General features: G+C 48.8%; 30 protein-coding genes and 3 pseudogenes. 8 read left to right on the forward strand and 25 right to left on the reverse strand.

Annotation, left to right across the window (positions count from 1 at the left end; all coding sequences use genetic code 11):
* Positions 1-312 precede the first annotated feature (312 nt).
* The 3 genes from NLX71_RS22110 to NLX71_RS22120 form a co-directional block, all read right to left on the reverse strand.
* Positions 313-543: a cold-shock protein gene (locus tag NLX71_RS22110; RefSeq protein WP_090670294.1), complete on the reverse strand. Its 231-nt coding sequence runs from the start codon at positions 541-543 to the stop codon at positions 313-315.
* A gap of 91 nt (positions 544-634) precedes the next feature.
* Entirely contained in the window at positions 635-835 is a 201-nt protein-coding gene (locus NLX71_RS22115; protein WP_254365921.1) for a cold-shock protein, read from the reverse strand.
* Between the two features lie 192 nt (positions 836-1,027).
* Complete coding sequence (locus NLX71_RS22120; RefSeq protein ID WP_254365922.1) at positions 1,028-1,456, reverse strand: NUDIX hydrolase; 429 nt, start codon at positions 1,454-1,456, stop codon at positions 1,028-1,030.
* Between the two features lie 135 nt (positions 1,457-1,591).
* Between NLX71_RS22120 and NLX71_RS22125 the strand changes: the two genes are divergently transcribed.
* From NLX71_RS22125 to NLX71_RS22135, 3 genes are all read left to right on the forward strand, one after another.
* Positions 1,592-2,449 carry an Rpn family recombination-promoting nuclease/putative transposase gene (locus NLX71_RS22125; protein WP_254365923.1) on the forward strand — a complete coding sequence of 286 codons (858 nt, stop codon included), beginning with the start codon at positions 1,592-1,594 and terminating at the stop codon, positions 2,447-2,449.
* Positions 2,450-2,682: 233 nt separating this feature from the next.
* Positions 2,683-5,271 carry a YhgE/Pip domain-containing protein gene (locus tag NLX71_RS22130; RefSeq protein ID WP_302058390.1) on the forward strand — a complete coding sequence of 863 codons (2,589 nt, stop codon included), beginning with the start codon at positions 2,683-2,685 and terminating at the stop codon, positions 5,269-5,271.
* 95 nt (positions 5,272-5,366) lie between these two features.
* Complete coding sequence (locus NLX71_RS22135; RefSeq protein ID WP_254365925.1) at positions 5,367-6,911, forward strand: hypothetical protein; 1,545 nt, start codon at positions 5,367-5,369, stop codon at positions 6,909-6,911.
* 79 nt (positions 6,912-6,990) lie between these two features.
* Here the strand turns inward: NLX71_RS22135 and NLX71_RS22140 are convergent, their stop codons facing one another.
* From NLX71_RS22140 to NLX71_RS22165, 6 genes are all read right to left on the reverse strand, one after another.
* The gene (locus NLX71_RS22140; RefSeq protein ID WP_254365926.1) at positions 6,991-8,901 is read right to left on the reverse strand and encodes a beta-N-acetylhexosaminidase; all 1,911 of its coding nucleotides are present in this window, start codon (positions 8,899-8,901) and stop codon (positions 6,991-6,993) included.
* A gap of 72 nt (positions 8,902-8,973) precedes the next feature.
* Positions 8,974-9,834 (reverse strand): 3-hydroxybutyryl-CoA dehydrogenase, encoded by an 861-nt coding sequence (locus NLX71_RS22145; RefSeq protein WP_254365927.1) that lies wholly within the window; start codon positions 9,832-9,834, stop codon positions 8,974-8,976.
* 63 nt (positions 9,835-9,897) lie between these two features.
* Positions 9,898-13,155 (reverse strand): fused isobutyryl-CoA mutase/GTPase IcmF, encoded by a 3,258-nt coding sequence (icmF, locus tag NLX71_RS22150; RefSeq protein WP_254365928.1) that lies wholly within the window; start codon positions 13,153-13,155, stop codon positions 9,898-9,900.
* 54 nt (positions 13,156-13,209) lie between these two features.
* On the reverse strand, positions 13,210-14,340 hold the full coding sequence (locus NLX71_RS22155) for an acyl-CoA dehydrogenase family protein (protein WP_254365929.1): 1,131 nt from the start codon (positions 14,338-14,340) through the stop codon (positions 13,210-13,212).
* Positions 14,341-14,357: 17 nt separating this feature from the next.
* Positions 14,358-15,536, reverse strand: coding sequence for an acetyl-CoA C-acetyltransferase (locus NLX71_RS22160; RefSeq protein WP_254365930.1), 1,179 nt, complete (start codon positions 15,534-15,536; stop codon positions 14,358-14,360).
* Between the two features lie 73 nt (positions 15,537-15,609).
* Positions 15,610-16,725, reverse strand: coding sequence for an acyl-CoA dehydrogenase family protein (locus NLX71_RS22165; RefSeq protein ID WP_254365931.1), 1,116 nt, complete (start codon positions 16,723-16,725; stop codon positions 15,610-15,612).
* A gap of 178 nt (positions 16,726-16,903) precedes the next feature.
* Here NLX71_RS22165 and NLX71_RS22170 point away from each other — a divergent pair, with 178 nt between their 5' ends.
* Entirely contained in the window at positions 16,904-17,071 is a 168-nt protein-coding gene (locus tag NLX71_RS22170; protein WP_254365932.1) for a hypothetical protein, read from the forward strand.
* 320 nt (positions 17,072-17,391) lie between these two features.
* Here NLX71_RS22170 and NLX71_RS22175 read toward each other — a convergent pair whose 3' ends face one another.
* Positions 17,392-18,285 carry an AraC family transcriptional regulator gene (locus NLX71_RS22175; RefSeq protein WP_254365933.1) on the reverse strand — a complete coding sequence of 298 codons (894 nt, stop codon included), beginning with the start codon at positions 18,283-18,285 and terminating at the stop codon, positions 17,392-17,394.
* Between the two features lie 133 nt (positions 18,286-18,418).
* Between NLX71_RS22175 and NLX71_RS22180 the strand changes: the two genes are divergently transcribed.
* Together NLX71_RS22180 and NLX71_RS22185 are read left to right on the forward strand one after the other, a co-directional pair.
* Positions 18,419-19,183, forward strand: coding sequence for a phytanoyl-CoA dioxygenase family protein (locus tag NLX71_RS22180; protein WP_254365934.1), 765 nt, complete (start codon positions 18,419-18,421; stop codon positions 19,181-19,183).
* A 406-nt stretch (positions 19,184-19,589) separates the two neighbouring features.
* Complete coding sequence (locus NLX71_RS22185) at positions 19,590-22,715, forward strand: hybrid sensor histidine kinase/response regulator (RefSeq protein ID WP_254365935.1); 3,126 nt, start codon at positions 19,590-19,592, stop codon at positions 22,713-22,715.
* 519 nt (positions 22,716-23,234) lie between these two features.
* Here NLX71_RS22185 and cysI read toward each other — a convergent pair.
* The gene (gene cysI, locus NLX71_RS22190) at positions 23,235-24,956 is read right to left on the reverse strand and encodes an assimilatory sulfite reductase (NADPH) hemoprotein subunit (protein ID WP_254365936.1); all 1,722 of its coding nucleotides are present in this window, start codon (positions 24,954-24,956) and stop codon (positions 23,235-23,237) included.
* Positions 24,957-24,992: 36 nt separating this feature from the next.
* Positions 24,993-26,798 (reverse strand): assimilatory sulfite reductase (NADPH) flavoprotein subunit, encoded by a 1,806-nt coding sequence (locus NLX71_RS22195; RefSeq protein WP_254365951.1) that lies wholly within the window; start codon positions 26,796-26,798, stop codon positions 24,993-24,995.
* 203 nt (positions 26,799-27,001) lie between these two features.
* Between NLX71_RS22195 and NLX71_RS22200 the strand changes: the two genes are divergently transcribed.
* Positions 27,002-27,667, forward strand: coding sequence for a GntR family transcriptional regulator (locus NLX71_RS22200; RefSeq protein ID WP_254365937.1), 666 nt, complete (start codon positions 27,002-27,004; stop codon positions 27,665-27,667).
* Between the two features lie 6 nt (positions 27,668-27,673).
* Positions 27,674-28,657 carry a DMT family transporter gene (locus NLX71_RS22205; RefSeq protein WP_254365938.1) on the forward strand — a complete coding sequence of 328 codons (984 nt, stop codon included), beginning with the start codon at positions 27,674-27,676 and terminating at the stop codon, positions 28,655-28,657.
* A 64-nt stretch (positions 28,658-28,721) separates the two neighbouring features.
* Here NLX71_RS22205 and NLX71_RS22210 read toward each other — a convergent pair whose 3' ends face one another.
* The 13 genes and pseudogenes from NLX71_RS22210 to NLX71_RS22270 form a co-directional block, all read right to left on the reverse strand.
* Positions 28,722-29,162 (reverse strand): SRPBCC family protein, encoded by a 441-nt coding sequence (locus NLX71_RS22210; protein ID WP_254365939.1) that lies wholly within the window; start codon positions 29,160-29,162, stop codon positions 28,722-28,724.
* Positions 29,149-29,607 carry an SRPBCC family protein gene (locus tag NLX71_RS22215; RefSeq protein ID WP_254365940.1) on the reverse strand — a complete coding sequence of 153 codons (459 nt, stop codon included), beginning with the start codon at positions 29,605-29,607 and terminating at the stop codon, positions 29,149-29,151. Before NLX71_RS22215 ends, NLX71_RS22210 begins: the two co-directional genes overlap by 14 nt.
* Positions 29,604-30,111 (reverse strand): annotated as a pseudogene (locus tag NLX71_RS22220) (MerR family transcriptional regulator). Before NLX71_RS22220 ends, NLX71_RS22215 begins: the two are co-directional and overlap by 4 nt.
* Before the next feature lie 903 nt (positions 30,112-31,014).
* Positions 31,015-31,614 (reverse strand): annotated as a pseudogene (locus NLX71_RS22225) (IS1634 family transposase); the annotation flags it as partial.
* A 60-nt stretch (positions 31,615-31,674) separates the two neighbouring features.
* On the reverse strand, positions 31,675-32,769 hold the full coding sequence (locus NLX71_RS22230) for a DegT/DnrJ/EryC1/StrS family aminotransferase (RefSeq protein WP_254365943.1): 1,095 nt from the start codon (positions 32,767-32,769) through the stop codon (positions 31,675-31,677).
* A 22-nt stretch (positions 32,770-32,791) separates the two neighbouring features.
* Entirely contained in the window at positions 32,792-33,538 is a 747-nt protein-coding gene (locus NLX71_RS22235) for a class I SAM-dependent methyltransferase (protein WP_254365944.1), read from the reverse strand.
* Entirely contained in the window at positions 33,535-34,473 is a 939-nt protein-coding gene (locus NLX71_RS22240) for a glycoside hydrolase family protein (protein ID WP_254365945.1), read from the reverse strand. The genes NLX71_RS22235 and NLX71_RS22240 overlap by 4 nt, the downstream gene beginning before the upstream one ends.
* A complete protein-coding gene (locus NLX71_RS22245; RefSeq protein ID WP_254365946.1) occupies positions 34,474-35,442 on the reverse strand; it encodes a glycoside hydrolase family protein in 969 nt (322 codons plus the stop codon). It abuts the gene before it with no gap.
* A 2-nt stretch (positions 35,443-35,444) separates the two neighbouring features.
* Positions 35,445-35,879 (reverse strand): GNAT family N-acetyltransferase, encoded by a 435-nt coding sequence (locus NLX71_RS22250; RefSeq protein ID WP_254365947.1) that lies wholly within the window; start codon positions 35,877-35,879, stop codon positions 35,445-35,447.
* A 12-nt stretch (positions 35,880-35,891) separates the two neighbouring features.
* Positions 35,892-36,587 carry a WbqC family protein gene (locus NLX71_RS22255; protein ID WP_254365948.1) on the reverse strand — a complete coding sequence of 232 codons (696 nt, stop codon included), beginning with the start codon at positions 36,585-36,587 and terminating at the stop codon, positions 35,892-35,894.
* Positions 36,584-38,722: a glycosyltransferase gene (locus NLX71_RS22260; protein WP_254365949.1), complete on the reverse strand. Its 2,139-nt coding sequence runs from the start codon at positions 38,720-38,722 to the stop codon at positions 36,584-36,586. The genes NLX71_RS22255 and NLX71_RS22260 overlap by 4 nt, the downstream gene beginning before the upstream one ends.
* A 614-nt stretch (positions 38,723-39,336) precedes the next feature.
* On the reverse strand, positions 39,337-40,815 hold the full coding sequence (locus tag NLX71_RS22265; RefSeq protein ID WP_254365950.1) for a protein arginine N-methyltransferase: 1,479 nt from the start codon (positions 40,813-40,815) through the stop codon (positions 39,337-39,339).
* A gap of 231 nt (positions 40,816-41,046) precedes the next feature.
* A pseudogene (locus tag NLX71_RS22270) lies at positions 41,047-41,304 on the reverse strand (hypothetical protein); the annotation flags it as partial.

Here is a 41,304-nt window from a genome sequence, read left to right on the forward strand (position 1 = left end):
GGCTTCGCCTACCGAAATTCATCTCCCACTTTCATCAAGCTTCGCAAGATTTAGAAGTGGGAGACTTCTTTCGGAGGAAAGTTAAAGGGCGGTGAGTACCGCTGCTGACAGCCATTGTCAGCAGCTTTTTTGCATGCTGTCAACTTTCGGTTATACCGCTGTTCGTCCTTCCCAAAACAACCGCTAAAAGATGAGTGCAAAAGAAACAAGGACCACCTAAAAAAGGTCGTCCTTGCTCTTAAAACAATGGGAAAGGGAACCGTGACCGTTCAGATCTTGAGGAACGCTTGTACATGGATATGCGGGCACGGGCTACGAGATTTGTATGCCTTTCTTGAGCGACTTCAGGTCGCCATTCGGATTGACCAGCAAGGGGAGCATCTTCACACTACGAACCATTGGGGAATGGCACTGCCGGCATACCGGCACATCCTCGAACGCAAAGTTGTCCCGCATCCACCCCTTACATCCTTCCTTGCTACAAGACCAGATCGTCGTGTTTTCCTCAGGGATATCCTCTAACGATTTCTTTTGAAAATTCACAGTTAACCCCCCCTTGATTTAAAAAAACCTTGATCCTAAAAAAACTGCCCTCAACACAAGTTAAGGGCAGTTTGCTTGGACTTACATTACATTACAGCTTTACAACATTTTCGGCTTGCGCTCCGCGGTTGCCTTGTACCACATTGAATTGGACACGCTGGCCTTCATCCAACGATTTGAAGCCGTCACCTGTGATCGCGCTGAAATGCACGAATACGTCGCCGCCGCCTTCCATTTCGATAAAGCCAAAACCCTTGTCAGCATTAAACCATTTTACTGTACCTGTTTGCATCGTATTACCTCCAAAATTTGATTTAACATGTTTTTTTTACCCATTAAAGAAATAAAAAATTCACATATTGAAAAAGGTTCCATCACACAAATGATAACCCTTTACAATATGTGAATTAACAGGTCAAATTTATGATTAACTTTAGCTTACCATAATTAGATCCAAAAGACAAGTTTTTTACCGGAAATAAGGTTAGGATTTGACGCAATATTTTCGTAAGATCACGTTCCCTTGATTCCGAGCGGCATCTTTTATCCTCAGCAAGGTAAATTTGGATAAGGGCGAAGGGAGCTGATCTAATGAAAAAAATCCGACTTCATCGATTTCTTTCCCATCCGGTACGGGCGTCCCCTCCCATTCCGTTACTTTAAAGTTAAAAACATAGGCATTCCGCCCGGATAAATAATAGATGCTCGACAGCGTAAAATCGGCAGGATGCATCGCCACCTGGATTTCTTCCTGGCATTCGCGGATGGCGGTTTCCCATGCCGCCTCTCCTTCCCTTTGCCGGCCTCCCGGCAGCCCCCATTTCCTTTTCCCGTCCGCATGACGCACCAGAAGAACCCTACACTCATCATCGAAAATGACAAGGCCTGCCCGAATGATCGATTTTGACGGCATACCCGCTCCACCTCCCATGGGAGTAGTGTATGCTGCCAAGGTCCAAAAAGAGCGAGGCCGACTTTTCCATCCTTCTAAATCCTGTGTCTAACGAATCGCAGCGTGGTATAATGTTAGTGATTGGAGATGATCCGAATGACGGAACTGCTGGACCCGCGGAACGACTTTGTTTTCAAACGAATTTTCGGCACCGAAGAGAATAAAGATGTACTGCTGGCCTTTCTGAATCATACGTTCATGGAGGCGGGCGAGCCGCCGCTGACCGAGATCGTGCTGCTCAATCCTTATACCGAGAAAGACGCTCCATACGACAAGCAATCCATCTTTGACATTTGGGCCAAAACTGCCGAGGGCAAGCTGATTAATGTCGAAATGCAGCTGTTCAACAAATATGACAATGAAAAGCGCACCTTGTACTATTGGGGGAAACGTTACTCCAATCAGCTTCAAGAGGGGCAGACCTACAAAGCCTTGAAGAAGTGCGTCACAATCAATGTTTTAAATTTTTCATTCCTGCCCAACGACCGTTATCACAGCGTCTTTCACCTGCGGGAAGATCATACGCTCATTCCCCTGATCGACGACATCGAGGTGCATTTTATCGAGCTGCCGAAGCTTGACGATCACGCTGTTCCGATGGAAGGCGGCCTGGTCAACTGGCTGTTGTTCCTGAAAGGCGCAAACAAATCCAACTGGGAGGTGCTGGCCATGAACGAACCGACATTGAAGAAGGCGATGACGACACTCGAATTCCTGAGTCAGGACGCCGAGGCCCGCAGACTGTACGAAGCGAGGCAAAAATATTTGCACGACGAAGCTTCGATGATTGAAGGAGCGAAGACGGAGGGAAAAGCCAAAGGAATATTAGAAGGAAAAACGCAAGCAAAAAGTGAAGTCGCCAAAAACATGCTGTCGATGGGCCTCGATATTCAATTGATTGTTAAAGCGACCGGATTAACGGAAGAAGAGATTCACGCCTTGAAACCGATGTAACCCATCTTCGGATACGAACGCCAGCCTTTCGAGGTTGTCGTTTTTTTGCTTGAAGGACATAATGAACTGCTTTTACCCGCACTCTTCACAGCAAAAAAATCGAACAAATTAATGGCGGCGCGGTGATTTTCCCTAAATTATATCGCTTCAAATGCGCCTGGAATATTGTATAATACTATACGTAAAATCTAAAGAGCCTTGTTCTCCCAACACAGTGAAAGGTACGGAACGCGATGCGAAAAGTTTCTCTACGAACAGTTTTGCGCATATATACTCACGATATCCGGCGTATTGTTACGAATTGGGTCACCCTGACGGTGGTCTGCGGGCTCATTATGCTGCCATCGCTTTACGCTTGGATTAACATTTATGCATCCTGGGACCCCTACGCCAATACGAAGGGCATCAAGGTCGGGGTCGTCAATAACGATACCGGCGGCACGCTCAAAGGGCTCACCTTTAACATCGGGGACGAAATCGTTCACTCGCTGAAGCAGAACGAGAAGCTCGGCTGGACCTTCTACAATACGAAAGACGAGGGCATAGCCAAGGCGAAAAATGGCGAGGTGTATGCCACCATTGTGATTCCCGACGATTTTTCGCTGAAAATGAGCACGATGCTTAGCGACCAGCCGGTCAAGCCCGATCTGGAATATTATGTGAATGAAAAAGAGAATGCCATCGCCTCGAAAATGACGGATGCTGGCGCCTCGACGATCCAGCGGGAGATCAGCACCACCTTTGTCAAGACGGTGACGGAGAAAGTGTTCGCAACACTGAATCAAGCTGGCGCCGAGCTGGATCAGCGGTACCCGCAAATCGAAAAATACAAAAATTTGCTCTACGTCCTGAATGAAAATATGCCGAAGCTGAATCAAAATCTGGATGAGATGCTGAACCGGGCAGAGAACGGGTTTACTAAACTGAATAAGACGGCAGATCATGTGCCTGCGGTTCAGGATACCCTCGGCAAACTCATGGAGCTGAACGACGGACTAAGCAAGGATATGTACACAGCCAGCGGCAACATTAAAGAAATCGCGCCGGATGTAAAAGAGAACCTGTATCTGCTCCAGACGATTTTCAACAAGTTAGCCGAGACGACCGAGGACGTGAACGAACAGCTGACGCTGTACAAACCGGAGGTGCTCACTCAGCTTGATAATGCCGTCACAGATCTCGATCAGCTGCAGCAGCGGGTGAAGGATTCTTCGGAACAGCTGGAAAAAGCGGGCGTAACCTTACCCAAAGAAACCCTCGAATTAGCATCCGATATCGCAATGGAGCTGAACTTGTTCCGGGGGCTGCTGACGGATTTAAAAGCGAATATCAAGGATGTTGGCGCGGCTGAGAAGATTTTAAATAAGCTGCAGCCGATCAATGACCGGATTTTGGGTAAAATCACCAAATTTCAGACCGCCATCAATGAGCTGCTTGCCCCGATCGATGAAGCCTTGAACATCCGGACGTTTGCCCGGCTCCGCGACAATCTGGAAAACATACGGCAGCTGTCTTCCGGGATCAGCTCGTTTACCAGAAACTTAAGTACGACGCTGGCCTATAAAAAGGCCAATGTGGACGGCAAGCTGTCCAAAAGCATCGACTCGATTAGCAACATGATAAACCGACTTCTGAAAAATGCAAATTCGTTGGCTCAATCCTCCGCGAAAGGCTCGTTTCAGCTTAGCAAGGACTTGAAAAGCCTGGCTCAAAGGCTGGAGGAGTGGAAGGGCAAGACAGCCGATCTTCGTAAAAATATCGAACAGAACCAAAACCTGGAGAAGTTACTGCCGGATCTGGCCCGGATGAACTTTGCGATTGCGGGAAGTATCGGCAAACTGTCACTTGAGCTCGACCAAACCCTGTTTCCGAAAACGGAATCCTATTTGCAAAAAGGCTCGAACCTTTTCGCCGATGTGAACGTGATACTTGGCAACACGCAGGAGGATTTGGCCGCGGCGAAGGACTTGATGGCAGGCATGGCATCCGGGGGCAAAATAGCGGTGGACGATATCCGAAATTTCAAAGAGCGCGTGCCGGACCTTCAGCAGCGCCTGAGTGACCTAACGGCGGTCTTCCAAAAAATCGACAGCACGGTTGATGTCAAGGACATGATCAAGCTGCTGAAAAACCGGGGCATTGCAGACAACAACTTCCTTGCTCTTCCAGTGACGATGAGCACGCACCCGTTATTCCCGATCTCGAACTATGGAGCAGGTATGACCCCTTTCTATACGACGCTGAGCTTGTGGGTCGGTTGTCTGCTGCTGATGTCTCTGCTCACCGTCAAGTTCCAACCGGCGGATTTCAGCTTTACCTCGCATGAAGAGTACCTGGGCAAATATCTTTTGTTTGCTACCTTGTCCGTGCTGCAAGGGCTTATCGTAGCGCTTGGAGATATCTTTTTGCTGAAAATCGGCATTCAAGAGGCCGGATTGTTCATCGGGCTCACGGTGCTTTACTGTGTTGTATTTTCCATGATCATATACACGCTGGTCTCGCTCTTTAACAATATCGGCAAATCGATCGGCGTTGTTCTGCTGGTGCTCCAACTCGCCGGCTCGGGGGGCACGTTCCCGATTCAGGTGACACCGGCTTTCTTTCAAACGATTCATTCGATGCTGCCGTTTACCTATGCGATCAGCGGGCTGCGCGAAGCGCTCGCCGGGGTAAGCTACCCGACGCTGATGAGGGACGTCTGGACGTTGGTCGGATTTTTCGTCTCTTTTTTGGTCATAGGTTATATGTTCAAACCAGCACTCACATCGTTTCTGAGCAAGTACTCCAAGCAGTTGCATCATTCAGGAGTAATAGGGCACTGAGGGAAATCGCCAGCCTCCAAAGGTTGGCGATTTTTTCTTGCGCGCCGGAATGGCCCTAGGTATACTATCCTTAAATAGGGCAGAGGAACCCACAAATGGAAAGGATGATCGGATTGAAGCCGAATATCGGGGATATATATTGCGTATACGTCGAGCAGTTGCAGCGCTATGCCGCGTGTCAGGTCACCAGAATCAAGGAAAAGTGGGGTAAGCCGCTGGCCGCCGTGCTGGAGCTTGACTGGACCGGGGACAAGCTGCCTACGGAAGAAGAGCTCGATAAGATGAAACCGCTGTACTGCGACCACTTTTCGAACGACCAGCTTGAACATTGGTATGTCAACCCGCAGGTCCCCAAACATTACATTTTGGCGGGAAACCGGCCTCCGCTCGTCACCGAAGATACAAGCAGATACAGCGGTTGGCATACAGGCAGCAGTATGGTCTACCAATTGAAGTGGCGGGGCATTCCCGAAGACCGACGCCGTTCGTTCAAGGAAGCGGAAAGGGACAATACGCCGGTTGTCGTGGGTGGCGTGCAGATGGCCCGCTCGACCAGCGAAATCCGTGACGCCACGCTCCAGCAGCTCTCCGACTTGTCCGAACTGAAACAGCTGCCCTGCCTGACGCGCATCGCCGCCGACCGTCCCTATGAGTCACTGCTGTCGTATGTTAACGACAATCCGTTTATATACGAGCTTCGGTTGGAGAACCACGGCTATACGTCGATCGACCTCCGAAGCAGCAGCTTGGCGCGCCTGATCCTTCAGGCGGATGGATTGGAAGAGCTGTTTTTAAATAAAGGGTTAACCTTTCTATCGTTAACGGGTACCCCCTCGCCCAAGCTGAAAATCCATGCCGAAGACGGCGGTCAATGTCTGACGGCCGCCTTTACCAATAACGTACCGCCGGTATGCGGTCTCGAACGTTTGTCGGGGCTGCACGTGAAACAGGTGAAAGACCTGGATCTTGGGCCGCTCGTCCGAAGCTACCCTCAGTTGAAGGAGCTGCTCCTGGAGGGCAAACCCGGCAACATCGTTAATCTTCAACAACTCGAACAATTAACGAACCTTAGATTATTCAGCACCTACGATATGTTCGGCTTCTCCGGCGAAGCATTTCCCGGCCCGGAACGGCTGCCCAACCTTACTTGGCTGTGGATGGAAAGCCTGCCCGCCGACGCCGCCAAAGCAATTAAGGACAAGTACAAGAAAGAAGCTCCCAAAGGTCTGGACCTGTCGATCACCAAGCCGCGCAAGCCCGAATGGCTGGCCGAAAATTTCAATAATCCTTTCCGCGACTGGGACGGACGGGACAACATCACGGAGGCTCGGGCCAAGAAAGCAATGAATCTGTACAAAAAGACACTTGCGGCCATAACGGCATTAGCGGAACAAATTCGGGGCGGCGGCATGACGGCAGCCGAGGCGGAGTCTGCGCTGGACACATTAGTGTCCGCCTACACCGAAACGTTCAATAAAATGGACCGCAGAAGCGGCTTTATCGAAACGGTGGAGCGCGAGGAAATATATATGGTGCTGAAGGATCTGCTCAGCGGGGCACAGGAGCAGTTGTCTGCCGCAGGCGTCGAAGTGGACGTGGATAAGCTGTTCGACACGTTCAATGAGCTACGCGATTTTTAACGCCGGTAACCTTTAACGCAATAAGTAAAAAAAGGGAAGCCCCGCTGTAGCAGCGAGCGCTTCCCTTGCTTCGTTTCGTTTAAAAAGGATTCATTACATGAAAAAAGACATTGGGCGACGCCATCCGGTAATAGTAGCTGCACCAACCGACGCCGCGGTTGTTGAACCGGTTGGACGAGCTGTACACGAGCCGCTCCTGCTCCAGCTCTTCGATCTGCCCAATTCGGCCCTCCACATAATCGAGCAGCCTTAACGAAGCCGTATCCAGCCGGTTGACGACTCCGCCGTAGCGGATATCGATGACCTCCCAGCCGAACGGCTTGAACATCCGCAGCCACTGGGCGCGATGGGCGGCCCGCAGCTCCCGGACCGCTTCCGCAATCTCCGGCAGCACTTCCGTCGCGATGCGCCGCAGCGTCCCCGTATCCTTATCGTCGTACGCCCGCTTGAGCTCGATGCCGATCTCGCTCTTCCGCTTCAGCACGCCGCACAGCCTCTCCGGTACCTCGAACAAGTAATCCAGCTCGGCCTCCTTGACGCGCCGGCTGCGGATATCCTGCTCCACCTTCGTATAATGCGCGGACAAGTCCAGTCCTTCGATCTGCTTGTCGAACAGCCCGAGCAGCACGTCCTGGTACAGTAAAAACTTGGAAGGATTGCTCTGCGCCTGGTTGTTCGGCTCGGAGCCGGGCACCTCGTCCAAATCCTTGAACGTCAGGAAGGCGTCGGCCTCGATGCCGGTGCAGAACTTGACTCGCTCCGCCAGCTTCGCTTCATCCGGCTTCGCTTCCGAATACGCGTGCTCCGCATAGAGCTGCAAGCCGAGCAACGCCGCAAAAGGATTGCTCTCCATGCCGTCGTCGCCCCACATCGTCGCATAGACCTCGCGGATGCCTTCTCTTTTGCACACCTGCAGAGCGGCATCGGAGGCATTCAACGACAAGCCGTAATTGACCCCGAACGTGTTAAACACCCAGACGGCGCCGGCAAACACCAAATTGCAGCCGAGCGGACGGTGCTTGGCAATGAGGTTCTCGTAGTCCTCCTGCTCCATGTGGTTATAATCCCAGTACACCATGTCCACATCTTTCGGAATGCGGCGCGCCATCTCCTCCGGAATCTGCGTTTTCATGTCATAATAATCGCTGCCGTTCTGCGAAGCGAGCTTCAGGAACATATCGCTCCACATCATCGCTTTCAAACCGCGGCGGCGCGTCATGTCCAGCACTTTGTCCAGATGTCCAATCATAATCTCGAATCGGTTCGTGTAGCCGTTGTGGTCCAAATATTTGCCGCGGCCGACCTCTTCCGCCTCGTCCATACCGATATGGATTTTACGGCTGCGGAACGGAGCGCTGACGGACTCGATCATCTGTTCGACCAGCCGGTCCGTCCGCTCGTCCCCGACTAAAAGCGCGCCTTTCGTATCCTTGTAATGCTTCACCGGCTCCCACTTCAAGAACTCTTCCAGATGCGCCAGGGCCTGGATGCTTGGGAACGCCTCGATGCCGAATTGGTCAGCGTAATCGTCAATCTCTTTCAGCTCCGCTTGCGTGTACCGGCCGCGCATATAGCCGAAATAAGGTTCCTCGCTAATTTCGTACGTATCTTCCAAATACAGCATGACGCTGTTTAATCCCATTAAAGCCATCTTGCGAAGCATAAATTTGAAGCTGTCGAGCGTCAACACCGCATTGCGGGACAAATCGAACATCGGTCCGATCGTATCGAACTGCTGCTTCTCCCGAAGGTGAAACGGCTCCCCATGAAGGCCGTGCTGAACAAGAAGCCCAAGCCCGCGATAGAACTGATGCTTTTGACCGTAGCGAATGTAAGCCTTCCCCTGCTCCATGCCGACTTCCAGCTCGCCGGACGACGGCTCGACCCGGACGACGATGCCGTCTTCCGCCTCAACAATCTGAAGTTCCTGTGATAATGCGCGAATTCCCGGCAATAAAACGTTTAAATTTCCTTCAAACCGCAGCTTCATCTCTGTTCCTCTCCTTAGTTAAGTATCCTATCTGCTTCTATTATAAGAGAAAGCTGCGGTTTAGGGAATGCGTTACAAGGATGAATCGTAGGTATAAAATCCTTTGCCCGTTTTGCGGCCGAGTCGGCCGGCTTTGACGTATTTGCGCAGCAAGGGGCAGGGACGGTATTTGCTGTCTCCGAAGCCGTGGTGAAGGATCTCCATAATGGACAGGCACGTGTCCAGCCCGATGAAATCGGCCAGCTCCAACGGCCCCATCGGATGGTTCATTCCCAGCTTCATCACCTTGTCCACCGCATCCGGAGCCGCAACGCCTTCGTAGACGGTATAAATCGCCTCGTTGATCATCGGCATCAGGACGCGATTCGATACGAAGCCGGGAAAATCGTTCACCTCAACGGGCGTCTTCCCCATGCGCTCCGCCAAATCGCGGATTTGCCCGAATACCTCGTCGGAGGTTTCCAAGCCGCGGATAATTTCAACCAGCGGCATCACCGGAACCGGATTCATGAAATGCATGCCAATTACCTGCGAAGGCCGCCCGGTCACGGCGGCGATCTCCGTAATCGGGAGCGAGGACGTATTCGTAGCAAGGATCGTATGCGGCGGGCAATGGTCGTCCAATCGCTTGAACAGCGTCGTTTTATGCTCCATGCTTTCAATAATCGCTTCAATGACCAGGTCGGCCTGCGCCGCTTGATCCAACTGGGCACAAGGGACAATCCGCGCCAGAATGCTTGTTTTCTCTTCCTCGGCAAGCTTTCCTTTCTCCACGCTCCGGGCAAGACTTTTCGTCAGCCTGTTGATGCCCTGATGAAGGGACGCTTCGGCAATATCGTGCAGCAGGACGTTCAATCCTGCCGCTGCGGCGACCTGGGCAATGCCGCTGCCCATTTGCCCTGCGCCAATCACCATAACCGTCTGTATCGTCATGCTCCACGCCTCCCATTCTTCCATTTTTGTGTAATGCAATAAATCGGGCTGGCCGAACGTCGATCACATATTTCGACGGTACTGCCCGCCCACTTGATAAAGCGCATGCGTAATTTGCCCCAAGCTAGCGGCTTTGACGGTTTCCATCAGCTCGGCAAACATGTTGCCCCCGTCCAAAGCGGTCTGCTGGAGCCTCGCCAAAGCGGCCGGAGCCTCGTCTTGATGCTTCGCTTGAAACGCGCGCAGATTGGCGATCTGCTGCTCCTTCTCCCCGGTGGTGGCGCGGGCCATCGGAATCGGCAGATCGTCTACCGGCGGGTTCGGATTCTGGAAGGTATTCACGCCGATGATCGGGAGCTCGCCGTTGTGCTTTTTCGTTTCGTACAGCAGCGATTCATCCTGGATTTTCCCGCGCTGGTACTGCGATTCCATCGCCCCGAGCACGCCGCCCCGGTCGCTGATTCGCTCCAGCTCAAGCAAGACGGCTTCCTCCACCAGATCCGTCAGCTCTTCGATCACGAAGGAGCCTTGGAGCATGTTCTCGCTTTTGGCGAGCCCGAGTTCTTTCGTGATGATCAGTTGAATCGCCATCGCCCGGCGCACCGATTCCTCCGTCGGCGTCGTAATCGCCTCGTCGTAGGAGTTCGTATGCAGCGAATTGCAGTTGTCTATGATCGCAAGCAGCGCTTGCAGGGTCGTGCGGATATCGTTAAAATCGATTTCCTGCGCATGCAGCGACCGGCCCGAGGTTTGGATGTGATACTTCAGCTTCTGGCTGCGCTCGTTCGCCTTGTATTTCTCACGCATCACCGTGGCCCAGATCCGTCGCGCCACCCGGCCGATCACGGTGTATTCGGGATCGAGCCCGTTGCTGAAAAAGAACGACAGGTTCGGCGCAAAATCGTCGATGTGCATGCCCCGGGACAAGTAGTATTCGACATAGGTGAGGCCGTTCGCCAAGGTGAAGGCGAGCTGCGAGATCGGATTCGCCCCGGCCTCCGCAATATGGTAGCCGGAGATCGACACGGAGTAGTAGTTCCGCACCTCGTGATCGATAAAATATTGCTGGATATCGCCCATCATCCGCAGCGCGAATTCCGTGGAAAAAATGCACGTATTCTGCCCCTGGTCCTCCTTCAAAATATCCGCCTGCACGGTTCCGCGAACCTGCTTCAGCGCTTCCTTGGCGAGCTGCCGCCTTTCCTCGTCGGACGGCTCCCTCCCCTGCTCCTGACGGAATTGGTCCGCCCGGCCGTCGATCGCCGTATTCATGAACATCGCCAGAATGATGGCCGCCGGGCCGTTGATCGTCATCGAGACCGAGGTCAGCGGATGACACAAATCGAACCCGGCGTACAGCTTCTTCATATCGTCCAAGGTGCAGATGCTGACGCCGCTCTCCCCAACCTTGCCGTAGATGTCCGGGCGGTAGTCGGGGTCCTCGCCGTACAGCGTCACCGAATCGAACGCGGTGCTGAGACGCTTGGCCGGGTCGTTCTTCGACAGGAAATGAAACCGGAGGTTCGTCCGCTCCGGGGTTCCCTCGCCCGCGAATTGACGCTTCGGGTCCTCCTCCGTCCGTTTAAAAGGAAACACCCCGGCCGTGTAAGGAAACGTTCCCGGGACATTTTCACGGTACAGCCAGTTCACCAGATCGCCCCAATCGTGAAAGCCGGGCAGGGATACCTTGGGAATCTTGAGCCCGGACAAGCTGGTGGTCGCAAGCTCGGTGACGATCTCTTTGTCCCGAACCTTGGTGACCAGTTGCGCGCCCGCATAGCGGCTGCGCAGCTCCGGCCAGCGGGCCAAGAGAGTCCGGGTCCCCGGGTGCAGGCGCTGCTCGTACTTTTCTTTCAGCTCCTGCAGCATGGTGATGCTGTCCTCCGTCGCGTGCTCCCGCTTCAGCGCCTGCATCGTTCCTTCGATTTGGTAGCAGGCGCGCGCAAATTCCGCTTCCTTGTCGACGAAAGCTTTGTAGCTGCGAACGGTCTGCACGATCTCTCCCAAGTACCGAATCCGTTCGCCGGGAATGATGACCTGCCTCTTGAAGCTTTTCTCCGTTGAGAAATCCGGAACCGGCCAGTTGCCGCCGCATTTGCGGCTCATCTCGGAGATGAGCGCGGTAAACAGCCTGTTGACTCCGGCGTCGTTAAACTGGCTCGCAATCGTCCCGTACACCGGCATCGCTTCGTAGGGCTGCTCGAACCATCCGCGGCTTCGCTGTACCTGCTTTTTCACCTCGCGCAGCGCGTCCTCCGAGCCTCTTCGTTCAAACTTGTTGATCGCGATCAGATCGGCGTAATCGAGCATCTCGATTTTTTCCAGCTGCGAAGGCGCGCCGAATTCGCTGGTCATGACATACAGCGTCAGATCGGAAATTTCCGTAATCTGGTGATCTCCCTGCCCGATTCCGCTCGTTTCCACCAAAATCCAATCGAAGCCCGCCGCCTTGACCACCGCCAACGCTTCGCGAATCGCCTGCGACAGCTCCTTGCCCGAATTGCGCGTCGCCAGACTTCGCATATAGACGCGATCCGAATGCACCGCATTCATGCGGATACGGTCTCCCAGCAAAGCGCCGCCCGTCCGCTGCTTGGTCGGATCGATGGACAGGATGGCGACGCTCTTGTCGGGATAATGCCGCAGGAACCGGCGGACCAGTTCGTCCGTGAGCGAGCTTTTTCCCGCGCCGCCCGTACCGGTGATCCCGACAACCGGGGCGTCGGACGGCCAGCCCTTCATCTGCTCGAACACGGCATGCAGCTCGGGGCTGGAGGAAACAGACGCGCCGCTCAGGCTCTCGGCGGCCGTGATGCTTTGCGCGATGGCGCGGTGATTCCCCTGCTTCAGTTCCTCCAGATCGGGCACGTAGCCCGCAACCGTTGAAAAATCGCATTCCTCCAGCATGACATCGATCATGCCTTGCAGTCCCAGCTTTCTTCCGTCCTCCGGCGAAAAAATACGGGCAACGCCATAGTCGTGCAGCCGCTTCATTTCCGAAGGAATGATGACGCCGCCCCCGCCTCCGTATACGCGGATATGGCTTGCGCCCCTCTCCTTCAATAGATCGATTACGTATTGGAAATATTCAACATGCCCGCCTTGGTAGCTGGAAATGGCGATGCCCTGCACGTCCTCCTGGATCGCCGCTTGCACCACCTCGTCCACGGACCGGTTGTGCCCCAGATGAATGACCTCCGCGCCGCTAGCCTGCAATATTCGACGCATCACGTTAATCGAGACGTCGTGACCGTCAAACAAAGCGGAAGCGGTAACAAATCTGGCCTTGTACTTTGTTCGATACACTCGCGCAGTTTCCAAACCAATCTCTCCTCATAGCGAAAAATCCAAATACTGTCGCAGGACTTCCGCCGCTTACGACTTCAACAGTTCGTTAGAAATGACGATCCGGTGAATCTGGTTGGTCCCCTCGTAAATTTGCGTCACTTTCGCATCGCGGAACAATCGCTCCAACGGATGCTCGTTCGTCCATCCGCTGCCGCCGAGCAGCTGCAGCACTTCCGTCGTGACCGCCATAGCGGTATCGCTGGCGAACATTTTGGCCATGGAAGCTTCCTTCGTACAAGGCTTGCCGTTCTGCCGCAGCCAGGCAGCCCGGTACACAAGCAGACTTGCGGCTTCGACCCGGGCGCCCAGTTCCGTCAGAACGGGCTCCACCGCACGCTGCCGCTCTGTCGGATACCGCGCCTTCACGAAGCGCTCGGTATGCTCCAAGGCGGCTCTGGCAATGCCGAGCGCCTGTGCGCCGATGCCGATCCTCCCCCCGTCCAGAATCGACTTGGCCATGAGGAATCCATGTCCTTCCTGCCCCAGCCGCTGTGCGGCAGGAAGACGTACCTGGTCAAAGGTCAGCTCGCACGTATTGGAGCCGCGCAGCCCCATCTTCTTTTCCTTCTTCTCCACCCGGAAGCCGGGCGCAGCTTTCTCGACCATAAAGGCGCTGACTCCGGAAGACCCTTGTCCCGGATGAGTCGCGGCAAAAACGATATACACGTCCGCTTCGCCCGCGTTCGTAATGAACACTTTCGATCCGTTCAGGATGTAGTCTTCGCCGTCCCGAAGGGCGGACGTCCTGATCTTGGCCGCATCGGAGCCGGCATGGGACTCCGTCAGGGCAAACGCCCCAAGCCATTCTCCCGAGGCCAATTTGGGAAGGTATTTCTTTTTTTGCTCCTCTGTCCCGTAATACAGAATAGGCAAGGTCGCTACCGAGGTGTGGACGGACAAAATAACGCCAACCGCGGCGCTTGCTTTGGATATTTCCTCGATGGCGATCATATACGAAATCATATCCGCGCCGCTTCCGCCCCATTCCCGGGGAACGGGCAGCCCCAGAAGGCCGCAACCGCCCATTTCGTTAACGAGCGCGCGCGGAAAAGCATCGGACTCCTCTATGGCAGGGACGGACGGAGCGATCCGGCTAATGGCGTATTCGCGCACTTTGCTCCGGAAGCGCTCCTGTTCGTCCGTGAGGCACAGCTCCATCAGGCGTCAACTCCCCCTTATTCATCCACCCGAAGCAAAATCGCATCCCCTTGTCCGCCCCCGCTGCAAATGGCCGCAATTCCAAGCCCGCCTCCGCGACGTCTCAGCGCATGAATCAAGGTCAGAACAATCCTGGCCCCGCTGGCCCCGATCGGATGCCCGAGCGCGATCGCGCCGCCGTTGACGTTGACCTTATCCTCGGCCCAGCCGACGAGACTGCCGCTGGCAAGCATGACTGCAGCGAACGCTTCGTTGACTTCGAACAAGTCAATCTCCTGCAAGGACTTGCCAGTTTGTTGCAGCAGCTTCTGAATGGCGAGTCCGGGCGTTATCGTATAATATGGCGCTTCGACAGCAACGGTCGTATGCCCGATAATCGAGGCAAGCGGCGAGTGGCGTTCGCGGACCGCTTTTTCCTCGGACATGACGACCAGCGCGGCCGCCCCGTCACTAATGGCTGAAGCATTGCCTGCGGTCACGGTGCCTCCCTGCACAAAAGCGGACGGCAGCTTGGCGAGCTTCTCCGCATTCGTATCGGCGCGGGGGATTTCATCCGTATCGACATCCGCGTAAGAGCCTGCCCCGCAAGCGACGGGCACGATCTCGTCCTTGAACAGCCCTTGCCGTATCGCCTCCACGGCTCGCCTATGGCTCCGCAGCGCCCATTCGTCCTGAAGCTGGCGGCTGATGCCTTTCTCGGCGCCGATTCTTTCGGCGTACTCTCCCATGTGGACATGCTGAAATGCACAGTGCAGCCCGTCTCGTATCATCAGGTCCGTCACCTTCTTGTCCCCGAGGCGGTAGCCCCAGCGCGCATCGGCCGTCACGTACGGCGCGTTGCTCATGCTTTCCATCCCGCCGGCTACGATCGTCTCCGCATCGCCGGCCCGAATGATTTGATCGGCCAGCGTAATGCTGCGCATGCCGGAGGCGCATACCTTGTTGATCGTCTCCGTCTGCACGCCCCAGTCCAATCCGGCCAGCCGCGCCGCCTGACGCGACGGAATTTGTCCCGCCCCGCCCTGCAGCACCATGCCCATAATGACCTCATCGACTTCGGAGGGAGCCACCTTTGCTTTGTCCAAAGCTCCTTCGATGGCGATGCCGCCGAGCTCGACGGCTTGCTTGCTTTTCAATGCGCCCCCGAATTTCCCTAATGCCGTACGGGCTCCCCCGACAATCACAGATTTTCTCATGGCTTCTCCTTCCGGGCTTTCCGCAAGAAAGCCGCGTAGTCCTAAAAAATTTCCCGCCTTCCAGCTACGAAGGTCATCCGCTTCCAGCCCATACGCCCATGCCTTTGAGCATGTGCAGCGCTTTAGCATCGCGCATGTACCGTTCGACACGGTACTCCTTCATATAACCGTAGCCCCCGAGGATTTGCACCGCATTCGTCGTTGAACCCACGGCGGCATCGGCCGCAAAAGCAAGCGCTCGAGCGGACGGTTCGGCATGACCCAGCCCCTTGTCCTCATTCCACGCGGCTTGACGGACAAGGAGGCTCGAAGCCTCGGCAGCCGCGCACATTTCGGCCAGCATGAACGCCACCGCCTGATGCCGCGCAATCGGCTTGCCGAACTGCGTCCTCTCCTTGGCGTACGCCAGCGACGCCTTCAAAGCTCCTTGTGCAATCCCGGCCGCCAGCGCCGCCAAGCCGTATCGGGCGCTGGCCCACGTCTCCCCGGCGATGGCAGCCCCTTGTCCGACACTGCCGATCAGCTGTCCCTCGGAAAGACGGCACCGGTCAAAAGTCAGATGAGCCATACCGGAGGAGCGGAGGCCAAGAGCTTGGGTGACGGGCCGTACCTGCAAACCGGCCATCCCCCGCTCAACGAGAAATGCGGCGGTTCGTTCGGGTTCCCCCTCGCCTTCCACATTCGCATATACCAGGAACAGGTCGGCTACTGTGCCATTAATAACGAACTCCTGCGTCCCGTCGAGAACGTACCCGTCCCCATCCGGCTTCGCCGCCAGCGTGAAGGCAAGCGGAGGAAGCCCTCCGGGCCTTGGGGGAAGTGCTCCGGCCCCAAGCTTCCGGCCCTCGATCAGCGCTTGCAACTGCTTCGCTCCGCCATGTTGCCCGAACCTGTACACCGGCCACGTCACAAGCTGAACATGCGTCCACAGCGCCGCCCCTAGCGAAGCGCAGCCTCCGGACAGCTGCTCCAGCAGCAGGACGTAGCTTGCGAAGCCTCCCCCGGCCCCGCCGTCCGATTCGGGCCAAGGCAAGCCGGTAAAGCCCAGCGCCGCCATCCGGTCGAACATTCCGCGGTCAAACGCTTCCGCTTCGTCCAGCTGTTCGGCCTTCGTTTCCACTTCCTTGGCGACAAAATCGCGCACCATGTCACAGATCATTTCCTGCTCTTCCGTAAACTCGAACCTCATGAAATCTCTCCTTTGAACTGCAAAGGGACTTACGATGAAACGGCATTCTACCCCCATGTTATGTACTATTTAGAATAAATATGATGTCATAATGGAACCTGAATCCGTGAAGTGAGCTTTTTGAAAAAATTGAGATCATGATAATATAGAAGGGAATACAGTCTGAGGTGGGAGACGCATGATGAAAATCAATTTGTTTGCTCCAGAGAGCTCATTCTTTCTACACATGCCGGTCTTGCAAGCGCTTGCAAATTGTTTTCTCGTACAGGATTTAAAAAAGCGCTTTAGTCATACCAAGAAGCCACATCCAATGAACGTCAGTCACGCTGAACAATGGGGATTTTAATCAAACACCGTTTACCGTTGTTTCTTAACGACATGTAAAATATATCATATGAGGTAAAAAAATTGAAGTAGTTCTTTTGTATTAATTAAACATTGGTTGGCAAATTATGAGCGGAATTCCCGCCTAATAATACTGGCGGGGTTTTTACGTTTAATACAATTTTTGGATTGGTTTCGTAGTGGATTCGGAAAAACCTGAGACCCGGAGGATGCGGCGGAGGCGTTCCTGTATTTGATGCGCTAAAGACATTCCACCGGACAGATCGTTGTGGTGGACGGCGGCACGACATTGGTATAACGAATATGGAATGGCCCGTGCCATCATTCCGAAGCCTTCTTTTCATGCATGGCCTCTCGGTATTTGCCGGGGGGCATGCCCATTTTCCGGGAAAACGACCTTGTGAAGTAGTGAATGCTGAAAAATCCGGATTTCTCGGCAATTTCAATCAAGGATAAATCGGAGTGCTTCAATAAATACACGGCTCGGCGAATTTTTTCTTGTTGAACAAAATGGATATAGCTCATGCCGAGCTCCTGTTGAAACAATCGGGACAAATGGCGGCTGGAAAGATGAAGATAAACTGCCACTTCCGCCAACGTCATCGAGTGCGAAAGATTGTCTTTCACGAACCGGATCGCCCGATTCAACGCATAGGCGGCTGGCTTATAACCGGAAGCGCCAAAGCCCGAAGCTGGAGCTTCAGCTTGAAATGTGGAGCAGAAAGAGAATAATAGCGACAGGGCAGCGCTCTTCACGTAGTGCTCCGTGATGGGGACCGGTTCTTGCACATGCTTCAGAAGCGCGGTCCAGATTAGTGTCGCGGGATTCGCGTATGCATCGTAGATCACAATGCGATCGACAACCGCAAGCTGCCGAAACTGCCGGACAATGGCAGGGTCCGTGTTCTCTTCATCGACTTCGAAAGCGACGTACAGGAGAAACATGCCTTGCTTACTGCGAATTTGGTGGCGGATGCCAGGTCGCGATAAAAATAACGTTTCCTTGTCCAAGGGAAAGAGATCGTCGCCGTCCATATACATCCCCTCTCCTTCCAAGACATAGCAGATTTCAAAAAAGGAATGCTGATGAACGGGGTTGTCAAAATGAGCGGGTTCGATTCCCCAATAATGGATGGTGAAGGAGGCGGATTGGTTCTGGAGACGCGGGACGATTTCGTTTAAATAGGCTTGAATTTTATGCGGATGATCAAACATGATCCGGCTCCCCCTTGGCATGAATGTCCGAAATGTGCAACGACTTGACTGATTTGATCAAATACAACCAGCCCGTTTGTCTCTACAATAACATCATGGATAGCGATCCATCAATTTGGGGGAGGCTGACAGGATGATTACCCAGGAGCAAGTTGATTTTTATCATGAAAACGGATATTTGTTGGTGAAAGGCGTATTCAACAGCGAGGAAGTGGAAGAAATGCGAACCGCAACCGATGCGATTATCGACCGTGCGGCCAAATCGAAGTTCGATCGAAGCGACACGTGGCAAGGCGATTATTTGCCGCCGGAGCAGTTGAAGAAGCTCGTATTAAAGGGATTCCACGATGTACATTATCATGACGCGGTATTTACCCGGGCGCTATGCCATCCTAACATGGCAGCCGTGTTATCCAGTTTGATTGGCCCAAATGTGCAAGTCCATCATTCGAAGATGCTGGTCAAGCCCCCGGAAAAAGGCGCGGCGTTCCCGATGCATCAGGATTATCCGTATTTCCCGCATGCGAAGCATTCGATGATCGCGGCAAGTATTCACTTGGACGATTCCGACATGGAAAACGGCTGTCTGTGCGTCATTCCCGGAACGCATAAAAATGGCCCGATGCCGCACGTAGGAGCCCACTATCTGAACCATAAAGAGTATCCGATCTCGTCGGGCACGCCTTGCCCGGCAAGTGCGGGAGATGTTCTGTTCTTCAATTACTTGACGATTCACGGCTCCGACGTCAATCGAAGCACTCGGCCGAGAAGAAACGTGCTGGTTCAATACCGCGATCCTGAGGATTTGCCGACGGAAGAGGTTCACGTGAACTGGGGGCAAGGGCTTATGGTTTGTGGTCATAATCCGATATTCAAGGAATATAAGGGGGCTCACTAGGCTAGTTTTGCAAGCAAAGCAAGGGGTTGTCCCAACTGGACAGCCTCTTTGCTCCACAGCCTCCCTGCAAACGAATGGAATTCCCCTCGATTCGTCACTTGTCCTTTCCTCCTCCGAAGCTTATCTCATAGGTATAACCCCCCTTCATGTTATCAGACGCTTCTCTCAAAATTCTCACAAGCTCACCATCAGCGACTCTGCCGAACCTGATCAACAATAAACCGCTGCATGTTGTCGGCTAAAGCTACTGCTTCTTTTCTTATACTTTTCAATACAAAAGAAAAGTGGCCCCTGTAGTGCCATGAAACCGGCTAACCGGAGAGATGCAGCGCCCTTCATTCTAAGGCAGTCTCCTTCATAGCCGTGTTAAAAAGGAATAAGCACTGGTTCCGTCGAACTTCTTCGTATGATGCGAATGAAATATAACACCACTCCGAAGTATATAGTGACCATTATATTATTTCTCGGCATCCTCCTCGGCCTGCGCTGGACTTGGACCGGAATTTTCCCTACATTGGAGCACCCCCGCGCAATCCATGGCGTGCTTGATTTGCGCGGTGTGGACTTGGATCAATCCCCTACCATCTCCTTGGATGGCGAGTGGCAGTTCTACCCTGGCAAATTAGCCTTTCACCAGGACATACCGTTGATGGAAAACGAATCTCGCCCGATTCAAGTTCCGGGAGATTGGAGCAGCCAACTGACGAATGGCTCGGACTCCTCGTACGGGTACGGAACGTATCGGCTGCGCATTCTGGTCGATCCGCTGAAGCAGCCTGTCGCTTTTTGGTTGCGAGACATACAAGCCTCGTCCGGTGTGGAAATTAACGGGAAGGTTGAACCCGATTTCGGAAAGCCTGCCAAAAACGCGAATGAGTACACGCCCAAAAATATCTCCTACACGGCTTCGTACGATGCGGAAGGAGCGACTGAGCTTGAATTGCTTATTCGGGTGGCGAATTTCGACGATCCTTATAACGGCGGTATCCTGCGCTCCATCTATTTCGGCTCTCAGGCAGCGATCGACTATGCGCGTTGGTATTCCATGGGGTTTCAGCTGGTTACGTTTATCGTTCTGCTGCTTCACGGGATGTATGCCTTTATCCTTTATTCGTTTAGCCTGCATGAACGAACGCTGATCATTGTGTTTCTGCTGACGCTGACAACCGGTATTTCGATTATGATCGGCCATGATAACCTGCTTTTGCTACGGCTGCCGATCAACTATACATGGGCGCTGAAGATCAGACTGATCGCCCTCGTATGGCATTCTTATTTTATCTATGTCGTCTTTAGACGCTTTTCTTCGGCTCCTCCGAAGAGTGTTGGCTTACGGATACTCACCGCGGCGCTCCTTGGTTATACGGGATTTCTGCTCGCTGCAAATGCGGCATGGGTTAACGGCTCGGTCGAATGGGGGATATTTTCTTGCTTCTATTTGCTCCCTTTCGCCTTGTTTGCTTATTCAACAGGAACCATGATCTTCAGGAAGCAAGCCGTCAACGACGGCGTCTTCCTAGTGTTGTCTGCAACCGGCATTATATCGAGTCTTCTCTGGAGCCTGTGGAGCTCCTATTCTCCCGTTTATTATCCGATCGATATTATTGCGGCGATTATCGGTTTTTCGACCTACTGGTTTAAACAATATTTCCGCAACGCCAGAGAAAACGCCGTCCTCAACGATCAGTTAAGGAAAGCCGACAAGCTGAAGGATCAATTTCTGGCCAATACGTCGCACGAGCTGAGAACGCCCCTGCACGGCATTATTAATATCGCCCAGAGTGTAGTGGTCAAAGAGAAAGCGAAGCTGAACGAGCGCAGCCTGAAAGACATGGAGCTGCTGGTCACCATCAGCCGCCGCATGTCGCATATGCTCGGCGATCTTCTTGATGTCGCACGGCTTCAGGAGCACCGCATCGCGCTGCGGCAAGAGCCTCTGCAGATTCAATCCGTCGTACCCGGCGTCATCGGCATGCTTCAATTTATGATTGAGGGCAGGCCTGTCCGATTGCACATGAACATTGCGGAATCGATGCCGCCGGTCATGGCTGATGAGAAAAGACTGGTGCAAATTTTATACAACCTGGTGCATAACGCCCTCAAATATACGGAGGAAGGAACCATTTCCGTTTCCGCCGAAACCCGGGAAGGGCACGCCTTGATTCATATCTCTGACACCGGGGTCGGCATGGACGAGAAGGCCCAAGCGAGGGTGTTTCTCCCCTACGAACAAGGCTCTTACGGCATGAGCGACGGACGGGGCATCGGACTTGGGTTAAACATCTGCAAGCAGCTGGTGGAATTGCACGGCGGCGCGCTGACCGTTCGCTCCGAACTTGGGAAGGGCTCGGTATTCAGCTTTAACCTGCCGTTAGCCAGCGTGTCAAATAACCCGCTGCTGCCGCCAAGTCCGCTCCAGCCTCCGCAGATCATGGACACCGTGGAAGAAGTACGCGCCGGGGTAATGGCTTCGGATGCCTCCATCGGCGAATTGGCCGCTTCCGTACTTGTCCCGCCGCTTGAGAATGGCGGGAAGGCGAATATTTTGGCCGTGGATGACGATCCCGTCAACTTGAATGTGCTTGTTGGCATCCTTTCATCGGAGCCGTACCGCATCACGACCGCCCAATCCGCCCGAGAGGCGCTGGAGCTGCTGGATACGCAGCAATGGGATCTGCTGATTGCCGATGTCATGATGCCGCACATGTCCGGCTACGAGTTGACGCAGAAGGTAAGGGAGCAGTATTCCTTATCCGAGCTTCCGGTACTGCTGCTGACCGCGCGCAGTCAGCCTGCCGACATTTACACCGGCTTCAAGTCGGGAGCCAATGATTACGTGACCAAGCCGGTCGACGCGCTGGAGCTGCAATACCGGATCAGGGCATTGATCACGCTGAAGCAATCGATCCAAGAACGTTTGCGAATGGAAGCCGCCTATCTGCAGGCACAGATTCATCCTCATTTTCTGTTCAATACGCTGAATTCCATTATGGCGCTGAGCGAGATCGACACGGAAAAAATGCGTCAGCTTGGCAATGCCTTTGCGTCCTTTTTGCGGATCAGCTTTGATTTTCTCAATAAGGGAAAGCTTGTCGAGCTGTCCCATGAGCTGGCACTTGTGGAAGCCTACTTGTTTGTTGAACAAGAGCGGTTCGGCAGCAGGCTGTCGGTCTTATGGGAGGTTGACCCGGGCATCGACTTGCTTCTCCCCCCGCTTTCGATCCAGCCGCTGGTCGAAAATGCCGTCAAACATGGCCTTCTTAGCCAAACCAAAGGCGGTACGGTTCGTATCCGGATTGCCCGAGAGGACGGGTTCATCCATGTTGAAGTCGCGGATGACGGCAAGGGTATGGAGCCGGACAAGGTCAGGCAGTTGTTGAATCCGCCGGCAAAAAGCAGGCGCGGAATCGGACTTTCCAATACGAATCGGCGCTTGACGCAATTGTACGGTCAAGGCTTGTTTATTCGCAGCAAGCCGAAGGAAGGAACCACGGTATCCTTTGTCATTCCAAAGAAGCAGGCCGATCCTTAGCTCACGTAGCGTGAAGGATCCGCCTGCTTTATATCGTGGCGCTCAAGGCGAGATATGCGGATGAAACCAAATCTTATGGAAGTCAAGCCAACCTGAAGCGTTAACTGTAACTCCACATAACGATCTATGAAACGAAGTATTGTTTTTCTTATGGACAAGGTACAGGACAGAATATGTTTTCTGTATCAAATCTTCCATATCCACCAGTTTATTCTGGCGTTCTTTCTCGTCAGATTCGCGAAAAATAGATATTAGGTTTCGGACAAGGTCCTGTCCTATTCGCCATCCTTATGCTTTTGGCATTTATCGCATTTCCATTCTTCTATCGAGGGCAGCAGCTTTGGGAACAACGGCAGGGCCTTGAGAAGACAAATGATTTGGGGTGCTTATATGGGAAAAATTCGGGAGTTTAACGGCAAGGTCCAGCGTGGCCAATCCATAAAGAAGAGCTGTCTCTGCAGTAGAAATCTACTTTTAAAGACAGCTCACGAATTGTCATATAAGAATATTCCGTTACCCTTACTCGTGAAAATCCAGTCCCGAACGAACTTCTTTCACGTACCCGGCGCGAATTACGAAATCGCCGAAATGTTCGCCTTCCTCGCGTTCCTTCGCATAGCGGTTCAAGATAGGCCGCAGCTCCGCAAGAATCTGCGTTTCATCAATATTTTCGCGGTACATTTTATTGAGTCGGTTGCCAGAGAAGCCGCCGCCCAAGTACATGTTGTATCTCCCAGGGGCCTTGCCGATAAAGGAAATCTCTGCAAGCGCAGGCCGGGCGCATCCGTTCGGACAGCCGGTCATCCGAATGACAATCTCCTCTTCGCGCAATCCCGCCTCGTCCAAGATCGATTCGATCTTGTCCAGCAGCGTGGGCAAATAGCGCTCCGATTCGGCCATCGCCAAACCACAGGTCGGAAAGGCAACACAGGCCATCGAGTTTCTGCGCAGCGCGGAATAGTGAATGCCGTCGGTCAGCCCGTATTCCTTGATGAGTTCCTCGATTTTTTTCTTCTTCTGGGCCGATACGTTGCCGATGATCAGATTCTGATTCGGCGTCAGACGGAAATCCCCGTTGTGCACCTTGGCAATTTCCCGCAACCCGGACATCAACGGGTAATTGTCTTCATCCTTCACCCGGCCGTTCTGAATAAAGAGGGTGAAATTCCATTTGCCGTTGCTTCCCTTCACCCAGCCGTAACGGTCTCCATTGTGGTCGAAATGATAAGGTCGCGCTTCCTCCAGCTTCCACCCCAACCGCTGATGAAGCTCGTCGATAAACCATTCCAAGCCGCGGTCGTCAATGGTGTACTTGAACCGGGCATGCTTTCGCACCGAACGGTCTCCATAATCCCTTTGGATCGTGACTGTCTTTTCTGCCACGTCGACGACCTGCTCCGGCGTGACAAAACCGATCACCCGCGCCAGCTGCGGATATGTTTGCGGATCGCCGTGCGTCATCCCCATGCCTCCGCCGACAGCCACGTTGAAGCCCAGCAGCCGCCCTTTCTCATGAATCGCGATGAAGCCAAGATCCTGAGAGAAGACATCGACGTCGTTGGAAGGCGGCACGGCAATGCCGATCTTGAACTTACGCGGCAAATATACCGGTCCATATATCGGTTCTTGCTCTTCTCCGTCGCGGCTGTCGACAACCTTCTCTTCATCCAGCCAAATTTCATGGTAGGCTCTGGTTCGCGGATCAAGATGATGGCTTATTTTCTTGGCCCATTCGTACACCTGCTCGTGAATTTCGGAAACGTACGGGTTCGGGTTGCTCATCACGTTACGATTGACATCCCCGCATGCCGCAAGCGTGCTTAACAGCGCTTCGTTGACTTCCTTGATGACCTGTTTCATGTTCCACTTGATCACGCCGTGAAGCTGGAACGACTGACGGGTCGTGAGACGAATCGTTCCGTTAGCATACTGCTGTGCGACCCGGTCCATCATGAGCCATTGCTCCGGCGAAACGACCCCACCGGCAGCCCTCACGCGCACCATGAACTGGTAGGCCGGTTCCAGCTTTTGTTTATTCCGCTCGTTGCGAAGATCCCGGTCATCCTGCATATAGCTTCCGTGAAATTTCATCAAGCGGTTATCGTCCTCGGGAATGGAGCCCGTGATTCTGTCATGGAGCGTTGCAGCAAGCGATCCCCGCAGGTAGTCGCTTCGCTTCTTGATCTCCTCTACATCGCTATGAGGCGCACTATTGGCTGAAAGTAAATTATTTTCGCTCATGTCCCTATCCCCTCTCGTTATCTTTGGAGCCTGAACTCAGTAGACATCTCGCTGATAACGTTTATCCTGTTGCAATCGTGCCAAATACTCTGCAGCGGCCTCTGAGCTAAGTCCGCCCTCCCGCTCAATAATGGAAGCGAGAGCGGCATGAACGTCATGCGCCATGTGCTTTTCGTCTCCGCACACGTAGACGCTGGCCCCTTCCTGCAGCCACTGATACAATTCCTTGCCATGTTCAAGAATGCGGTGCTGCACATAAACCTTCTCATCCGTATCGCGGGAGAACGCGACATCCATACGGGTCAGCACGCCGTCTTTCAGCCAACGCTGCCACTCGACCTGGTAAAGGAAATCCGTGGAGAAATGGCGGTCGCCGAAAAACAGCCACGTCTTGCCCTGCGCCCCGGTTTCCTCTCGTTCGCCCAAGAAGGCCCGGAACGGAGCAGCGCCTGTGCCGGGTCCGATCATGATGACCGGCGTATCCGGATTTTGCGGAAGCTTGAAGTTCGGATTGTGCTGGATAAATACCGGCAGCGAATCGCCCAGTTCCAAATGCTCGGCGATATAAGTCGAGCAAACCCCGTATCGCTCTCGTCCATGTGCTTCGTAGTGTACCTTTCGGACCGTGAGATGCACCTCGTCCGGGTACGCCTTCGGACTGCTGGATATGGAATAAAGACGCGGCGGCAGCTTGCGAAGAATCGATACGAATGATTTGCCCGATACTCCCTTTAGCTGGTAATCCTGCACCAAATCCAACACATCCCGGTTTTTGATATACGTTCGAAGCTCCTGCTCACGTCCCGGCGCAAGCAGCTCCTGCAGGCCGCTATCCGGGAAGAGATTGGCCGCTTGCTCCAACAGCGGCTTGGTCAGAACCGTAATTTCATAGTGGCTGGTCAACGCTTCAAGCAGCGGGCGTTCGTTGCCGTTTTTATCGACCGGAACGAGCTCCTCCCGGTTCCAATCCAGCGCCTGAATCAGTTCATCGACAAGTCTGGGATGATTGTTCGGATACACGCCCAAGCTGTCGCCCGGCTCATACTGGAGATTGGACCCTTCCAGCGAAATCTCCAGGTGACGGGTTTCCCGGTCCGATCCGCGGCCGTTCAGATTCAAATTTTCAAGCACTGCGGCTTGAAACGGGCTAGACCTTGAATATTCCGTCTGCTGCGTCTCGCTGCGGACGGTTGCACCGCTGCCACTTGCCAAGGACGAGGCCGCCGGGGCCTCGTTCAGAGAGGCCACGACACGATCTATCCATTCCGCCGCGGAATCCTCAAAATCCACATCGCAGTCGACGCGTGCGGTAAGCCTTTTGCCTCCGAGCTCCTCAAGACGCTTGTCGAAGTCCTTGCCCGTCTGGCAGAAAAATTCATACGAAGTATCCCCCAAACCCAGTACGGAAAACCGCAAGCCTTCCAATTGCGGCGCTCTCTTGCTGTGCAGAAATTCATAGAAAGACAGCGCGTTATCCGGCGGTTCGCCTTCCCCGTGCGTACTCACCAGAATGAGCAGATTTTCAACCTTCTTAAGCGTATTTGGCTTGAAGTCGCTCATGGAGGAAAGTGTTGGCTGGAGGCCCTGCTCCTTCAGCTTTTCGCTCAGCTTCTTGGCCAGCTTCTGGCTGTTGCCGGTCTGGGACCCGAACAGCACCGTAACCTCCTTCGAGAGGACCGGTTGGTTCACGGCCGGAGCAGCCGCCGAAGCTTCGGTTTTGTGCAGAGCCGTCAAATAACCGCTCAGCCAAATCTTCTGCACCTCCGTCAGCGTAGGCAGCAAGCGATTGAGAAGCTCCACCTGCTCTTGGTCAAAAGGACTGTTCATCACCTGTAATATCAACAATATGCACCTCGCATAGGATGAAAATAATTCCTAGTATTCTTATATAATTAATTTATTCATACCTTCAAGCTATCACAGCCGGGTAAACGGATCAATTAAAAGGATTTTATAGCTTTTATTAGTTTTGCTGATAAATCGCCGACCTTACCGGATCACAAATAATTATTGCCCAAAAATTCAATATCCGATATATTGGTTTTATGAAAAAAGATCAGATTAAACCCATTCAACGACTGTCGTTAAGAGATGAAGTGTATCAAACTTTGAAAAAGTGGATTATCACCTTGGAATTGCATCCAGAGGAACGCTTGAGCGACAAAGAACTGGCGGAAAAATTCGGCATTAGCCGCACGCCTGTTAGGGAAGCGCTCAAAAGGCTCGAAGATGAAGGCCTGGTCGCATCCCTCCCGGGATCGTCCACTTACGTAGCACCATTAAATGTAACGGAGGCGAAGCACGCGTTTACGGTAGTCGCCGTCTTGCACGCTTTAGCGGCAAGGCTCGCATGTCCTGTTTTAACGGAAACGGATCTTCAAACGTTGGAAGCGAGCAATAACGCTTTACAGCTTGCGATTGAACAAGGCGATGTGATTCAGGCCATCGAGGCGGATACGCATTTTCACAAGGTGTTCTTGGACGTGGCGGGGAATCCTGAGATCGTGCTGGCGTTAGAGCGCAGCATCCCCAAAATTCGACGATTGGAGATTTCCCAATTTAATACCTTGAAAGGGTTACATTCCGTGGAGCAGCACAATCACATGATTGCCGCTTGCCGAAATGGGGAGCATGAGAAGGTTGTCCGGCTTGTCGAAGAAAACTGGCTAAGTCTCGGCGAACTGCTAACCCAATCCCCGGAGCCGAGGTGAGTTTAGTTGAAGCCCATTTGGATCGGGGTATGTTCGGCCTTCTTTTTTGCTTCTACTTTTGTTCTCAATGCCTCAATGGAGCTGTCCGGCGGAAGTTGGATTTGGAGCGCTTCGCTGCGGTACCTCTTCATGGTTCCACTGCTCTTGGGCGTGGTACTGGCTAGAAAAAACCTGCGTCCGCTGTTAACGGAAATGAGGAAACAACCTGGAACGTGGTTATTGTGGGGTACTGTGGGATTCGGGTTATTCTATGCTCCCTTATGCTTTGCAGCCGCTTATTCCCCCGGTTGGCTAATCGCCGGCACATGGCAAATGACGATTATCTCGGGCACTTTGCTTGCGCCGTTATTTTGGGAGACGGTACACACCGACAAGGGCCCCCTGCGAACCAGAGGGAAAATTCCCGTTAAAGGTCTGATCATGTCGCTCCTCATCCTGCTAGGGATCATTCTCATGCAGATGGAACATGCCAAGCGCCTTTCCTTGGAAAGCCTGCTGCTCGGAGTGATCCCTGTGCTAATCGCGTCGTTTGCCTATCCTTTGGGTAATCGGAAAATGATGGAGCTCTGCGAAGGGCGCTTGGATACTTTTCAGAGGGTGTTGGGCATGACGATTGCAAGTCTGCCTTTCTGGCTAGTCCTTTCCTTGTATGGCTTGTCTACTGTAGGATTGCCGAGTAAGGAGCAGAGCTTTCAAGCTTTGCTGGTTGCCCTGTTTTCCGGCGTCGTGGCCACAGTCCTCTTCTTCAAAGCAACGGATATGGTGCGGGGAAATATGCGGAAGCTAGCTTCGGTTGAAGCCACGCAGTCGATGGAGGTTCTTTTCGCCTTAGCTGGGGAGCTGTTGTTTTTGTCGATCCCCCTGCCCTCGCCTTTATCTTGGTGCGGGATGATTGTCGTTGTTCTTGGCATGATTCTGCATAGTTACGTGGCGAATAAGCAAGAGGAGAGGCAGTTGAAACCGTCAGCCGCGCTGAGTGATAGAGTATAAAAATATCGCCGTCCAACGCCGACAGAGCGAGTGAACGGCGATATTTTTAATTCATCCCGCATGGCTAGGAGGTCATTTCTTCCAGCACCCTGCCTAACCGGTCGAGGTTCTGTTCATTAGCTTCAGTACAGAATGCCTTGACTCGTTCGAATTCCTCGGTTAGCTTGAAAAGCTGACGGAAAATAACTTTGGTGCGGCCTTCCAGGTTCTCGAAAGTAGCCGTTACCCGAAATTCGTGACCGGATAGATGATCAAGCACGATCCGCTCAAGCGGTACGATCTCAACAAAGACGTTATGGTTCGGGTAATCCGTGCCGTCCGGTCCATGCATGATGAATCGCCACGTGCCGCCTGGCCTTATATCGCACTCATGAAATGTATTCGTGAAGCCATGCGGCCCCCACCAACGAGCGAGCAAATCGGGGGTTGTCCAAGCCCGAAATACAAGCTCCTGCGGTACATCGAAGTCGCGTGTGGAAACAATTTCATTTTTACCCATGGTCATGACCATTCCCCTCTTCAAAGACCTTGCCGAGCGCGTCCAGCATGAGAGTGGTGCCGTGCTCCCGTATTTCCGGTGTATCGTGTCCGTCAAAGTATGCCCCTTGCTCCGTAAAAATGAGTTTCGTGCCGCCCTCCAGCTTGATCAGCTCGACCGTTGTATTCGAGACGGAGACGCGTGTGCTGCCGGAATCCAGGGTGTACGTATAGACAATGCGCTGCTCCGGAACAATTTCCTGGTAACTGGCGTCGAACGTAAAGACCGGCCCTTCCGGCGGCCCGCCGCTGCTGTACTCGCGCCCGCCAACCCGAAAGTCGAAGATCTCCGGCTTCGAAAACCACTTGGCTTTGGCAACCGGGTCGGCCCAGGCTTGGTAAACCCGCTCCGGCGAGGCGGCATAAGTCCGCTCGACAACGAAGGTCGCATGCTTGACAAATCGTTCATTCATTGATTTTCCTCCTTAGGTTTCGGTATTCCTCTTCTCCTCGGCAAGAAAGTCCCCCAACAGATCCAGGTTTCGCTCCCAAATCGTTTGCCGCTCAATGACCAGCTTCTCAAATGACATTTTCATCGCTTGCAGAAGGCTCGTGAAATCTTCCACCGTTACTTGCGCCTTGCCCTGCATAAGCTTGGATACATGTTCGAGCTGCTCCAATAATTTCTGCTGCAGCTTGATCTGCTCTTTGATTCGGTTGATCTGCAAGTTGACGATCTCAAGCGGACTGATTTGCCCGCCGGTTAAAACCGATTTAATCTCCTCAAGAGATAGCCCCAGCTCCTTAAGCGATAAAATCTGGTGCAAACGCGACAGGTCCGATTCATTGTACAACCTGTGGCCGGATTCCGTATGTTCCGACGGATAGAACAGCCCAATTTGATCATAAAAACGCAAGGTTCGTACGGTAAGCCCCGTCAGATGGGCGAGGTCTCCGATCTTCCAATATGTCTTCATCATCATCTCCACTCTTTGGCGCTAGCTTTATACCGGTAGCTTCATTATAAAACCTTACGTTACGTAAGGTGCAAGCATAATTGTTCCGTTCTATCGTGGAATTTTTTTGTAGTTCATCGACGAAAAATGCGAAAGTAGCCTGCCGCGGCGCGGCCTTACTAAAGGTCGGTCGCATGTCCTTGCAAAATGGTTTGTTCGTTATTTAGAAAATGTTCAGAACAACATGGTACGCTTATACAAAATTAGAAAGGACAGTGAGCTTACACGTGAAGACTTACTTCGAAGAGATGCGCAAACTTAGCCACGACGACGAAATGAGATACAAGCTTCTGATCCAGGGAGTCAAGCGGGTATTGGAAGATCGCAAGCGGGGACGTAATAAACTCATGGAAGTTTTTAAAAGGACATGCAGGCCGCGAAATGGTCATTAGCAGAACCAAAATGAATGCGGCGAAACCATGCAAGATTGAAGTTACAGTTCAGCAGCTTGAGGCGGAGGGGGCGGGCCTGATAGGCTGGATGCCGGAGCGAACAAGGCCATTTAGGCCACTTCGCCCATCGCAGAAACATCGGGCCCGCCAGAGGCTCCGGGTCAAGCCGCGGCACCATCATCAGGCATACACTTATCGCGCTCGCTCCCATAAAATTTCCGGGCCTCTATCGCAAAAGCCTGTACCCTGTTCGTTCGATAGGTCTGGTACCGCGCAATAAAGAATACAGTCTGTTCTCTCAACTAAAATAGTCATGTGACTTTCCATAGGCATATGACGAATCCCCGTTTTTGAAGGATTCATTCCCCTTTCTGATATGATCGATCATCTATTATGTTATGAAATCGTTTCGCACCCTTTCGACAAGAGCCATTCTATAACGGCAAACGCCTGTTGTGCATCCTTTTCATAGCCGCAGCTTCCGGATGAACGTGAAGTTCCACGTTTTGTCCGAGGTGTTCCCGTTCTCCACATTCGCGAGTATGGGGATGCGCTCCGGCGAAACAGCTAGCCCAAGCATAATCTGCTTGAGGTCAGGCCGATAGTCTTTGCTATGTCCACGTACGATCTGAAGATCGGCCTCCCCTTCGTAAGCACCGTGCAAACTTACCGATGTCGTGTCGTTATGCAGTGTACCGATCGGCAGGCCAAGCTTGCGCATGGCACGAATGGCGAGCGTGGAGTATACCTTCCACGGCGTGGCCTCATGCAGCTTGTCGAGTGCGCGAGCGAGCGCGTCATCATTCAAATCATCAGCGGTTACACCGTCACCGAACAACAGCTCAACGTCTTGATCACGGTAAAATCGCTTAACATGGCAGAGGGGATCTTTGCCGCTAAGTACATTGATGACAAGGGCTTTGATTCGCGCACCGGGCGACAGCTTGCAGCGGCTCGCATCCCATGGAAGCAGCTCATTCAAAGTCTGCTCAAACTCGATTTCACGACAAAGTCGATCCACCAACACGGCGGGGCCGGAAGTATACGAATACGTTTTAAGCGGAGTATTCACGTGATCGCCTCCAGAGAAAAAACTATACTTTTACATTCTCTGGAAGATGGTAGATGTGTTTTATTCCCCCAATATTATACTGCATATCCTATCAACGTCTTGCTGCGTCAACTCTGGATATAGGGGTAACGTAAGAACCCTCTCAGCAATATATTTTGCCACGGGTGTTTCGTTTGAATTGAATCTTCCATTATAGCATTCAAAGGTATTTGTTAGTGGGTAAAAATATTTTCGTGCTATTATGTTTTCTTTGGCGAGAGCAGCGTGTATCTGGTCACGGGTTTTCCCTAATTCTTTCTCGTTGAACACAACAGGGAAATAGGAATAATTTGAAGATACTCCCTTCTGCGATTGCAACAGTGTCAATCCCTTAACCCCAGATAATCGCTCTCTATAAAGCTCTACAACCCATTTTCTGCTTGCAATATTTTCATTTATACGGCGAATATTACAAATTCCCATCGCAGCAGAGAATTCATTCATCTTACCGTTACCACCTGCAAAGACCACACTTTCAGGAGATACGATTCCAAAATTTTTAATTTGGTAAAGTTGAGCTTTATAATTTTCATTTGCAAAAGTCAAAGCTCCACCCTCAATTGAGTTAAAGACCTTTGTTGCATGGAAACTAAACATAGATATATCACCAAAGTTCCCTATACCTTGACCATTTACAGTAACACCGAATGCATGAGCTGCGTCATAAATAACTTTTAAATTATATTTTTTCGAAATTCTGTCAATTTCTTTCACATTGCAAACATTTCCGTACACATGGACTGGCATAATAGCAGATGTTTTATCAGTGATTAAAGATTCAATCCTATCGACATCTATTGTATAATCATCGTCTGAAATATCACAAAAAACAGGAGTCAGACCTTTCCTGGTAATCGCATGAGTTGTTGAAGCAAATGTAAAAGGGGTAGTAATAACTTCCCCTGTTAAATTGAGAACCTCTATCGCCATTTCAAGTGCCACATGACCATTATTAAACAGTGAGATAATTGGGACTTCCAAATAAGCTTCAAGTTCCTTTTCAAGCTTATCATGTTTCTCTCCCATGTTGGTAAGCCACTTAGTTTCCCATATAGACCTTATCTCATCTATATATTCCTCAAATGGAGGTAATGAGGACTTAGTCACATTGATCATTAGAACACCTCAATTAGTCAATTTACATGCGGCCTTTTTCACACACAAAAAATATGCTTGCACATAAATCGGGATACTGCTGTCCTAGTTCATAACAACCATCTAAATATTCTTTTGAAATAATGTCTGTGTTAAGCAACTGATCCCATTGAAAGTTAGCAAGTGCTTTGAAAAATATTCCTGAACGGTGAATAATTTTAAGTCCTGACCGTCTTATATCTCTTTCTAATGTATCCAACGAGTACGTTATTCTATGTCCATGAGTTGCCTCAGCATCAGTTACGGCACTGTTGTGGCTAATAAGTCCCATTTTGACAGCTATCTGTCTTGATGGAGCATTCGCGTTAGGACAAACTATAAAAAAGCGTCCTTCGTCTGACAACCACTCCGTATTCACTTTTTTGAGTAGTGAAACAGGATCATCAATATGCTCAAGCACATGAGTTAAAACGATATTGTCGTATTTTGTAGGTAGTATTGCCACTTCAAATAATGAATTAATATAACTAACCTTTTCTCCTAATTGTTTTTGTGCCACATTAATAGCTTCATCAGATGCTTCTAAACAAGTAATATCATCAAAGTAAGACAATAATCTTTTAGTAAAGTCACCCTTAAAGCTACCCATTTCAAGACAATTACCTTGCCTGAAAAATGGTTCGAATGATCTTAGCATAAATGGATGCATGACATCAATATCAAAATTGTAAGCATATTTCCGCTCAGGAGTATTTTCTAATTCTTTATTGTAATCTCGTTGTTTAGTCATATTTCCCCCTCTAATCTCGCTAATCCAAAACCATGTCTACCAAACTCATTGCCGTTGTATAGCAAGTAAACATCATCGTTAAAACTGAATACATGAGGATAGCACATCATATCAGAATCCCAGCTGTTTTCGGTAACATTTATTCCTGCTTGTTCATCATCTCTTACCCAATTAACTAGGTCATTCGAGCAAGCATACCCTATTCTGTAAGCTCTGCTACTATTTTTCCGAAAATCTGACGATTGTCTATAGCAAAAAAACATATGATATTTATTTTTGAAATATATTACTGTAGGAAGAGCTTGACTTTCATCATGAAAACTGTCGCTAATAATTTGTCTGTTATCTTTAACCCAGTCAACTCCATCTTTAGAGACTGCATGACCTATTTTATAGACACGATCCGGTTGAGTGTTACTACCAAAAAATTTCCAACTTACACCATATATATACCACATATGAAATACATTATTAATAATTTTCACAAAGGGATCGCCTACTAGAAATGGCTCATGTATAGAAGAAGTTAATACAGGACCATCACCTAATTTTTGAAATGTTAGCCCATTGTCATTTGAAACTGCTAAGCCGATACTCGTATCTACTGAAACGGATGATTTTCTATTCCAACCCGAAGTATAGGCATATATGTCGTTATCATATCTCACAACATTCATTGGAAAAACACCATGCTCGTCAAATGAACCTAATCTACCTAAAGAAATTACTGTATTTTGGGATATATTAATGACCTTTTTAAAGCTCTTATCAAAATCTACGAATGCTATATGACTCAGATATTTATCTTTGTCTTTTTTTCTAGTTGAGAAATATACTCGAACAAAGTCATCAAATACTAATGTCTGCGGTGATTGCGCGAATATTAAACCATAATCCGCAGGGTCAAAAATTTTCCCAACTTTTTTCCATTTCATTTAAGTTAAATCCCCCTGCAACTCAGCTAATCCGAACCCAAATTTGCCAACTTCATTACCAAGATAAAACATGTATATTTTGCCATCAAGTTCGAACACATTTGGGTAGGCAACCATTTCTGAGTCCCAACCATTATTAGAAACATCGATTCCTACTTTGTCATCATCTCTAGTCCAATTTATTAAATCATCGGAATACGCATAGCCGATACGATAGCTATTTGTTTTATTTCTTCTAAAATCAACTGCCTGCCTATAACAAAAGAACATATGGTATTTATTATTACGAAAAATAATATCTGGACAGGCTTGAGCTTCATCTTCCCCTAGTTTATCTGAAATAATATCCTTGTTAATTTTCCTCCAATTCGTGCCATCTTGTGATGTTGCCATTCTTATTTTGTAAATAATTTCTTTTTTACCATTATCCACAAACCATTTACGACCAGCTATATAAGATAAGTAATAAATGTTATGGAATTTCCTTATTTTCGGAGAAGCAATAACAAAAGGCTCATCTAGTGAATAGGATAATATAGGACCTTCACCAACTCTTTCGAACGTATGGCCACCGTCTGTACTTTTTGCAAAACCAATTGCAACATTGAATGGTACAGACTCGCACCTTGTCCAACCTCCATAGTAAGCTAATATCTCATTTCCTTCTCTTATCGCTGAGACTGGATATATACCAAACTCGTCAAAAGTTCCGATATTGCCCAAAGTCAAGCAGGGATTTGTAGCGATGTTGATAACTTCTAACAAGTTTTCTCTATTTAAATCCACAAAAGAACTGTAGCTCACATACTGTTCGTTCTTATCAGGTAATGGTCTGCAGCTGAAATACACTCGAACAAACTTTTCGAACACTATTACATTAGGTGCCTGTGCGAATTGATTCATCCATAATGGTCTATTTTCAATTGTTGAAGGATCAAAAACTACTCCTTTTTTAATCCATTTATACATTTTCATGTTAGCTCCTTCATCATATACTGAGAGTCTAATGATGCTTGACCAATTATCGTAAATTTATGTTTTTCATAATGGGATATTGCCTTGGAATTTGAATTATCAACCTCTAGCTTCATTTTTGTCATACCATATTCCTTAGAGAGATCGCAGCTAAATTGTAATAATAAACTTCCTATTCCTTTGTTTTGATGTAGTACTGATACTGCGATTTGACTAAGATATGCCACCTTTGTCGATGAATCGTTTGCATAAAATACAACTACTCCAGTAATTTCCCCATTATCTTGTGTTACATAGACAAAAGCATGTTCTGCAAGTTTTATTGCATAGGAACCTAGATTTCCCACCCGGCTATCAATTGAAAGTGGAAAACAATCATTAAATCGCTTCAATACCTCAAAAATTTCAGTTGCAGAAGAAATCCTAATCATATCAAGATCCACCTAAATGACGTCATGATTCTTCAACATCTCTTTAACTATGTTGAAGTCATTAAACATCATAATATCAATTATAGAAAGCCACGGTACGAACCCATTGTTAAACTGCTTATATTCTATTTGTTTTGACTTGATAAAGCGCAACTCAATTCCATTGTCCGCAAAAACCTCTTTTGAATACAAGTCTACTCCCCCGATTGCGTTGATGTAGATGTTTGCATTTAACTCTTTACAAATTGCCATAACCTTATCCTGTCCCCTAAGGGAATGGTCGATATTAACAGAAGATGAAACAATCATTTTCGTATGAATATCCAATTCGTCAACCATTTTTTTAATTGAATAATAGATATACTTAAACAAATTAGTCTCCTCATGCAATATGCAATCCTCAAAGATATGAAATAATTGCAGAAAATTCGGAGCCTTTTTATATGCAGCATTGAGCTGGTTAAGTAGCCTTTCTTTGTTAAATTCTAAAGCAACTGTACGATCAATTACGCTTAAATAGTCAGAACTCTTTTGGAGGGGGATCGTAAAATATGCACCTTTTCCGTTTTGTAAGAAACGATTTCGATTGATCCATCCTTTTTTCGTATATTGTATATTGTCATAAACGACAAACACGTCTACTGAATCTATTAACTGAAAATATCCGATATACGGAAAAAAATATGGTTGCATAATTGCTACTTTCATTTTTGCTCCTCTAGCCAGGCTTTAACAATGAATAATAATGCATCAGAGCTATAAAGTATATCGTTGGCACTGTTAATTTCCATATTAATACTGGAAGCCATTTTTTTGACGGCATCAAGAGCTAGTTGGCTATTCCCCGACGGTATAACAATTTTATTAATATGGGTATATCCTTCATCCGAAAGCTTTTTCTCAATAGCTACGTGAGATGCAAACCTCTTAAATACATGATCACCCATAAAATTTTGATTAATTGAAAGCAAGCTAACAATAGTATTTGCACTATATGGGTTGCTTATCAAGAAACGAATTTCACCATTGTCAGATAATAATTTTTTTATATCCTTAAGAAGCAATTCCCCATCTGCATATTCTTCAAAGGGTTTACAAAATAATATATATTCAAATGTCTTCCCATAAAATATTTCTAGTAGATCCGCAGTAGTATCAGCTGAAATAAAATGATCAAATATTTTATTGGAGATATCCCTAAAATCTTTATCAGTCGAGAAATTATATAATGTGACATTAGGATGACCATTTTCTTTATATTCGTTTCGTATTTTGTATGGTATCATTCCAAAGCCCGGGTCAATACATAAAACATTTATAGATTCGTTTTTCTTATGCTCGATATTCGATAATAAGTAACTGACGTTGTTTTGTAAATCATGCCAACCATCGATTTTGTTTTTTTGTTTGAATATTCCCCTACTTATTTGAAGTGAATTGCTTTCCCGCTGTGCTTCACTTAATGACACACTTCCAAAATGGTGACAAAATGTGTCTTTCGCAAGTACAAGCTTATACCCATTTAAACGGAGTTGTAATGATATATCATCGTCACAGAACTCGCCGTATTGAAATATTCGGTCATGACAAATCCCCTTACCGTAGACGCTCATTGGGACAACGTGCACAAACGGGCAAATCCTTTCTCTCTCCAACCATTTGTTAGAATCAAATTTATTATATTTTTTCGCAAAATCTTGCATTTCTTCTATCGTATCATATTGTACAGAAATAGCTTGATTGTTAGATATGATATTTGTGGTTGGTACAACCATCCCTATTTGGCTATCTGACTTTAAACAAATTAAAAGATTTTTAAGCCAATTCTCCGTTACGATAACATCGTTTGAAACAGAAGCAAGAACCTGTCCTTGCGCTGCTCGCACACCTATAAAATAAGCAAGCATCGCACCCGTATTCTTGTGGAAATTAATAACCTTCTTGTTTGCATGCGGAATATTTTCAAAATACTCTTTTGTACCATCACTGGAACCGTCGTTAACTAATATCAGCTCATAATCAATTTCATTTGTATATTTTAATATCGATTCAACACAAAGCTTAGTGTATTCAAGTTTATTGTACGCAGGTACTAATATTGAAACTGCAAATTTATATTCCCCGGTTTTTAGAGATTGTTTTGCATATTGATTTGCATTTGCTAAAGCAAATTCGTTTTTATAGTAATATTCCATCTTGTCAGTATGGGGATAGATTAATCCAAAAAAGTAGATCTCTTCTCGCAACTCCTTTAACAACGGATGTAGCGTAAACTCTACTAATAGTGTTAATTTTTTGCCGTAATTTTGATTGTAATCTTGAAAACAGTCTTCTAAGACTAACAAAATATTTTCGAATACATTTGACATAAAACGTGAGGATACAATTCTCTTTAACCTAGTGACCTCTCCACTACATAATGTCATAACGTTTTGTATGTCCTTAAGAATAATCATACATGTACTTAAATCGTCTTCATTAAGACTTTTAATACAAGATTCGACCTTTGAAGTCATGGTTCCCAAAATATCAACTATCCTAATAACAAAATTCTCATCATTTAGAGCAGATAAATCTTCGTTTGTGCTATCTATAAGCTGATTTCTGATATATATAAGATTTTCTCCGGCTCCTTGATGATCAGAGTCTAACTCAACAGCCCTAGAGAAACAAGATATAGCTGAAGCTATCTCATCCACTTTAAAACAAAGCACACCTTTTAAATTCCAAAAATCAGCATTATTTTCATATTCCATTTCGTTAGATAAAATGAGAGATAAAGCGTTTTCTAAGTCGTTATTTTCAATATACTCTTCGATTTTAATTAAAATATTATTGTTCATATACTATCTCCCACTCAAAGTTTCGAAAGTACTTGTATGTATCCTTCACTCCTACTCTATAATATTATCGGCTTTACCTGAGAAATAGTTAATCGGATATGAAAACTATCGGATGTGAAAATACTGGTATTTTTAAAAAGCTGTGCACGTACTTCATAAGTCATAAGTGATAGGCTGATCCAAAATACTACGAGATTCTATCAAGAAGCTATCGAAGTGTCGCAGGAGCAAAATAAAAAGAAACGCCTTTTCTTTCACTACTGTGAAAGGAATGGCGTCATCTCTTTTCTATATGTATGAAGTATAAAATCAACCTTACTTAAGCATGCAAAATTCGTTTCCAAAACAAGCGGTTTAAAGTCAAACTTACAGTACAATCCACCTGCATCTTCGGTCACAAGTACGAATCTACGTAGTCCTTGTAACTGTGGATGATCAATAGATTGCATTAGCCCTACCACTCTTGCAAATCCAATCTGGTTTCCCCTAGCTAGATATTCCTTCGCAGTTGTGCTCGTAGTATCGCTAGTGGCAAAGAATCTGAAAGTTTAGCTTTCGGACTGATCAGAGACTAATAAAAACGCTCACAAAAGGAAAAATATACCATTTTCTTCCTATTTTACTGTAGCTATTGGCTTTGCAAAAAGTATAGTTTCCTCATCGAAGATCGTATAATGATTAAGGTAATACTCATATCTTGAATCTAATTCTGAGATATATTTGACTATATCACTAAAATCACTAATTTTATGATAAAGGGATATGGCTAAGGTCGGCCTGAACTTCTTTATCGTTTGATTAGCACCTATTAAAGCCGACAGTTCAGCACCCTCTATATCCATTTTGATAAAATCTACTTTTTCAATTTTATAAAGTTCAACAAGATCGTCAATTGACAGGGTTTCACTCTTACCTGTTGTTTGGGGGGTCAAGTTATTTGTCACCCTACTACCCGGCCCAAGGTCTTGATAGTAGACAGTTTCCCCAGAAGAACTCCAAACTGGTTTTTTTACAACTTTTATTATTTCTTTCACAGATGGGTTTAAATTAATGTTTCTATCCATAATTTCCAAATTACTAGGAATAAATTCGTAAGAATAAACCGCCCCTTTGTTACCTACCTCATGCGCAAAATATAGGGCCGTGTCCCCCCAACATCCGCCTGCATCAATAACTGTATCCCCTTCTTTAACTTTAATGTTTTGTTCTAGCTTATTATATTCATACTGTTTCTCTATAAACGTATTACTTACTCCAATTGAATTAAAATATAGCCGTAAATCATACCCAATCTCTGAGAGATCAAAATAATCTAATTCCAAATTCAAGAAAGTCGTTTTTATCGTATCCTTTGAGTTAATTAATGTGTGTGCTTTTTCTCTATTACCCCAATATTCTTTCTGATTTGTAGGGAGCATTACTTTTTGATTTCCAAGAATCCGATAAGCTATTAATTTGATAAGAAGATTGCGTGAATATTCATCACGAAGATGATTGAATAAATTAGCAATTCCATCAAAGTTAATTAAAATTTTTTCTTTATTAAAAGCTGTATTAACATAATTCTGATCGACTATTGGCAAACCTCTTATTTCATAAGCAATGATGTCTATGTTAAAATGATAGTTATTCATTAGCGATGAAAACAACTCATTCAAAAGAATATCTATGAAATCATTGGAAGGTTCCGGCGTGATTTCATTATTTTTTTGAATCTGTCGTGCTTTATTTAGTAACATACCTTTAATCGTTTCAGCAAGTGTGTTGTCTTTTACAAATTGCAAAGATCTTGTGTAATATAATTTGGATTCTTCAAACCGCCCCAGGTGATCATACACTATTGCTAAATTATATAAAATATCAAAATATGTAATATCTGCGATCAGACCTCTTTTTAATACTGCTTCTGCAGATTCAAAATCTAATAATTTTACATAAGCGACGCCTTCAATAGAATATATTTCTGGGTCGTTAATAATTACTTGTTTATAGGCTTTTATAATATCTAGCGCCTCATCTAATTTATCAATTTCAACTAATTGTTCAATCTTAGTTTTTATATCGCGAGCTTGTTGGTTAAGTTCAGTAGACATAGTAGCTCCTTTAATATATATTTGACTTTTATTATAGCATGATGATAATGCAAAATACATGGATTGAGCGTTTACTCTCCGTTTATGTCATTTGGGCATAACTCAAATCTAGCACGCCATCAAATATTTTTGCCGCTACTATGGTACGGTTCACCGTGCATAATCCTCAAAATGTGCAGTAAACCTTTCATTTCAGCAGTAGTGAAATTGTGCAAAATTCCCGCAAACTCCTCATTCCCTCTTACCCTGCTTCCGATAAGCAGTAAATTCAATATACTCACGGATAAACGCCTTTTCATCCTCCGAGAGCTCATGAACAGCACCGACCGATTGGATCTTTTCCCCCAACGAGTCACCCTCTTTTGCGGGTCGGTCTTTACCAGTAACTAACCAATCCAAACTGACTTTAAAAGTGAGCGTCAAATACTCCCCACCTTTCAAGAACCTCAAGCTCATGAGAAAATGAAGGCATCTTGAACGGGAGGTTGC

The sequence above is a fragment of the Paenibacillus sp. MZ04-78.2 genome (genome assembly GCF_024213375.1).
In the GTDB taxonomy this organism is placed as follows: domain Bacteria; phylum Bacillota; class Bacilli; order Paenibacillales; family NBRC-103111; genus Paenibacillus_G.

Excerpts from the sequence above, each read along its gene's own strand:
- NLX71_RS22125 (WP_254365923.1), top strand. The coding sequence starts at position 1,592 with ATGACGGAACTGCTGGACCCGCGGAACGACTTTGTTTTCAAACGAATT.
- NLX71_RS22255 (WP_254365948.1), bottom strand. The coding sequence starts at position 36,587 with ATGAAAGTAGCAATTATGCAACCATATTTTTTTCCGTATATCGGATAT.
- NLX71_RS22145 (WP_254365927.1), bottom strand. The coding sequence starts at position 9,834 with ATGACGATACAGACGGTTATGGTGATTGGCGCAGGGCAAATGGGCAGC.
- NLX71_RS22200 (WP_254365937.1), top strand. The coding sequence starts at position 27,002 with ATGAAAAAAGATCAGATTAAACCCATTCAACGACTGTCGTTAAGAGAT.
- cysI (WP_254365936.1), bottom strand. The coding sequence starts at position 24,956 with ATGAGCGAAAATAATTTACTTTCAGCCAATAGTGCGCCTCATAGCGAT.
- NLX71_RS22170 (WP_254365932.1), top strand. The coding sequence starts at position 16,904 with ATGATGAAAATCAATTTGTTTGCTCCAGAGAGCTCATTCTTTCTACAC.
- NLX71_RS22160 (WP_254365930.1), bottom strand. The coding sequence starts at position 15,536 with ATGAGAAAATCTGTGATTGTCGGGGGAGCCCGTACGGCATTAGGGAAA.
- NLX71_RS22140 (WP_254365926.1), bottom strand. The coding sequence starts at position 8,901 with ATGAAGCTGCGGTTTGAAGGAAATTTAAACGTTTTATTGCCGGGAATT.
- NLX71_RS22265 (WP_254365950.1), bottom strand. The coding sequence starts at position 40,815 with ATGTCTACTGAACTTAACCAACAAGCTCGCGATATAAAAACTAAGATT.
- NLX71_RS22120 (WP_254365922.1), bottom strand. The coding sequence starts at position 1,456 with ATGCCGTCAAAATCGATCATTCGGGCAGGCCTTGTCATTTTCGATGAT.
- NLX71_RS22115 (WP_254365921.1), bottom strand. The coding sequence starts at position 835 with ATGCAAACAGGTACAGTAAAATGGTTTAATGCTGACAAGGGTTTTGGC.
- NLX71_RS22210 (WP_254365939.1), bottom strand. The coding sequence starts at position 29,162 with ATGACCATGGGTAAAAATGAAATTGTTTCCACACGCGACTTCGATGTA.
- NLX71_RS22180 (WP_254365934.1), top strand. The coding sequence starts at position 18,419 with ATGATTACCCAGGAGCAAGTTGATTTTTATCATGAAAACGGATATTTG.
- NLX71_RS22185 (WP_254365935.1), top strand. The coding sequence starts at position 19,590 with ATGATGCGAATGAAATATAACACCACTCCGAAGTATATAGTGACCATT.
- NLX71_RS22230 (WP_254365943.1), bottom strand. The coding sequence starts at position 32,769 with ATGATCAATGTGACTAAGTCCTCATTACCTCCATTTGAGGAATATATA.
- NLX71_RS22215 (WP_254365940.1), bottom strand. The coding sequence starts at position 29,607 with ATGAATGAACGATTTGTCAAGCATGCGACCTTCGTTGTCGAGCGGACT.
- NLX71_RS22130 (WP_302058390.1), top strand. The coding sequence starts at position 2,683 with ATGCGAAAAGTTTCTCTACGAACAGTTTTGCGCATATATACTCACGAT.
- NLX71_RS22245 (WP_254365946.1), bottom strand. The coding sequence starts at position 35,442 with ATGTATAAATGGATTAAAAAAGGAGTAGTTTTTGATCCTTCAACAATT.
- NLX71_RS22250 (WP_254365947.1), bottom strand. The coding sequence starts at position 35,879 with ATGATTAGGATTTCTTCTGCAACTGAAATTTTTGAGGTATTGAAGCGA.
- NLX71_RS22235 (WP_254365944.1), bottom strand. The coding sequence starts at position 33,538 with ATGACTAAACAACGAGATTACAATAAAGAATTAGAAAATACTCCTGAG.
- NLX71_RS22175 (WP_254365933.1), bottom strand. The coding sequence starts at position 18,285 with ATGTTTGATCATCCGCATAAAATTCAAGCCTATTTAAACGAAATCGTC.
- NLX71_RS22135 (WP_254365925.1), top strand. The coding sequence starts at position 5,367 with ATGGAAAGGATGATCGGATTGAAGCCGAATATCGGGGATATATATTGC.
- NLX71_RS22240 (WP_254365945.1), bottom strand. The coding sequence starts at position 34,473 with ATGAAATGGAAAAAAGTTGGGAAAATTTTTGACCCTGCGGATTATGGT.
- NLX71_RS22260 (WP_254365949.1), bottom strand. The coding sequence starts at position 38,722 with ATGAACAATAATATTTTAATTAAAATCGAAGAGTATATTGAAAATAAC.
- NLX71_RS22165 (WP_254365931.1), bottom strand. The coding sequence starts at position 16,725 with ATGAGGTTCGAGTTTACGGAAGAGCAGGAAATGATCTGTGACATGGTG.
- NLX71_RS22155 (WP_254365929.1), bottom strand. The coding sequence starts at position 14,340 with ATGGAGCTGTGCCTCACGGACGAACAGGAGCGCTTCCGGAGCAAAGTG.